Annotated in this window: 43 protein-coding genes and 2 pseudogenes (1 of these 45 cut by a window edge); 22 read left to right on the top strand and 23 right to left on the bottom strand. The window is 60.9% G+C overall.

Annotation, left to right across the window (positions count from 1 at the left end; translation table 11 throughout):
* Nucleotides 1-206: 206 nt before the first annotated feature.
* Entirely contained in the window at nt 207-2,240 is a 2,034-nt protein-coding gene (locus LMTR3_RS30360; protein WP_065748605.1) for a pyrroloquinoline quinone-dependent dehydrogenase, read from the bottom strand.
* A gap of 54 nt (nt 2,241-2,294) precedes the next feature.
* Complete coding sequence (locus LMTR3_RS30355) at nt 2,295-3,743, bottom strand: caspase family protein (RefSeq protein WP_065748604.1); 1,449 nt, start codon at nt 3,741-3,743, stop codon at nt 2,295-2,297.
* Between the two features lie 232 nt (nt 3,744-3,975).
* On the opposite strand from LMTR3_RS30355, the gene LMTR3_RS30350 reads away from it, so the two are divergent.
* On the top strand, nt 3,976-4,371 hold the full coding sequence (locus LMTR3_RS30350) for a hypothetical protein (protein ID WP_245320048.1): 396 nt from the start codon (nt 3,976-3,978) through the stop codon (nt 4,369-4,371).
* Between the two features lie 2 nt (nt 4,372-4,373).
* Here the strand turns inward: LMTR3_RS30350 and LMTR3_RS30345 are convergent, their stop codons facing one another.
* The gene (locus tag LMTR3_RS30345; protein ID WP_084029900.1) at nt 4,374-6,158 is read right to left on the bottom strand and encodes a ShlB/FhaC/HecB family hemolysin secretion/activation protein; all 1,785 of its coding nucleotides are present in this window, start codon (nt 6,156-6,158) and stop codon (nt 4,374-4,376) included.
* A 127-nt stretch (nt 6,159-6,285) separates the two neighbouring features.
* On the opposite strand from LMTR3_RS30345, the gene LMTR3_RS30340 reads away from it, so the two are divergent.
* From LMTR3_RS30340 to LMTR3_RS30325, 4 genes are all read left to right on the top strand, one after another.
* Entirely contained in the window at nt 6,286-7,407 is a 1,122-nt protein-coding gene (locus tag LMTR3_RS30340; protein ID WP_065748602.1) for a FecR domain-containing protein, read from the top strand.
* Nucleotides 7,408-7,472: 65 nt separating this feature from the next.
* Nucleotides 7,473-10,199, top strand: coding sequence for an EAL domain-containing protein (locus LMTR3_RS30335; protein ID WP_065748601.1), 2,727 nt, complete (start codon nt 7,473-7,475; stop codon nt 10,197-10,199).
* Nucleotides 10,200-10,373: 174 nt separating this feature from the next.
* The gene (locus LMTR3_RS30330) at nt 10,374-11,564 is read left to right on the top strand and encodes a GNAT family N-acetyltransferase (RefSeq protein ID WP_065748600.1); all 1,191 of its coding nucleotides are present in this window, start codon (nt 10,374-10,376) and stop codon (nt 11,562-11,564) included.
* A complete protein-coding gene (locus tag LMTR3_RS30325; RefSeq protein ID WP_065748599.1) occupies nt 11,565-12,509 on the top strand; it encodes a cupin-like domain-containing protein in 945 nt (314 codons plus the stop codon). It abuts the gene before it with no gap.
* An 11-nt stretch (nt 12,510-12,520) separates the two neighbouring features.
* Here LMTR3_RS30325 and LMTR3_RS30320 read toward each other — a convergent pair whose 3' ends face one another.
* The 4 genes from LMTR3_RS30320 to LMTR3_RS30305 all read right to left on the bottom strand — a co-directional run bounded on the left by LMTR3_RS30320 (nt 12,521) and on the right by LMTR3_RS30305 (nt 16,444).
* Nucleotides 12,521-13,159 carry an NIPSNAP family protein gene (locus tag LMTR3_RS30320; RefSeq protein ID WP_065748598.1) on the bottom strand — a complete coding sequence of 213 codons (639 nt, stop codon included), beginning with the start codon at nt 13,157-13,159 and terminating at the stop codon, nt 12,521-12,523.
* Between the two features lie 189 nt (nt 13,160-13,348).
* A complete protein-coding gene (locus tag LMTR3_RS30315; RefSeq protein ID WP_065748597.1) occupies nt 13,349-14,014 on the bottom strand; it encodes a DsbA family oxidoreductase in 666 nt (221 codons plus the stop codon).
* Nucleotides 14,015-14,396: 382 nt separating this feature from the next.
* Complete coding sequence (locus LMTR3_RS30310) at nt 14,397-15,218, bottom strand: helix-turn-helix domain-containing protein (RefSeq protein WP_065748596.1); 822 nt, start codon at nt 15,216-15,218, stop codon at nt 14,397-14,399.
* A gap of 713 nt (nt 15,219-15,931) precedes the next feature.
* Nucleotides 15,932-16,444 carry a hypothetical protein gene (locus tag LMTR3_RS30305; protein ID WP_065748595.1) on the bottom strand — a complete coding sequence of 171 codons (513 nt, stop codon included), beginning with the start codon at nt 16,442-16,444 and terminating at the stop codon, nt 15,932-15,934.
* 408 nt (nt 16,445-16,852) lie between these two features.
* On the opposite strand from LMTR3_RS30305, the gene LMTR3_RS30300 reads away from it, so the two are divergent.
* From LMTR3_RS30300 to tnpB (LMTR3_RS40420), 3 genes and pseudogenes are all read left to right on the top strand, one after another.
* The gene (locus LMTR3_RS30300) at nt 16,853-18,397 is read left to right on the top strand and encodes an acyl-CoA dehydrogenase family protein (protein WP_065748594.1); all 1,545 of its coding nucleotides are present in this window, start codon (nt 16,853-16,855) and stop codon (nt 18,395-18,397) included.
* A gap of 120 nt (nt 18,398-18,517) precedes the next feature.
* Nucleotides 18,518-18,672: pseudogene (locus tag LMTR3_RS39535) on the top strand (aliphatic sulfonates ABC transporter substrate-binding protein); the annotation flags it as partial.
* 14 nt (nt 18,673-18,686) lie between these two features.
* Entirely contained in the window at nt 18,687-18,842 is a 156-nt protein-coding gene (gene tnpB, locus LMTR3_RS40420) for an IS66 family insertion sequence element accessory protein TnpB (RefSeq protein WP_084029899.1), read from the top strand.
* Between the two features lie 46 nt (nt 18,843-18,888).
* Here the strand turns inward: tnpB (LMTR3_RS40420) and LMTR3_RS30295 are convergent, their stop codons facing one another.
* From LMTR3_RS30295 to LMTR3_RS36925, 3 genes are read right to left on the bottom strand one after another with little or no spacing between them, the layout of a single operon-like run.
* A complete protein-coding gene (locus LMTR3_RS30295; RefSeq protein ID WP_065748593.1) occupies nt 18,889-19,896 on the bottom strand; it encodes a tyrosine-type recombinase/integrase in 1,008 nt (335 codons plus the stop codon).
* On the bottom strand, nt 19,893-20,825 hold the full coding sequence (locus tag LMTR3_RS30290) for a tyrosine-type recombinase/integrase (RefSeq protein ID WP_065748592.1): 933 nt from the start codon (nt 20,823-20,825) through the stop codon (nt 19,893-19,895). The genes LMTR3_RS30295 and LMTR3_RS30290 overlap by 4 nt, the downstream gene beginning before the upstream one ends.
* Nucleotides 20,822-22,060: a site-specific integrase gene (locus LMTR3_RS36925; protein ID WP_084029898.1), complete on the bottom strand. Its 1,239-nt coding sequence runs from the start codon at nt 22,058-22,060 to the stop codon at nt 20,822-20,824. Before LMTR3_RS36925 ends, LMTR3_RS30290 begins: the two co-directional genes overlap by 4 nt.
* Nucleotides 22,061-22,240: 180 nt before the next feature.
* Between LMTR3_RS36925 and tnpB (LMTR3_RS40415) the strand changes: the two are divergent.
* Nucleotides 22,241-22,318, top strand: a pseudogene (gene tnpB, locus LMTR3_RS40415) (IS66 family insertion sequence element accessory protein TnpB); the annotation flags it as partial.
* Between the two features lie 9 nt (nt 22,319-22,327).
* Entirely contained in the window at nt 22,328-22,423 is a 96-nt protein-coding gene (locus LMTR3_RS40410) for a hypothetical protein (protein WP_502686680.1), read from the top strand.
* Between the two features lie 1,017 nt (nt 22,424-23,440).
* On the opposite strand, the gene LMTR3_RS30275 is transcribed toward LMTR3_RS40410, so the two are convergent.
* Both LMTR3_RS30275 and LMTR3_RS30270 read right to left on the bottom strand, forming a co-directional pair.
* Nucleotides 23,441-23,971, bottom strand: a complete 531-nt coding sequence (locus tag LMTR3_RS30275) for an ImmA/IrrE family metallo-endopeptidase (protein WP_065748590.1) — start codon at nt 23,969-23,971, stop codon at nt 23,441-23,443.
* A 15-nt stretch (nt 23,972-23,986) separates the two neighbouring features.
* Complete coding sequence (locus LMTR3_RS30270; RefSeq protein ID WP_065748589.1) at nt 23,987-24,307, bottom strand: helix-turn-helix domain-containing protein; 321 nt, start codon at nt 24,305-24,307, stop codon at nt 23,987-23,989.
* Between the two features lie 187 nt (nt 24,308-24,494).
* Between LMTR3_RS30270 and LMTR3_RS30265 the strand changes: the two genes are divergently transcribed.
* The 8 genes from LMTR3_RS30265 to LMTR3_RS30235 all read left to right on the top strand — a co-directional run bounded on the left by LMTR3_RS30265 (nt 24,495) and on the right by LMTR3_RS30235 (nt 30,302).
* The gene (locus tag LMTR3_RS30265; RefSeq protein ID WP_176722029.1) at nt 24,495-24,743 is read left to right on the top strand and encodes a multiubiquitin domain-containing protein; all 249 of its coding nucleotides are present in this window, start codon (nt 24,495-24,497) and stop codon (nt 24,741-24,743) included.
* Nucleotides 24,743-25,150: a hypothetical protein gene (locus LMTR3_RS30260; protein WP_065748587.1), complete on the top strand. Its 408-nt coding sequence runs from the start codon at nt 24,743-24,745 to the stop codon at nt 25,148-25,150. Before LMTR3_RS30265 ends, LMTR3_RS30260 begins: the two co-directional genes overlap by 1 nt.
* Nucleotides 25,147-25,662 carry a Mov34/MPN/PAD-1 family protein gene (locus LMTR3_RS30255; RefSeq protein ID WP_065748586.1) on the top strand — a complete coding sequence of 172 codons (516 nt, stop codon included), beginning with the start codon at nt 25,147-25,149 and terminating at the stop codon, nt 25,660-25,662. The genes LMTR3_RS30260 and LMTR3_RS30255 overlap by 4 nt, the downstream gene beginning before the upstream one ends.
* A complete protein-coding gene (locus tag LMTR3_RS30250; protein WP_065748585.1) occupies nt 25,659-26,543 on the top strand; it encodes a HesA/MoeB/ThiF family protein in 885 nt (294 codons plus the stop codon). The genes LMTR3_RS30255 and LMTR3_RS30250 overlap by 4 nt, the downstream gene beginning before the upstream one ends.
* A gap of 265 nt (nt 26,544-26,808) precedes the next feature.
* The gene (locus tag LMTR3_RS30245) at nt 26,809-27,963 is read left to right on the top strand and encodes a Fic family protein (RefSeq protein WP_141686876.1); all 1,155 of its coding nucleotides are present in this window, start codon (nt 26,809-26,811) and stop codon (nt 27,961-27,963) included.
* A 116-nt stretch (nt 27,964-28,079) separates the two neighbouring features.
* Entirely contained in the window at nt 28,080-28,397 is a 318-nt protein-coding gene (locus LMTR3_RS40115) for a recombinase zinc beta ribbon domain-containing protein (protein WP_084029897.1), read from the top strand.
* Between the two features lie 102 nt (nt 28,398-28,499).
* Nucleotides 28,500-28,805, top strand: a complete 306-nt coding sequence (locus LMTR3_RS38075; RefSeq protein WP_141686875.1) for a hypothetical protein — start codon at nt 28,500-28,502, stop codon at nt 28,803-28,805.
* Between the two features lie 612 nt (nt 28,806-29,417).
* On the top strand, nt 29,418-30,302 hold the full coding sequence (locus LMTR3_RS30235; protein ID WP_141686874.1) for a hypothetical protein: 885 nt from the start codon (nt 29,418-29,420) through the stop codon (nt 30,300-30,302).
* A 1,355-nt stretch (nt 30,303-31,657) separates the two neighbouring features.
* Here LMTR3_RS30235 and LMTR3_RS30225 read toward each other — a convergent pair.
* From LMTR3_RS30225 to LMTR3_RS30185, 9 genes are all read right to left on the bottom strand, one after another.
* Nucleotides 31,658-37,057, bottom strand: a complete 5,400-nt coding sequence (locus LMTR3_RS30225) for a trypsin-like peptidase domain-containing protein (RefSeq protein ID WP_084029896.1) — start codon at nt 37,055-37,057, stop codon at nt 31,658-31,660.
* Nucleotides 37,058-37,070: 13 nt separating this feature from the next.
* On the bottom strand, nt 37,071-38,243 hold the full coding sequence (locus tag LMTR3_RS30220) for a caspase family protein (RefSeq protein WP_084029895.1): 1,173 nt from the start codon (nt 38,241-38,243) through the stop codon (nt 37,071-37,073).
* 30 nt (nt 38,244-38,273) lie between these two features.
* Nucleotides 38,274-39,179 carry a M12 family metallopeptidase gene (locus LMTR3_RS30215; RefSeq protein WP_065748579.1) on the bottom strand — a complete coding sequence of 302 codons (906 nt, stop codon included), beginning with the start codon at nt 39,177-39,179 and terminating at the stop codon, nt 38,274-38,276.
* A gap of 51 nt (nt 39,180-39,230) precedes the next feature.
* Nucleotides 39,231-40,031: a hypothetical protein gene (locus LMTR3_RS30210; protein ID WP_141686873.1), complete on the bottom strand. Its 801-nt coding sequence runs from the start codon at nt 40,029-40,031 to the stop codon at nt 39,231-39,233.
* Between the two features lie 768 nt (nt 40,032-40,799).
* Nucleotides 40,800-42,455 (bottom strand): hypothetical protein, encoded by a 1,656-nt coding sequence (locus tag LMTR3_RS30205; RefSeq protein WP_065748577.1) that lies wholly within the window; start codon nt 42,453-42,455, stop codon nt 40,800-40,802.
* Nucleotides 42,452-43,753 carry a hypothetical protein gene (locus tag LMTR3_RS30200; RefSeq protein ID WP_141686872.1) on the bottom strand — a complete coding sequence of 434 codons (1,302 nt, stop codon included), beginning with the start codon at nt 43,751-43,753 and terminating at the stop codon, nt 42,452-42,454. Before LMTR3_RS30200 ends, LMTR3_RS30205 begins: the two co-directional genes overlap by 4 nt.
* Before the next feature lie 657 nt (nt 43,754-44,410).
* On the bottom strand, nt 44,411-44,845 hold the full coding sequence (locus LMTR3_RS30195) for a hypothetical protein (protein WP_210184738.1): 435 nt from the start codon (nt 44,843-44,845) through the stop codon (nt 44,411-44,413).
* A gap of 48 nt (nt 44,846-44,893) precedes the next feature.
* Nucleotides 44,894-45,748, bottom strand: coding sequence for a hypothetical protein (locus tag LMTR3_RS30190; protein WP_141686871.1), 855 nt, complete (start codon nt 45,746-45,748; stop codon nt 44,894-44,896).
* Between the two features lie 602 nt (nt 45,749-46,350).
* A complete protein-coding gene (locus LMTR3_RS30185) occupies nt 46,351-46,914 on the bottom strand; it encodes a hypothetical protein (RefSeq protein WP_065748573.1) in 564 nt (187 codons plus the stop codon).
* Between the two features lie 368 nt (nt 46,915-47,282).
* On the opposite strand from LMTR3_RS30185, the gene LMTR3_RS30180 reads away from it, so the two are divergent.
* Entirely contained in the window at nt 47,283-48,434 is a 1,152-nt protein-coding gene (locus tag LMTR3_RS30180; protein ID WP_065748572.1) for a hypothetical protein, read from the top strand.
* Nucleotides 48,435-49,021: 587 nt separating this feature from the next.
* Here LMTR3_RS30180 and LMTR3_RS30175 read toward each other — a convergent pair.
* Entirely contained in the window at nt 49,022-51,379 is a 2,358-nt protein-coding gene (locus LMTR3_RS30175; protein ID WP_176722027.1) for a trypsin-like serine peptidase, read from the bottom strand.
* Between the two features lie 21 nt (nt 51,380-51,400).
* On the opposite strand from LMTR3_RS30175, the gene LMTR3_RS38745 reads away from it, so the two are divergent.
* The gene (locus tag LMTR3_RS38745; protein WP_176722026.1) at nt 51,401-51,724 is read left to right on the top strand and encodes a hypothetical protein; all 324 of its coding nucleotides are present in this window, start codon (nt 51,401-51,403) and stop codon (nt 51,722-51,724) included.
* Here the strand turns inward: LMTR3_RS38745 and LMTR3_RS30170 are convergent.
* Entirely contained in the window at nt 51,721-54,234 is a 2,514-nt protein-coding gene (locus tag LMTR3_RS30170) for an N-acetylmuramoyl-L-alanine amidase (RefSeq protein WP_065748570.1), read from the bottom strand. The genes LMTR3_RS38745 and LMTR3_RS30170 overlap by 4 nt on opposite strands.
* A 53-nt stretch (nt 54,235-54,287) precedes the next feature.
* Here LMTR3_RS30170 and LMTR3_RS40405 point away from each other — a divergent pair, with 53 nt between their 5' ends.
* Entirely contained in the window at nt 54,288-54,518 is a 231-nt protein-coding gene (locus LMTR3_RS40405) for a tripartite tricarboxylate transporter permease (RefSeq protein ID WP_502686679.1), read from the top strand.
* A 365-nt stretch (nt 54,519-54,883) separates the two neighbouring features.
* Nucleotides 54,884-55,675, top strand: a protein-coding gene (locus LMTR3_RS30160) for an IS630 family transposase (RefSeq protein ID WP_141686870.1) whose coding sequence is annotated in 2 segments (ribosomal slippage) — nt 54,884-55,673 and nt 55,673-55,675 — 936 coding nt in all (it continues 143 nt past the right edge of the window). Because the reading frame shifts where the segments join, the coding sequence is not laid out codon by codon here.

Below are 55,675 nucleotides of genomic sequence, written 5' to 3'. Positions count from 1 at the left end.
GTCGCTGCGCCAAGGCGGACAGCCGTCTTGACGTCGGCCCGCGGAGATGTCGGCCTCCCTCGGAGATCAACGCAATGACCTAGCAACGACGACCATTGACCAAGCCCCATACAAGTATTCCAGAGACAGCAGTGATTGAACCAATAAGCCGCGGCGTACTGGATCGTCCGGTCAAGCCGGACGATGACAGTAGAGGCTGCACCCACTCACGCCCTCCCTACCCTTCCCCGCCGCCAGCGCCACAACGCAATCGCCATCAGCATCACCACCAACCCGACCGCAATCGCCCCACTCATAAATCGTCCGCCGGGCCGATCGATGGTGCGCGACCACAGCGAGAGCGCCTCGCCCGGCCGCGCCAGGCGGAACGCCACCATGCTGTCGCCGATCGTGGTGCCGGACTCGGAATGACCGCCGGCGCCGATCGCGACATACTGCTCGCCCTTCCAGATATACGTCATTGGATTGGCGACGCCCGGCACCGGCAGCCGGCCCTGCCACAGCTCCCGGCCCGATCGGGCGTCGAAGGCGCGCAAATAAGCATCCATCGCGCCGGTGAAGACGAGGCCGCCGGCGGTGATCGCGACGCCGCTGACGAGCGGCGTGCCGAAGGGAAAAGCGATGCCGAGCGGCGCACGATCTTCCGTGGTACCGACTCTCGATCGCCAGAGAATCGTGCCGGCCCTCAGATCGACCGCAACCATCTCGCCCCAGGGCGGCTTGTTGCACAACAGCCCCAGCGGCGACAGTGCAACCGCACGGGTCATCGCAAACGGCGTGCCCTGTTGCCGTCCGAAGTCGTGACCGGGCGGCGGGCTAAAGCCATCGGCCACAGCGGCACGCGGAAGCAATTTGATAATGTGAATCGCCCGCGTCGTATTGGCGTAAAGGATCTGGTTGACCGGATCGAACGCGGCGCCGCCCCAGTTCACGCCGCCGCCGGTCATTGGAAACACCACGGTGCCTTGCGTAGACGGCGGCGTGTAGAGGCCTTCGTTGCGGGCAGAGGCGACCTGTGCGCGGCAGGCTCCGCTGTCCCAGAACGGAATCAGGCCGAACACGTCGTCGGCCGAGATTTGTTGCGGCAGCAGCGCAGGCACGTGGGTCGGAAACGGCTGCGTCGGCGAGAGCTGCTCGCCTTCGGCCCCGCCCTGCGGCACGGCGCGTTCCTCCACCGGCCATATTGGCTTGCCGGTGTCGCGGTCGAGCACGAACACGAAGCCTTGTTTGGTGGGCTGGATCACGACATCGCGCTGGCCCTCGCCGGTGTCGATGCGCGCCAATGTCGGCTGGGCCGGCAGGTCGTAGTCCCAGACATCGTGATGCACGGTCTGAAACGACCAGACCCGTTCGCCGGTCTCGGCGCGCAGCGCCACGACCGAATTGGCGTAATCATTGTTGCCGGGCCGCTTGCCGCCCCAGAAATCCGGGCTCGGCGAGGACGTGGGCAAGAATACCAGGCCGCGCTCTTCGTCCACCGACATCGGAGCCCAGACATTGGCGTGGCCGGCAATCACGCCATCATGCACCAGCGGATCGAAGCTCCAGCGCGGTTGCCCGGTTCGCGCATCGAAAGCGCGCACCGTGCCCGGCGGCGCTTCGACGCGGCGATTATCTGCAATTGCGGAGCCGACGATGACAGTGTCGCTGATAATGACGGGCGCCGACGTGATCTGGAATTCACCGGGCCACTCCAATGGACCGAGTGCGAACTTGATCTCGCCATTGTTGCCGAAATCGGCGCAGGGGACGCCGGTCCTCGCGTCGAGCGCGATCAGGCGCACGTCGTTGGTGCCCATGAAGATCCGTGCGCGGCAGGCGGCAGTCTCAGCGGCGCGCTCGTCGAGCCAATAGGCGACGCCACGGCAAGTGTAGCGGTTGGCCGGGCGTTGCGCGGTCGAGATGTCAGGATCGTACCGCCACTTCAGCACGCCGCTGCCGGGATCGAGCGCGATGACCTCGTTGAAGGGGGAGCAGAAGATCAGGCTGTCCTCGACAAGCAGCGGGGTGGCCTGAAACTTGGTCCGCTTCATCGCCTCGACCGGCCGGCGGTCGAGATCGCCGGTGCGAAACTCCCAGGCGCGAATGAGACTGCCGACATTGTCGGGCGTGATCTGCTTGAGCGGCGAAAACCGCGATCCGCCGCGATCACCGCCCCAATGCTCCCAAGCCAAAGCCGGAAGCGAGATACTGATGAAAATGGCAACGAAGGAAGTGAACAGACGAACCGGATTTCGCATCCTACCCCGCAAGCGCAATGCAACGCTTGCGGGAACGATTACCCTATTGGCACCTCAGTATCTACCCCGGCCGCCATGGTCTCCATAGTTGCCGCCGCGGCCGCCGCCAAACCCGCCGAGACCAATACCGATGCCGATACTGACCGGCGGCGGCGGTGGCGGCTGCTCGTAGACCACGCGCGGCGGCGGACGGCGAACGATCACGACGTCGTCGTCCGGCTCACGCACGCGCCGCGGCGGCTTGCGATCGGCCCGCTTCGGTGGATCCGGCTCGACGCGCTTCACCGGCACATTGACCTTGATCTTCGGCTGCTGCGGCGGCTGGACGTTGCAGGGACACATCGGCGCGGCGAGCGCGACGTTTTGCGGCACGGCTGCGTTGGCGGCCGAAACGGCCGGCGTGAAGTCGGGACGGTTGCGCAGCCGCTCCTCCAGCTTGCGCGCGGTCGCGGCCAGATCGCTGTCGGGGAATCGCGTTAGGAACGAGCGATACCCGGACGCGGTATTGATCAGCACGGCGTTATTCCACGCCACCATGCGCCGGTGACGGACCAGCCAGTCCCGCGCCAGCCGCCCGAGCGACGTTTGCGGGTAGAGGCCGGCAAAGGCCTCATATGCTTCATCGGTGCCGTCGGCCACGATCAACTCGTTTGCCGCCTCGACCGGCTTGCCTTTCAGATCGCGCGTCCACTCGGCAACCGTCTTCTTCGGAGCTGCGGCAGGCTTGGGTCCTGCGACCGAGGCGCCGGAAAAGCGAAAATCCTCGGTCAGCGAAGAGCTGTCCCACGGCGTCTGCCGACCCTCGGTGACCTTGTTCACCGCAAGCCGCACCCGCTTGAAGGTTTCCTCGATCGGAATCCCCTGCTCCTTGCCGGCCGCAAGCAGCGCGGTCGTATACGGGCTGTTGGAGCCGGAGCCGTCTTCCGCGACCGCGCCGGGCGAAGTCGAGAACGACAGGAACGTGCCGGGCGAGCCGACCTTGGCATCGACCAGCGCAAGGCCGCTGCCGGCCGTCTTGAGATCGGGGAACGGATTGTTGCGGCAGGCATCGAGCATCAGGATGCGCATCCTGCTCGGCACCGATGTCAGCGTATTCAGGATGTCGTTGAGGCGCACCGCCTGGATCGGAATGTCGGCTTCCCGCTTCGGATCGATGTCGACCGGGACCAGAAAATTCTCGCCGTCGATCTGCAGCCCATGGCCGGCGTAAAACACCAGGGCGACCGTATCGGCGCCTTTCGCGGCCACCTTGCCGGCGAATTCGCTGACCACCTCCCGCATCTGATTCTGCGAAAGATCGGCGGCGGTCGAAACCTCGAAGCCGGAATCGGTCAGCAATTGCGTGACCGCCTTGGCGTCATTGGCCGGATTGGGCAGCGCAGGCACCGAGCGATAGGCGGATTGGCCGATCACCAGTGCGAGGCGACTTTCGGCGGAGGCCGAATGGGCTCCCAGCAGAACCGCCGCGGGGATCATCAGCTTGAGCAGCGCGTGACGGAACATGATGTCACCTCCCGGCAATGCAGGCTTCGGATTGGTCACGGCCTCGAAGCCAAAGGTTCAAGCCGGCCGCGCGATGTGAGGCGCGACGGCGGCCCGATTCAACGGCGATCTTGTCGCAGGCCCAGAATCCCGTGCAGTGATCCAAATCACAGTCGCGAGATCGTTATGTGCACGGCAATCCCCTGTCCGAAATGGCGCCGCCGGGGTAAAACAACCTCCGATGCGGCGGATCGTGGTTCACATAGCGCTGGTAGCGGGCGCAGCGCTGACGCTTGGGGGTTGCGGTTTTGCCGACGTCCGCGCGCCGGTGCCCGACTTCATGCGCGGCAAGGCGCCCGACCCGCCCGCGCTCGGGACGCCGCCCGACGTCAAGCTGCTGCTGCGGCAAAAACTGGATTCGGTGTTCGTGGCGGCCTCGCAACCGACCGAGGTCCGCGTCTCCGAGCCGCGCCCCAACCTCCGCGGCCCGGGCTGGACCGCCTGCGTCAAGGCCGAAGTGGTTTCGGTGACCGGCAAGCCGCTGGGCACGCAGACCTATCGGATCGAAATTTCCGACGGCGCGATCGCCGATCGCCAAAAGGTCGAGGCCGAGGATACCTGCGCGACCGAGAGCTACGAGCCGGTCTAGCCCTACAAACACCGCGTCGTCGCCCGCACCGGACAGAGCTTCAGCGCGCTGGTCAGCGAGAACAGCACGCGCGCGCCGCGGGTGGGGTTGTCGGGCGCGCGATAGCTGAGCGGCGCCGCGGCGACGATGTCGGCTTGCAGGCCTTCCGTGAGGAAAAAGCGAACGCCGCCGCCGGCCGAGGTCAGCGAAAGGCCGTCGCTGAGCCGATAGCCGTCATTCCAGGCCACGCCGCTGTCGACGAAGCCGTAAAGCTGGTAGCCGCTCAGATATTGCAGGTTCGTCTTCTGGTCGAAGCGCAGTTCGACCGTGCCCGCGAGGCCGTTGTCCCCGCTGATCTCGGCGCTGCCGTAGCCGCGGCCGAACGCAATGCCGCCGAGGTAGAATTGCTGCGAGGTGAAGAGCGGGCGGGACGCCGCCTGGCCGGCGGCGGCGAGTTTCACCGACCATGCATCCGTCAGCGTCTGATAGCGCGTGAACCAGAAATTCAGCGCGGAGAAAGTGCCGGACGCGCCGACGCGCGACAGATAATCGTCGTCGCGGTGCGAGGCGTCGAGAATGTCGAGGCCCTGGCGATAATTCACCGTCAGATAATTGGTGCCGCCGAAATTGTCCTGCAGGCGGTAGTCCGACGTGAGGCTCGCTGTGCGGATGCGATCGGCATAGATCAGGCCGAACACGTCGTTTTCGGTGGCGTTGGTGAATCCCGCAGCCGCGGTCAGCGTCAGGCTGGATTTCTGCGATTGCAACGGAGCAATGCTGCCGCGAATTTCGAACGAATGGGTCTTGATGTTGTCGCTGTAGAGACGGCGGTAATCGCCGGGCCAGACTTCGCTGTAGTAACCCGACGCGCCGATGCGGGCGCCATCGGTGCCGACGGGCACTTCGTAGGACAGGCGGCCGAATGCGAGCTGTCTCGGATCGCCGGGCGTGGTCGAAAGGTTGAACACGAGCGAATCGCCGGGCGCGAGATAGGAGTTGAACGCGGCTGTCCCGTAGCTTTGCCAGGGTCCGACCGACGACGATCCGAGATTGTCGATGCCGAACGAGGTGAAGACGTGCCAGGTTTTCACGGAGACGATCAGGCGGAAATGCCCGGTTGTCGTGCCGATCTCCTCGATCGCGGTATCAACGATCTGCACGCCTGGGCGGCCATTGATCAGCAGCAATTGCCGTTCCAGCGTTGCAAGCTTCGAGGGCCGTTCGGCCAACACGGCATCGAGCATCGGCCGGACGCCGAATTCGTCGGCGCCGTCCCCCTTCAGCGTCAGCTGAGTGATGCTGCCTTCGACGACCTGAATGCGAAGCTCGCCGCTCTGGATATCCTGCGGCGGGATGATCGCCCGGCTGAGGTGAAAGCCGGCGGCGCGATAGACCTCGCTGACCGCACTGGCCATCGCCGCCAGATCCGCCTGCGACACTTTTTTCCCGATGTAGGGTTGATACGCCGTCACCAGCCGGCCCTGCGGTATCGCGGCGGCGCCGCTGATCGAGACGTGTCGAAGCACGAACAGCGGCTTGGTATCTCCCTGCCCCTCCGTCCCGGCGAATGGCGGCGACGGCAACCGGGGCCGCCCGTTCGCGCCCTGGCTCGATTGCTGGTCCTCGAAACGTTTTTCGGTCTGCCGCGGATCGTAACCGGGCTGATGCGCTTGCTGCGCTTGCGCCGGCAAACAGATGAGCGAAGTCCACAGCCCGAGGCCAATCACCACACGGGACAAAGCTGAACAGGCCCACTTCCGTAATTGTACGGACAAGAAACCGAAATCGTGAGCGGAACCGCCAGCCATCTGATTTTTAATAGAAAATTATGGTCAACGAACGGTTAATGGGTCCCTCGCAGTCGGCGGCTTTCGCTCACCCAATCTTGAAACATTTCCCATAGCTTGCGGGATAAAGCGGCAATCGGAGAGTTTCATGCGTGCGATCCCTCACGTCTCGAGAACACTCGCGGCGATGCTCTTCCTGGCGACGGCTTCGATCGCTAACGCCGCCGATGGCGGCGAGTGGACGGTCAGCAGATACTCCGGCGAGGTCTGGCTCGCCGGCAGCGGCGTGCAGCAGGCATCGATCAAGCAGGAAGACGTGTTGAAGCCGGGCGATACGGTTCGCACCGGCCGCACCGGTCGCGTCCTGTTGAAGCGCGGCGAGGAAATGATCATGGTTGCACCGAATTCCGTGGTCAGCGTCCCCGCCCGGAAGAAGGAAGGGCTGTCGACGACGATCGTGCAGCAGGCGGGTTCGATCCTGCTCGACGTCGAAAAGCGCAACGTCAAGCATTTCGAGGTCGAAACGCCCTACCTCGCCGCCGTGGTGAAGGGCACGCAATTCCGCGTCACCGTGAACGCCGGCAAGACCACCGTCGACGTGATCCGCGGTCAGGTCGAAGTCGCCGATTTCAAGTCGGGTCAGATCGCGCAAGTGATGGCCGGGCAGCACGCGACCGCGTTCGCGAACGGCAAGACCGGGCTATCGCTGGGCGGAGCCGGCGTCCTCGCCCCGATCGAGCACGGCAAGCCGCGCGCACCTTCGATCGAGCGCGTGCCGGTGCCGCGCAACGGTCTCTCCGCGCCGCGCCATGCAGCCAACGGACAAAACAAGCATGCAAGCGCCCATCCCGCCAAACATGGCGTCACTCGCATCTCCTCGTCGATCGGCGAAGTTCGGGTGAACTTCCATCGCGTTACCAACGGTCTCGCCCATGGCGGTTCGGCTTCGGTCGGCGCGGCGCGGGGCGCCTCCGAACCCAATACGGTCTGGAGTTCATCAACTCCCGGCACGGACACGGCCGCCGCCAACAGTGGTCAGGGAGATAATGGCAACGGAGCCGCCGCCAGCGCCGCCGGTCGAGCAAATGCAAGCGCGGTAGCGGCTGTCGCCGGAGGCAACAGCAATAGCGGCAATGGCAACAGCGGCAATGGTAACGGCAACGGCAATGGCAATGGCAACGGCAATGGCGGCAGCAGCCAAAATGCCGCCAACGGCAACGGAGCCAACGGCAGTGGCCGTGGCAACAGTGGACACGGAAGAGGCCGCTAACCGCACAATCAACTGCAAGAGAGCTGAACGACCAGTCAAACCCGAAACACCAGAATGGTGACCAAGTGAAACGATATCGGCCGCACATTTTCGTGACGATTGCGTTGGCAATCGTCCTGGCGGGCGGCTGGCACAGTTCGCTTCGCAACGCCCTGGCCGACCTGCGATTCGCCTGGCAGTCGCGACAAGTCAGCGGCGACATCGTGGTGATCGCGATCGACGCATCGTCGATCGACAGGATCGGCGTCTGGCCGTGGCCACGCCTGCTCCACGCCGAACTGATCCGGCAGCTTCAGAAGGCGGACGTCCAGGACATCGCACTCGATGTCGACTTCTCGACACCTTCGGATGCGTCCTCGGACCGAAACTTTGCCGAAGCCCTCGAGGGTGCCGGCGGATCGGTGGTGCTGCCCGCCTTCCAGCAGCCTCGCACCGACAGGACAACGCTTCACATCAATCGCCCGCTGCAGCAATTCGCCGAACATTCGTGGTCGGCGATCGTCAATGTCGAGGTCGGGCCCGATGGCCTCGTCCGGCGTTATCCGTTCGGTGAGAGGCTAGACGGAAAGTTCGTGCCGTCGATGGCTGCCGTGCTCGCCGGCCAGTACGCCGAAAAGCGCACGCCCTTTTTGATCGACTTCAGCATCCGAACGGCCGGAATCACCAAAGTGTCCTTTGCCGACGTTCTGAGCGGTGACCCGGCGACACTGCAAAAACTCAGGGGCAAGAAGGTCGTCATCGGCGGCACGGCGCTCGAACTTGGTGACCGCTTTAGCGTGCCGAACGGTGTGATCCTGTCCGGTCCGGTGCTGCAGACGCTGGCTGCGGAATCGCTGCTGCAGAACCGCGCGCTGCAATGGACCTCAGGCGTCGTCACGGCGGCCGGCCTGGCGTTGCTCGCCTTGCTGATGCTGTTCTCGTGGCGCCGCCTCTCCGCCGGCAAGCGGGTCGCGCTGCTCGGCGCGACGGCATTCACGCTCGAGGCAGGCGCGTTTGCCCTGCAGGCGGCGTTCCCGCTCATTCTGGATACGTCGCTGTTTCACATCGCCATCATCGTCTACGTCGCGGCCATCGCCCTCGATGAAATCGACATCCGGGATCTGCTCGGCCGGGTCGCCGAGAGCCGCTTTCAGCGCGTGGCGATGTCGCTCGGCGACGGCTTGATCTGTACCGACTCCAACTACCTGATCACGGTGTGGAATCCGGGCGCGACCGCGATCTTCGGCTATCTGCCCGAAGAGATGATCGGTCGGCCGTTCGACGAGATTTGCGCGCGTGACGGGGCCCTGGCCACATCCGCCTTTTCCATCAAGAACGCGGCACATCTGGCTGCCGGATCGGTGGTCGAGTTCGACGGACGCCGCCGCAATGGCGAGGTGTTTCCGGTCGAGGCCTCCTTCTCCGGCTGGCAAGGCACCGACGGGCTCCAATTTGGCGCGATCCTGCGCGACATCTCGGTACGCAAGCGCGAAGCCGAGAGAGTCAGATATCTTGCGGAACACGACACGCTGACGGGGCTCATCAACCGCAACACGCTTCACGCCCAACTCGAGGCCAAAATTTCCGCGGCCGAGACGGACGGCCGCAAGGTGGCACTGCTGGTGATCGGCATCGACGGCTTCCAGCAGATCAACGACATGCTCGGCCACACCTGTGGTGATCTCGTGCTTCGCGCTATCTCGCAGCGACTGACGGCGGCTATTCCGCCGGCGGGTCGGGTCGCCCGCTTGAGCGGAGACGAATTCGCCATCGCCGTTCCGACCAGCGATATCGGAGAAAACCTCAGCCGCTTCGCCGAACAGATCGGAGACGGCTTCGACGCGCCGCTGCTGGCCGGAAACCGCCACCTCCGCGTCAAGGTCAGCATTGGAGCCGCCGTTTGCCCGGGCGATGGGCGAACGGCGGACGAACTCCTCAGCAACGCCCATCTGGCGTTGAGCCGCGCCAAGGCGACGAACCGCGGCGGCCACGTGCTGTTCGAAGACTCGATCCGCCGCGAACTGGAGACGCGCCTGACGCTGGAAGCAGAGCTCGCGCTGGCCGCGGAGCGCAATCAGTTCGAATTGTTCTACCAACCACAATTTCATCTGGCCGACGGCCGATTGATCGGCGCCGAAGCCCTGATCCGCTGGCGTCATCCCGTGCGGGGCCTGGTTTCGCCGGGCGAGTTCATGCCGGTCGTCAATACCTCTCCGATTTCCGAGCGGATCGCCGAATGGGTTCTCCGAACCGCCTGCACCCAGGGAGCCGCCTGGGAACGCGCGGGACACCAGCTCCGCATCGGCGTCAACCTTTCGCCGTCTCAGTTGGAATCCGGTGACCTCGCGGTCTCGGTCGCGCAGGTGCTCGCCAGCACCGGTTTGAGTCCAACCAGCCTCGAGCTCGAGGTCACCGAAGACATCCTGCTCCACGATGAGCAGGGCGCGCTGAATACGTTCCTCGAGATTCAGGAGCTTGGCGTTCGCCTCGTCTTCGACGATTTCGGCACCGGCTTTGCCAGCTTGAGCTATCTGAAGAAATTCCCGCTCGACGGGCTGAAGATCGACCGCTCTTTCGTATTGGGCTTGCTGACCAATCCCGACGACGCGGCGATCGTTAGCTCGACCATAGGACTGAGCAAGCAACTCGGCCTGTCCGTCATCGCCGAAGGCGTCGAGGACCGCGCCACGGCCGACTTCCTGGTCAGGATGGGCTGCGAAGAGGGACAGGGTTACTTCTTCGGCAAGCCGATACCAGCTCGGGATTTTGAAGCCAAATTCCTGACCGCTCCCGTAGCCGCCGAGGTGGCGTGACGGCCGAGCGGTTCGATGAAGCTGAACGATCGGTTAACGCGACACCTCAAATCCGAGCATCGCAGCAACGCTATTTTCCAACTCTTTTCGCTAGGGTCACCCCGTGAACGCGATGGCCAAGGAATGCCGCAAGGCGTCGTCGCCACATGAATCGCGAATGGGGATACGGGGAAAGTGGCCGACATTGCCGACATATCGACGGTGCGCCGGGCATCGAGCAAGGACGCGGGTGCGCCAGCCATCGGCGAGGCGCTGACGCCGCTTACCGGCATCTCCGCGCCCCAATGGCGCGCGCTCACCGAAGGCGCCGCCGAGCCGAACGGCTATTACTTGCCCGAATGGGAATTGGCGGTGAATGCTTCGGCGCGAGGGCGCCAGAACGCCGCCGCGCTCGACGCGTGGCACGATGCATCCACCTTGATCGGCCTTGTGCCCGTGATCTCGATGTGGCGCGCCTACAAGATCCCGCTGCCCGCTCTGGTCAGCGCCGATCCCTACGGCACGCTTTGCACGCCACTGCTCGACGCTGATATGGCGGAGGAAGCCGTCACGAGCATCCTGCGCCGGGCCCGGCGGGCCGGCGCGCATGCGCTGATTTTCCGCGCCACCTCGCTCGAGGGCGCAGCCATGAAGGCCTTCACCAATGTGCTGCATCGCGGCGGCATGCAGCCGCTGGTGCTGCAGTCGCATGTCCGCGCCTGCCTCGATGCCACGGCCGACGCCGATACCGTGCTGCGCGAGGCGCTTGGCGCAAAGAAACTGAAAGAACTGCGCCGCCAGCGCAATCGCCTCGCCGAACACGGCGCCGTCCATTTCGACGTGGCGCGGACGCCCGGCGAGATCGCTGCCGCCGTCGAAACGTTCCTGGTACTGGAAGCCAGCGGCTGGAAGGGCCAGCGTGGCACGGCCCTCGGCCAGCACGAGGGCGATGCGGCGTTCGTCCGCCGCGCCACTTCGGCGCTGGCAGAGACCGGCCAATGCGAGATCGTGACCTTGCGCGCCGGCGAAACACCGGTGGCGGCAGCGATCGTGCTGCGCCATCAGGATCGCGCCTTCTACTTCAAGCTCGGCGTCGACGAGCGCTTTGCGAAGTTTTCGCCGGGCGTGCAACTGACGCTGGAGCTGACGCAGCATCTTTGCGCCGATCCAGCCATTGCCATGGTGGATTCCACCGCAAATCCCGACCATCCCATGATCAACCCGATCTGGCGCGGACGCCTTGCGATCGGCGACGTGTTGATTCCGCTGCGGCGGAACGATCCGGTGGTGGCGTTGATTCGCGCCGCGCTCCCCTTGCGGTCGGCAATCCGCGAGCCGGCGCGGCGTCTCGTCCATTTCGTCAGAAAGAGTCGGGAGAAATCCTAAATGAATACGCTCACCGCCCTAGCGCCCGTCATTACGGCCGACCGTGACGCGCTCCGCCGCGACTTTCCGCTAAAACCGTTCGCGATCCGCCACAAGCTCGCCGGCCATCCGCTGCTGACGCTGCCACGCATCGCGCAACTGGCTTCCGAGCTGCCGCGCGACCTGATCGAATATAATTCCGGCAAGGTCGCGATCAGCCAGGATCCGGACGCGATTCCCTCCGTCGACCTCGACCCCGTCGAAGTCGTGAAGAGCATTGAGACCGCCGGCGCCTGGATGGTGCTCAAGCGCATCGAGAATTCGCCGGAATATCGGGCGCTGCTAGAGGATACGCTGCTGTCCGTCGCCCGCGCCCGCGGCTTCAACAGCTTGGCTGATGCCGGCTTCGAGCAGGTCGAAGGTTTCCTGTTCGTGTCCTCGCCGAATTCGACCACGCCCTTTCATCTCGACAGCGAAGACAATTTCTTCGTGCACATCCACGGCGAAAAATTCTTCACGATCTTCGACAATGCCGACCGTTCGATCGTCTCCGACGACGAGATCGAGCGCTCGATGACCAAGCATCGCAACCTGAAATATGACGAGAGCATTGCGCCGTTGGGCAAGGAATTCCACCTGTTCGCGGGCGACGGCTGCTATGTGCCGTATCAATGGCCGCACTGGGTGCGCACCGCAGGCTCGTTCTCGATCTCGATGGCGATCACCTGGAAGACGCGCGAGGTGCGGCGGATGAACGATCTGCACTTCTTCAATTCGATGCTGCGCGGCATCGGTCTGCCGCAGCAGCCGCCGGGCAAACAGCCGGTGCTCGATGCGCTCAAGCTGGCGTTCTATCGCACCGTGACGACCGCGATAAAGCCGCTGCGCGCCTCGATGGCGATGCGTCGCGTGCTGCGGCGGATCGCGCTGGGGAAACGCGCGAACTATTATTTGAAGGGGGCGTAGTCGCGCTCGTCTCACTGCAGCGGCGAATGCGGCGCCGGCAGCATGATGGTCGAGTGCATCTCGTCGAGAAATCCGGGACCCTTCCCGAGAAATTCCTGCCAGGCCGGATCCTTCATCGCGTTCCCGCGCGCTTCGGCGCGGGCGTTCAGGCTGGGATAGGCCCAGATGTGGCAGGCTTCGTTCGGCTGGCCCGCTTCGGTGGTCCAGAGGCCGACGATCTTTGAATATTTTTCGCGCTCTGGCAGAACGGCGGTAAACGCATCGAGCCATTGCTTGAGGCCGCCGGCCGGCTTGGCGCGGTAGTTGCGCAGTTCATAGACATTGCCCGTCGATGCCGGGGCCACCGGAGGTCTCACCGCGTTCATCAGGCGGACGTGCTGACGGACCAACAACGGGCGGATCAGCGGAACGTACTCGCCGGTCCAGCGCGGGTTTTTCGCAAGCTCGGCGCGCAGACGTGCGCGCTCATCGAAACTGTTGTAGCTCCACATGTGCAGGACCTGATTAAGCGGGCCGATCTCGGTCGACCAGTAGCCTTCGAGCTTGCCGTAATCGTCCTTGCGGATGTCGCGCGATATCGTACTCGCGGCCTTGATCATATCGCCGAGCGTGCCGGGTCTTAAGGTGTAGGTGCGCAGTTCGTAGATCATGATTGCCTCCCCAAATTTATTCTAGTTTCATCGCCGCGTTGTCCGGATGCTACGCAGCGCCATCAGCGCGCTTACGCGCGTCTTCAACGCGCTATGGCGGTGCGCTGCTGCTCCGGGTCTCCCCTGCAGCCTGGGTCCCGGCTCTGCGGCGCAGCGCTGCGCGCCGCACCGCGTCCGGGACACGCAAGGTCACTCCGCGGCCTGCGCGTTGATTTCGCCAGAAACTTGCCGGATCGCGCGAGCGAGTTGCTCGGCCGGCTGGGCGCCGGACACTGCATATTTCTGCGCGAAGACGAAGGTGGGGACGCCCGAGATGCCTTTGTCGGACGCTTCCTGCGCCTGGCCGGATATCAGCGCGACGTCCTCATCGGTGGCAAGACGCTTGCGCACATCGTCGGCGTCGAGACCGACATCGGCTGCGGCCTGCACCAGCACGTTGACATCGGTGAGATCGCCGCCATCGCGGAAATACAATTCCATCAGGCGCTGCTTCATTTCGGCCGATTTGCCCTGGGCCTCAGCCCAGTGGATCAGCCGGTGGCAATCGATGGTGTTGGGCTGTCGCTTCACGAGTTCAGGCCGGTACGTCAGCCCCTCCTCGCCAGCAGCCGCCACGACGCGGCCGGCGATGCCCTTGTAGGCTTCGACCGAACCGAATTTTGCGGTGAGATATTCGTCGCGGCTGATGCCCTCGCGCGGCACCCAGGAATTGAGGAAAAACGGCCGCCAGCGCACTTCGACGGGAACATCCGGCACCAGCGCCAAGGCGTTCTCGATCCGGCGTTTACCGATGTAGCACCAGGGGCAGACCACGTCGGAGACGATGTCGATCTTGAGGGGTTTTGGGGTGCTCATCGGAACGTCCTCGCTGATTGATGCCCCGGAAGGTAATCCGATCGGACAAGGAGACAAGGGCGATCCCCGCATGTCTCGTATCACTTCACCTCCGCAGTTATTGTGGCGAACGGCTGGCTCCGTTCATCGATCTTGAAGCGCAGAGCCCCGCAATGGCCGCCATTTTCAGGCCGGAAGGCCCCTGTTTCGCGCCACCGAACATGCAGGCGGGCCGTGGTCACCCGATATGCTGCAGGGCAGCGCGACCACGGCGATGCTGGCGGTGCAAGGCGGCGACTCCCCGGCCAACCGCACAATGTAGGATGGGTAGAGCGAAGCGAAACCCATCAGCGTCGTAGCCCCGGGAATGATGGGTATCGCTGCGCTCCACCCATCCTACGCATCAGGACAACCGTGCCGCCATCTGCCGCATCCGATCGGCGGTCAGATCGTCGGCGGGGAAAAAAGTTTCCAGCGCCAGCTCCTGCAACGTGATGTCGACCGGCGTGCCGAACACCATGGTCGTCGAGATGAAACTCAGCACGTCGCCATTGTGCCGCAGTTTGAACGGGATCGCGACATTGTCGGCCGAGATCGGCCCCGAACGCGCCGGCATCCGATAGGCTTTCAGCTCCTGATACAGCTTCAGCAGTTCGGGATCGGCCGTTGCCTCGCACTGCCGGTGCAGCCGTTCCAGAAGATGCGCGCTCCATTCGGCAAGATTGACCGTGCGCGGCGCGAGCCCCTCGGGATGAAAGGCGAGCCGCAGAATGTTGAAGGGGTGCCCGAGCAGATGCGGCGGCAAACCTTCGAGCAATGGCGCCACCATGCGGTTGGCCGTCACCAGATTCCAGTGCCGGTCATAGGCCAGCGCCGGATTGGGCTCGTGTGCCTTCAGCACCAGATCGATCGCCTGCCGGGCTGACTTCAGCGCCGGATCATCCAGCGAGCGTTGCGGAAAGGCCGGGGCAAAACCCGCCGCGACCAGGAGCACGTTGCGTTCACGCAAGGGGACCTCCAATCGCTCGGCGAGCCTGAGCACCATTTCCCGGGATGGCGCGGCGCGGCCGGTTTCGACAAAACTGAGGTGACGCGCGGATATCTCGGCATCGCTCGCCAGATCGAGCTGACTCAGATGCCGCCGTTGGCGCCATTCGCGCAGGTGATCGCCGATATGAGGGACCTTCGTTGGTTCGGCTCGCGCCGTGGCAGCATGTGCGTTCATGGTAGAAAACCTACCATGCGAATTTCATCCATTCCATTACGTCCGAGGTAATGGATTTTGGTACCTAAGCACTTGAATTAACGTGAATTTCTTTTTCAGTCTCCCGACGGATACCAACACAAATACCAACATCCTGAACTCAAGCACCGGCGATGAAAAATATTGGCGAGCCTTGCCCAGGTTTTATCCACTCCTGAGTTCGAAAGTGATCCAGCACGTGTGCGAGAAGTTCGTCTGGCGAGCCTGCCAAGCTGTCACCGACCCGCCGGCCCCTCGCACCCGATTGCAGGTGGACGTGCGGGGCCGAAGCTGTTTGCCCAGATGAGTGCTGAGGCCGCGTGAAGGCGGTGCTGAGCAAGTCTCCGCCGATCAGGTTTTCCGAAGCGTACCCTTCGCTTCGGACTCTCCGCGAGGTGGAAGATGACTTCTTGCAAGAAGTCAGATCATTCCGGGCTTGGGCGGGAACCCACGTTTCTCGCCGCGCTTCCGTACAGGTCAGGAGTGGGTCCCCGCGCATGGGCTTCTGGGCAGCTGGTCCACGTAGGCGGACGGCACCGCGGCACACCAATTTCGAAGACGGTTCGATCTGCGCCTCTCACCGGCCGAAAGAGTACGGTTTAAAGAGTATGGTTTGATGGCGGCAATCAATGCGAACCTGATCGGATTTGTCGAGGGCGTCCGCTATGGCACCAGAAGCGCTTGAAGTGGACCCGCTAAAGCATTCCGTTCTTCTGAGGGTTGGTGCGGCGGCGGTTTGGCGCTTTGTTCAGTAGACCGGCAAGCCGCAGACCTTCCAGAATGCCTTCCAGCCGCTGCACACGGATCATCGAAGCAACCATTGAGACGGCGTCCTGCTGTTGGATCGTGAAGTGCACATCCGGAAATTGCTCAGACATCGCCTCTAAGAATGTCTGCGGGTTGGTAACGTGATCTCGGACCGCATGCGCCGCTTCCTCCGCTAGGTAGGTCGCCAAATCGCCGTCGATGAACCCGACGAAATTGAAGTCATAGCGGGTACGCTCCTGGATCGATTGCCGAATCAGCTCGCTTTGGTGTTTTGCCTCAACGAAGAGCATAAAAACCGCATCGGGCAGGTTGTCGCGCGGCACATTCTTCAAATCAGCGATCCGGGCGTAAATGTCCTTCCCTGCGCACTCGTTCCGCTCGAATCGAGCTTCAATCTCTTGGGTCTCGTGCTTCCGCAGCATTTTCTTCTTTCCGAACATCGCACATCCTCCTAGACTAGGCCGCGAAGCGCCTCCAAAAGCGAAGGTGCTTGCGTTTCGGTGAACGCCTCTCAAGCGAGCATCATCTCACTCTGCTGGCCATGGGGCGCATGACGGCCCTCTCCCTAGGCTCTCTTTGGGACGAATCACCACTCAATGACTCTGCGTGATTCTTGAGGAGAATGGAGCTCATTGACTACAACGAGAGTTCTCCTCTGAGAGGTCATATAGACAAGATGCATCTTGATGTGAGCCCGCGCAGCGCTCGCGATAAATCCCGATGAGGGGCAACCTGCTTCGCTGGCATCCACGTATACCAATGTGTACTCGAGATAGCCACCGGGATGATTGTCACGAGCGCGGGCGCAATCATTATGCCCTTATATTGTCCAGACAATTCGAGGGGCTATGAACAGTCAAGTCTACTCCCTGTTTGGGGAGGCGCAGGAACGCACACCTGAAGATGGTGCACCTACGCTATATTCCAGTTTGATAGATGACCTGGGTCAGTTGAATTTCGCAGACGCGGATGACCGTCGAGCATTCCCTCCGACCCTACACAGCACATTAGCAAGGCATGGACTGTTCGGGATCACTACACCAGCAGAGCACGGCGGATTAGCGCTTACCTTGCAAGAGGCCATCGACCTCATCTCCGCCACTGCATCCTTCGATGTCTCGGCTGCCTCTACCCTCGTCATCCATAACTTCCTGGCCTTGCCCTGCATCGAAGCGGCACCGCACATCCCTGAACAAAGGCATGTCATGTGGGGTGCAACACGCGGCGACCTTTGCGCTTTCGCTTTGACGGAGCCTGGAGCTGGCTCTGCCCCGCGGCATATACAGGCTTCGGCTTTCATGCACGAAGATAGAGTTCGCATCTCCGGCCGCAAAATTTGGATCGGCCTCGCTGACTGGGCCCGTTGGATCGTTTGCTTTGCGCGAGCCTCCGGTCCCGATGCCAAAGGTCGGTTCGTTTGTGTACTAGTTGATAGGCAAGCTCCGGGCCTAAAGGTCACGCACGAGCATCGCACACTCGGTTTACGTGGCATTATTCAAAATACTCTAGAGTTCCAGGATGTAGAGGTGCCGAGTGCCTACGTGCTCTCTCGCGATCAAGACGGCTGGGGAGCAGCAGCATCTAGTATGAACCGCGGGCGTATTGGTGTGGCTGCTATGGGTCTTGGAGCCCTTGAGCGTGCTATCCAGGTCGCAGCCTCATATGCAAGCCATCGCCGATTAGGTAAGCTGCGCATGATTGAGAACAGCTATATCGAGCAGTTATTTGAACAGATGGTACTCCGGCGGGAAGTAGTGAAGGCAATGCTGGGCGCATCCTGCCGACTTGTCTCAGCGCAGGGCGCGCCGAACGTCCACCTTGCGTCGGCAACGAAGGTTTTGTCGTCAGAGTGGTGCGGCCTCGTCGCTGATCAATGCGTCCAACTGTTAGGTGGCCGTGGTTACGATGAGAGAACGCCTGTAGCTAAAATCTATCGAGACGCTCGCATTCTTCGCATCTTCGAGGGTCCGACTGAGACGCTCCTATCGCACCTCGGCCGCTGCCTTCTCTCTAGAGCCACACGTGACGAAATAGCCGATCTTTTTCTGTCTCTTGGTGCGGCGCCAGTCCATGCTGCTGCAATTGAGGAACTCTCTGGCCTCAATGAGACAGACGGTGCCGTGCTAATCTATGCAGGTTGGCTCACCACACTAGGGCTAGCGCAAGCTGTCATGTCTGCTGGTTGCTTCTCCGCCTCAGATTGTGCCGCAGCCGCGGCTGACCTAGTCAGTTCCGAATTAGCAACTCGCCGTAGTCGCGCGCCGGCACGGCCATCTTTCGAACGCCGCATTCACGCTAGTCGGATTCTGAATACCTTCCTTCAAGACGCAGCTTCTTCCATCCGGTCACCTGTCCTCACAGACGATTACCTCGAATTGGTTCAGTATGTCTGACAGCTAGCTGTTCTTATTCATGGGAGGGATGATGCCACACCCGCCTGCCGGACGGTACAAGCGCGACCCTCCTATTCCCGGCCGTTGGCCGCAAGAAGATCACCGCCGCTTTCCGAGTAGTCGGAACTTCCTGCCGCTGCGCCGATTCTCGAAGCGCTAAACGCGGGAGCGCTCGATGTCGGCTATACCGGCGATCTGTCTTCCTCACCGTCTGTGCCACTGGCGCGCTCGGCGGCACCAGCTCTGATGCCCGCGCGCAGACGATCCTGGTTCAGCTTCTGAGGCGGCGATGATTCCAATCCCGAGCGGCGTCAGAGTGTGGATCGCCACCGGTCACACGGACATGCGCCGCAGCATGCAGAGCCTGGCTCTTGCGGTTCAGCAGAGCTTGAAGCGCGATCCTCATTTATGTGTCGGACGAGATTATGTGGCGGAGGCGCCCTAACGCCTGCCAGCGCCGGCCACGCCAAGGTTCCTCCGCCACATAATAATCAGATGCTGGCAAGCAGCTGCAGGACGGCGTCGTTCGGCCGGAATCGTGCGCTGCGGTCGCCTGAGACGCCCGCCTTCTCGAGTCCCCGGCGCATCATTTCGACATCCGCGGCGGCGTAGCGGTGGGTTGTGGCGACCTGAGCATGGCCAAGCCAGGCCTGGATCGTGAGGAGGTCCACGCCTGACCGGAGAAGCTTCATGGCGAGGGAATGCCGGAAGATGTGCGGCGATATGGGCTTGCCCTCCAAGCTTGGCGTGATGGACACGGCCTGAGAGACTGCACGCCGGACGATGTGGATCGCGCCAAAGCGTGTCAGGCGCTCGTTGTGCGCCCCGACAAAGATCGGCCGCGGCTCACGATGGGCCACGCCGCGCTCGCTCAATAAGGCCGTCAGCGATCGCAGCAGATCCTGAGGAATGGGAACGACGCGGTCGCGACGCCCCTTGCCGCGAAGCAGTACCTGCGGGCGCCCTCGCTCCAACTGAAGGTCGCTCGCGTTGACGCCGGTCGCTTCGGACACGCGGGCACCGGTTCTCGCCAAGAAGAGTAGAAAGACCCGGTCGCGCCGGCCGCGGGGCGTCGTCTGATCAGGGGCGGCAACGATGGCGTCGACTTCGGCGCTGGTGAGGTGGTGCGTCACTGCAATGTGCGATCGTTTGGTGGGGATCGTCAGAACCCGTTGAGCGACGCCGAAGGAGGCGGGATCGGCGGCGGCGACGTGATGGAAGAAGGATCGGATCGCGGCTAGTCGGGCGTTGCGCGTTGCGACGGAGTTGTTCCGCTTCTCCTCGAGCTCATCAAGAAAGGCGAGAACGAGGTCCCGATCGAGATCTTCAAGGTCCAGCGCTGCCGGCTTCTTCTGCAAACGCGCCGCGGCAAAGAGGATCAGCATGCGCAAGGCGTCGCGATAGCTGGCCAGGGTCGCGGAGGTGGCGTTGCGCTGCTTGGTCAGCCGGCGACGGAAGTACGACTCTAGGAGCGGCGCCAGAAGGAGGTGTTCGCTCATGCGGTGCCTCCGTCGAGAAAGGCGCGTTCAGCCGCGATGGCGAGAAGATCCGACGAACCGGTGAGGTAGTAGGCCGTGTCGCTGTAGCTGGCATGGCCGAGATAGGTGGCGAGTAAAGGCAGCAGCGCTTGAACATCTGCGCGCTGTTGGTGCCAAAGCTTGAGCCTGGTCACCGCGAACCGGTGCCGGAGATCGTGGGGTCGCAGGGGCTTACCGTCATCGAGACCCGCGAGCTTGCGGGCCTTCGCGAAGTTGCTTTGCAGGCCGGCCGCCGACAGACGGCAGCCTCGCGAGCTGAGAAAGAAGGCCTCGTCTTTGGGCCTGGAAAACACGGCGTCGCGCTCACAGGCGTATCGATGAAGGGCTGCCTGCGTCGTTGGGTGAACAGGAACCAGGCGGTCTTTACGGAACTTGGTTTTACGGACGAGGACGACCCCGTTGGTCAGATCGACGTCGCCGCGATCAAGCCTGACCACTTCGCCCGATCTTAGCCCCGTGCTGGCCAATAGTCCGATCAACGTCGCCATCGTGCGGCCGCTGAGAGGGATCCTTGGCGAAATGAAGCTGCATGCGTCGATAAGCGACGCCAGCTCAGCCTCGCTCAAGATGCGCGGCGGCGGAATCGCCCTGGACCTAGGGAAGGCTCTGCGCTCCAAGGCCTCGGTCCGGGGGGCGTAGACGGTTAGGTACTCGTAAAATCGGCGGAGCACGCCGTGACGAACGGCGCGACTGTTGGCGGCGCCGCCGAACGACAGGACGAAGTCCAGCGCCATCGTCCGGGTGGCGGGCGCATCCAGCTGCGAACGCTCGACGTAGCGAACGAAGGCCCGCAGCGTGCCAGCTTGCTTGTTGAAGGCGTAGCCGAGGGAGCGGCGCAGCTCGATGTACCGCTCGACCTTCTCGCCGAGGAATGCGGCGAAGGCGGTCATGCGGCGCCTCCCGGAAAGGGGAGCGCGACCTCAGCGAGCTGCGAGGCCGCGACCTTCACGTACAGCGCCGTTGTGTTGATGCTTCGGTGCCCTAAAAGATCGGCGACCTCGTTGATCGGTCTTCGTCGCCCGACGAGCTGCGTGGCTAGACTGTGGCGCAGGAGATGCGCGCCTCCGACGCGACCGAGCGCGACCCCGCCATGCCGCAACCGCTTCCGCACGATCCTCGAAACTGGCGACGCAGACTTGAACGGTCCCACGGGCGGCGTGAAGGACAGGAACAGAAATGGACTATCGACCTTCGGTCGAGCCCGCAGGATGTAATTGGCGAGCGCGGCGCCGGCCTCCTCGAGAAGCGGGGCCACCCGGTCACGCTTGCCCTTGGTGCGCCGGACAAAAACCTCGCCAGCTCGCCAGTCGATATCCTGGAGCTGAAGGGCGCGCAGCTCGCCGTTGCGAATGCCTGTGGTGGCGAGCAGCAGCAGGACGGCCCGATCGCGAAGGTCGATCGGCGTCGCCTTGCCGATCGCATCGATGGCGCGGCGAACATCATCCCACGAAAGCCGGGGCGGCAAATGGGCCAGACGCCAATGGGACGTTCTTGGAACAACGGAGGCTAGATCCTGCTCGTGGTGGCCAGCCCAATGCAGAAAGCGGAGAAACGTTCGGATGTGAGAGGTCGCCGCCGTGCGAGTGGCGGAGGTCGCCGAGAGCGACAGCCGATACTCGACGGCAGCGAGGACATGCTCCGCCGTCAGCGCCTTGAGGTCTTGGCCGGGGTGGCGATGGCGGAGCCAATCGAGAAAGCGCCGCGCGCCCAAGAGAACGCCATCGCGGGACTTTGGCTCAAGGCCTCGTACCCTGCTGAGATAGTCCGAAAAGGAGCTCAAAAGCGGGGCGTCCGGACCATCGACTACACTGGGAGCCGAAGCAATGAATCGTTCGGGCGCCACCCGCCGCGCGTGTTGAAGCGCGGACACTGCTGCAATCCGCGGCGAGTCCGTAATGAACGTGCGTAGATAGCGATCGAGAATAGCTTGGCCGATCGGCCGTGAACCGCAATGTGCCGCAGCAAAATGGCTGAACCGCGCAATCCGGCTGAGATAAAGCTTAGCGGATGCTCGCTTGTAACCGAGCGAGAAAAAGTGTCCCGCGATGCGATCCATCTCGGCGCCGAGCGCCCCGTTACGAAGGCGCTTGAGCACCCCGCGATACGAAAAATAGAACTCGAGCATTGTGCCCCTCTGGTGTTGCGGCGCAGGGGGATCCCACGTTCGCGCGAGAGGCACCAAATATTATGTGGCGGAGGAATCCAGCCGTGGCCGGTCCAGGCAGGCGTTAGGGCGCCTCCGCCACATAATCTCGTCCGACACATAAGTGCGGTTATGTTGCGCACAACATAACCTCATGCCGGCGATCTTTATATCTTCCGAGGCCGTCGCGGCGATCTGGTCAAGATGCTTTGGCATGATGGGTGGGGCATGTCGCTCTAGGCCAAGCGGCTGGACCGCGGCAAGTTTATCTGGCCTTCGGCGTCGGATGGCGCGGTGTCGATCTCGGCGGCGCAAATGGCTTACATGCTGACGCATATTAGGTGACAGTGTGTTCGTGGTCGTAGGAAGTCAGGACCGAAGCCCTCGGTGCAGTATCAGCCACATGCGGATCGAGCGGCGGCTTTGCATCGCAATCTTCCCAAGATGTGGATCAGCTCAATGACAGTGCTTGGTGTTTCAAGCCTAGAGAGATCACTTGCCAAGTCGCGTCCAATTTGCGAACAGCGTGGTGCTCCTAGCACACCGTCTGATGTAAGTCGAGGCGATGCGCTCTCGTACATGCCTAGTTTGGGGCCTGTAACAAACCGGCTCCCTCGCTTGAGCTGCACGTTTGTTCCCTGAAGCCGGTCAGGTAAAAGTGCTCTCGTCAGGTTAGTCCGCTGGCTGGGTGGCTACCCCACATCCGCTCAGCAAACCGCCGCTCCTCCTCACCCAGCACGTCGCCGTAGATGCTGGTGATGTGCCGTGAGGCGTGGCCCAGCCAGCCAGTGCTGCACAAGGTGAGGTGGTACCCTGGCCTGAAATGCCGTGATGCCGAAGGTGTGGCGCAAGTCTTTCGGCGATGGTCGGAAGATCGTGGCAAGAAACCGCATTGGGTTCGCGCGCAACTACGACGGGTTTGGTGCGGGATGGAGCGCAGCGACGACACGGCCGTCGTTTTCCGCCCGCAGCAACGCGAAGGGCTTGGCCTTGACGGCATGGGGGCCGCAGGCCCCAGCAATCAATAAAGAAGAGTGCCGCAGGCGCCGAAGAACTTCGGTCGAAGACGGCAATGAATAGAGGGCATATGGGCGAGAGCGGAGCGGAGCCCATTCGCCAGCCCCGAGAAGTTAAGAGGGGCAGGAGCGTCAGCATAGCGCCGCCCTTAAAGGGCGGGACGCGGGACCGACTGCCCCCGGTGCCGCTGATTTTGAGCGAGGGATCGTCAGCGGTGGCGGAGACCCTGCGTAGCTTTCAGCGAAGCAGGGGCTCCGGGAGCGCAGCGACTAGAGCCCGGTGCAGCGACTAGAGCCCGGTGCAGCGAAGCCGGGCGCGCAGAATTCCAACTGTATTTGAAAAGGCTTAAAAGAGATCGTCGAGGACGTTTGTGATGCGGTGAGTCAGGGCCTGAACGCTGACTTGATACTTGTCCGCGAGCTCCTTCAGCTGCTCCTCGTCTTCGATGTCGATATGATAATCGACGAGCTCCTTCACGATCATATCGTAAGGCATAAGCAGTTCGGCCGCGAAGCGGTTGGCTTCAATCTCTTCGGGATCGACCGCTTGAGACGACTTTTCGTCGCGCTTGTTCACACGGAAAGAGCGGTCGATATGTACGTCCTTCCCCTTATGAAGCAACAGGTGCCCGCATTCATGCGCAATTGTGAAGCGCTGCCGGTTGATGTGATGAAGTGAATTTACACCGATAACGGTGCCTTCATCGCCGCGGATGAGCATCCCCGCCAGCTCACCGTCAAACGGTGAATATTTTAGCCGCGCGCCGAGCGAGGTCGCGATCTTCTCGACAGGCACAGGCGGCTTCCTTACGCCGAATTCTTCGAGAACATTGGTCGCTTCATGCCTTAGAGTCTTCGCTGATTTAGCGCGTCGCATCAATCCTCCGTATTGTTATTCGCCGACGAGCTTCTGAGCCCAGGCGGCTATTTTTTGATCCGTACCGGGCGGCAGCTTCACCTTAGCCCGCGCTCCCGCAGCATCCTTGACTGCCGGAAGCAGAAGCTTCGGCGCGATCTCTAACGCTTCGGCTATCGCGAATAACTGATGCAGCGAAACGTGCTGCCTGCCCTTTTCGATGTTTGTGATTGAAGTACGGGAGAGGCCTACAAGTCGTCCCAACTTCTCCTGCGTCATTCCATCGAGTCGCTCACGGTGTTTGCGCACCAGCTTTCCGAATGCCTGATAGAGACTGTCGAATGCTCCGTCCGTCATAGCATCATTGTCCGCCTCAAACGCCGTAATGTCAACCTCTCAAACTGTTTGTATTATAAACTTTTAAAACGTTTTGTATATTGACATTTCGCCTGCCGCTTGTACTTTAATGATGAAGGATTGGCGCTGCCCGCCAGGGGCTCGCCAAAAGGCAAGGCGAAAGGAAATGAACATGGAGAGCGGAACGATGAGTCAGGCGAAGGAGAAGCCCGAGAAAGGGCCGAAGTACATTCTCAACATCGAAGGGGAGGAATTCCCCTGGGATGACGACACGATCACGACCGAGCAGATTGCCGAGCTGGGGGGCTGGGACATCTCGCAGGGCGTGATCGAGGTCGACCAGCACAATGTCGAGCGGACGCTTGCGCCGGGCGAGGTCATCACGATCAAGCCGGGCCAGGGTTTCGGCAAGAAGCACCGCTGGAAGCGTGGCTGATGCGCGCGCGTATCAGCCACGAGCTGGCCCTGCTGCGCCGTCACTTCGGCGATGTCGAGCACGCGGAAGCGAACGGGGAAGACTGGTTCAGGATTCCCCGTTACGTGCTGCCCGACGGCTGGCGAATGGGTGACAAGGCGGTGAGCGAGTTGCCGGTCTGCTTTCTGGTGAAGGGCAACTATCCCGGCGATGCGCCTTACGGATTTCTCACGCCCGCCGGACTGAATTTCAAAGGCGCCGCTCCCAACAACACGGGAGCTCCACCGTCGACGCCGCCCTTCTCAGGCGAGTGGCTGCATTTCTCCTGGTCGGTGGAGAATTGGTCGGCAACCGCCGACGTGGGCAAGGGCTCGAACCTGCTCGCGTGGGTGCGGAGTTTCATCGTGCGATTGCAGGAGGGGGCATGAAGGCATTTCTGAAGCTTGAGCACGGGGCGCTCGGCGATTTGATGGCGCACCTGCTGCCGTCCGACTCCGAAGAAGAGCAAGCGGCGTTCCTGTTTGCCCGCGCCGTGCGCAGCGATCATCAGGTCACTTTCGAAGTCGCGGAAACGAGAAAGCTCGGGCCCGGCGACTTCATCGTCCAGCAGGAGGACTATCTGGAACTGGCCGATGAAACGCGCGCCAAGCTGATCAAGCGCGCGCACGATCTCGACACTTCGCTCGTGGAATTGCACTCGCATCCCGGCCCGTGGCCTGCCGGCTTCTCTTACGCCGATCGCCTCGGCCTGCAGGAGACCGTGCCGCACATGTGGTGGCGGCTCAAGAAGCGCCCCTATCTCGCCATCGTGGTCGCGAAGTCCGGATTTGATGCGCTGCTCTGGCTCGACAATCCGAAGGTCCCGCGCCCGCTGGACGGGATTGTCGAAGGCAGTCGCGTGCTCAAACCGACCAATTTTTCTCTGGGAGACTGGGGATGAGCGACCTTCCTGCCCGTTATGACCGCAACATCCGCCTCTTCGGCGAGGAAGGCCAGCGCAAGCTGCGGGCGACGAACGCCGCGGTCATCGGCGTCGGCGGTCTCGGCAGCCCGCTCGTGCAGCACCTCGTCCTGCTCGGCGTCGGCGGCATCAGGCTGCTCGACGACGAGGAGCTGGACGAGACCAATCGCAACCGCTTCGTCGGCGCGAGACATGACGACCCGGTGCCCGGCAGCCCGAAGGTCGAACTGGCCGCGCGTCTGGTGCGCGAGATCGATCCCGGAATTCGCGTGACCCCGGTGAAGGCCGGGCTCGTCAGCGAAGAAGCCTTCGCTGTCGTGAAGCAGACCGATTGGGTATTCGGTTGCTTCGATGAGGATGGTCCACGAGCAATTCTGAATGAGCTGTGCGCGGCCTACGCGAAGCCCTATATCGATCTCGCCTCGGACGTACCGGAGGAAGGCGTCTACGGCGGGCGCATCTGCGTCGCTTGGGACGGCGGCGGCTGTCTGCACTGCCTCGATGCCCTCGATCCGCGCGATGTCGAGGCGTATCTTAGCACGGACGCCGAAAAGGCGGGCCGGGCCGCGATCTACGGCGTACCGGTGGACGCGCTGCGCGAGACCGGGCCTTCCGTGTCCCCCATCAACGGCGTCGTTGCCGCGCTCGCGGCAACCGAGTTCATGGTTGCCGTCACCGGCATGAGAGAGCCGCAGCGCCTGATCAACTACTACGGCCACGTGCCGAAACTGACCACGGCGAAGCCGAAGCCGGACTGCTATTACTGCAAGGGAATTCGCGGTAAGCCGCAGGACGCCGATGCCGAGCGCTTCCTGCGGATGCCGCATCTGCGTGAAAGGCGGCGGAAGCAGACGCGCTGAAGTCGGCGAACCCGGCGCGGAGCGTAGCGACTCTTAGGCAGTGCCCAGCGTTTGCGGAGATTAGCCGTGCTATTCTCCGCGTGTTTTGCGCGAGAATAGGCGGTTCCGGCCCTCTTAGCGGCCAATTATCCGGCCAGAATCAAGGCCAAATGAGTGCTGGAACCCACCCTAAATTACTGCTATCCTTACAAAAATGGGCGCTAGCAAACAGGACAAAGAACCGGCCAAATCAGCGGTCCCAGACCGGGGCGAAAGCACCGGTCTGATGGAGCCGATGCTCGTCTCGGAAAGCTCCGGACGCCGGACCCAGCTCGCCGACCTGACGGTAGAGCTGGCGGCCAAGTCGGCCGCTTTCAGGCACAGCCTGCCCGAGGGCGTTCTGATTTCCCTGGCTAAGCTCGTCCGCTCCATGAATTGCTATTACAGCAACCTGATCGAGGGGCACGATACCCATCCGGTCGACATCGAACGCGCTCTCCACAACGATTACAGCGCCGATCCCAAGAAACGCGACCTGCAAAAAGAAGCCATTGCCCACATCGCGGTCCAGCAGTGGATCGACGAAGGCGGTGTGAACGGACGCGCCACTACCCAGGAAGCAATCATCGAGGTCCACCGTCGCTTCTGCGAGCTGCTCCCCGAGGATCTGCTTTGGGTCGAAAATCCGAAAACCAAGGAACGCATCAGGGTGATTCCCGGCAAACTGCGCGACCGCGATGTGGCCGTCGGACGTCATGTGCCGGTCAGCCCCGGCGCCCTGCCGCGCTTCCTAAAGCGCTTCGAGGAAGCCTGTGCAAAGCTAGGCAAGACCGACGCGATCATCGCCTCGGCCTGCGCTCACCATCGCCTGCTCTGGATTCATCCCTTCCTTGATGGCAATGGCCGCGTCGCCCGCCTCATGTCCTATGCCATGCAGCGCGAAGCGCTCGACACTGGCGGCATATGGTCGATCGCGCGCGGCCTTGCCCGTAACGAAGCAGCCTACAAGCAACACCTTGCCGCCTGCGACATGCAGCGGCGCAACGATCTCGACGGGCGCGGCACACTCAGTGAAGAAGCATTGGCGGAATTCGCGATCTTCTTTCTGCAGACCTGCATCGATCAGGTTGCTTTCATGCAAGGCCTCGTCCAGCCCGATCAACTGCGCAACCGCATCCTGATCTGGGCCGAAGAAGAAACGCGGGCCGACCGCCTGCCGCAAAAATCAGGCGCGGTGCTGGAAGCGATCCTATTCCGGGGTGAGCTTCCGCGCGGCGATGTCACTGTTTTATTGCAAACAAGCGAGCGCAGCGCCCGCAGGGTTACATCTGCCCTGCTCGACGCGGAGGTGTTAGCCTCCGAAAGTCCGCGAGCGCCGCTACGCCTCGTCTTCCCGGCACGGCTCGCGTCCCGTTGGATGCCGGGTCTGTTTCCCGGGTAGAATTTGGGCAAGCGCGGCAATGAAAGCGACCGAAATAAATTACCCAGCGTGGACAGACTACCGCAAGAAAAAGGGCGACCGCTAGCTAGATACCGGCAAACGACTGTCTCGGCCAAATGCTCGTGATGAGTGGCAAAGCATCGAGGCACCTCAACTGCGGATCGTCGAACAGTCGGTTGGGAGCAGGCCCATGCTCTGAAGACCGAGAAGAGCATTTGCCCAGTCACGTGAAGCGACGGGCGCACCATCTCTTGTCTGGCCTCCTTCGCTGCGGTTGTTGCGGATCCGGCATGTCAGTTCACGACCGTGACAAGACCGGAAAGACGAGGATTCGCTGCTCGGCGGTCCGCGAGAGCGGCAGTTGTTCAAATCGCAAGATCACCTACCTGCGCGACTCGAAAGGCTTGTGCTCAGCGGGATGGCCGACGAGTTGAAGGACCCGCGGCTGATCGAGAACTACGTGCGCAACTACAATAGTGAGCGAGAGCGACTCGCTGGAAACGCGGCTGCAGTGCGCATGCGGCTGGAGGCGAAACGTGACCGGATCGAAAGGCGAACGTCAGCGCAATATTGACCTCGTGATCAAGTACGTGATTTCCGAGGAAGACGCCAAACAACGGATTGCTGAGCTGAAAGAAGAGCGATTGCGTATAGAGGCGGAACTGGCGGCCCTCGAAGAGGCCCCTGTCCCCATCGCACTTCATCCGGCGACCTTGACCGCTACATTGAGACCGTCAATGCGCATGCCGACACGATGGCAGGTCACGCCAGCTCCGAGGACGACCGCGGACCTTTGGTCGCCGATTTCAGGGCGCTTGTCCACAGCGTCATTGTCCACCTGAAGGGACCTTGGCAAGGCTTCGAGGTCGAGGTGAAAGGAAAGCTAGCCGCGCTGGTGGGCGGAGAGGTCTTTCTGGAGACCCGCCACAAATCGTACGCTTGGTAGCGGGGGAACGCTACGGACGGTCCCCCCAGTTTGAGCGTCTGTTCTCAAAGACTTACAAGGCAGATATTAATGCGAACTGAGTGGCAACAGGGAAGAATTCAGCTAGAATAATCTGTGGCCTCGGGGGCTGCACGGTGCCTCTATGATCACGTTCATACTGGTCCATGGAACATTCGCGAGGCGCGCTCAGTGGACTCGCAAGGGGTCTTCTCTAAGAGACTCTTTAAGTCGAGCTGCGCAGGATGCAAGCCACCAATCACGGTTCAAACGCGTTGTTTGGAGTGGCAAGAATCGACTTGCGGAACGTCAGCTCGCGTGCGACCGGATATCGGAAATCATCCGACGCGGAGAGAAGGATGAGCGTTTCGTACTGGTTGGGCATAGCCATGGCGGTAGCGCAATAGCCTACTTCCTAAAGCAAGAAAGAAAATCACCGGAATCGTTGATCGGGTGCATATTTCTATCCACACCATTTATCGCATTGAGAGTTGGGCGTGGCCGGATAGAATTGGCCTTCGCCGCAACTCTCGTCATGCTCTTTGCTTTAACTGCTCTAAGGCAGACTGTTCTCATTCCTGATTGGCTGATAGTCGGCCTTTTGGGGATCTATGGTCTGGCGATCCAGAAACTTCGGAATGCAGACAACCAGAGGGCCGCCTTGATGGTCCGAGCCCTACAACAAGAAACGGTTGAACTTCCAGCGGGGAATTATCTATTCTTACGAAGCTTTGGAGACGAGGCCGCCGCCGGACTCTCATTTGCTCAATTCGCGGTTTGGATCGCAACGAAGCTTTCGCGTGTTTTTCTCGCGGGCGTCCTAACTATCATGCCGCGCACCTATGGCTGGTTTTTTCCGTTCCCAATTTGGAGAGTTTTCGGCGGAATGATCCTGCTCGTCATTTTGATTAACTCTACGTTCGGTATAGTAGAGAGTAGTAGAGTAATATTTTCTAATCTTCATGAAGAAGGCGCCCTTCTCGCCGTCCTCGCTCTTGTTATCCTTTTCATACGTTGGCTCCTTGCGGCGGCTCTATACGCCTTGCTTCTAGGTGGAACCGTCACCTTTGTTTGGATTTTTCTGCAGGCGATTGCGTCCCGCGCTTTCGGATGGACAACTTTCGCAGAGGGAATTTGCCTTGAGATGGCGGTTGAGCCATTGCCATATGGGTCTCATGTCTTGCACATGGTGTCTTGGGATCACAGTTATGGACTTGCTCATGCGACGTATGAAAATAGGATAGCACTATTGCATATTAGGACATGGACTTCAGAGACATTGAAGTCCTCTCAAAAGCCTCCCAGCGACCTCTCAGCTTCCCCGCTCACCGAGGTCACGGTTGGGAGCACGACGGCGTCCAGCTCATTGGCGACGCCGGACGACACTTCTTGCTGAAGTTCTTTCATTCGCAGGATTCAACACTGACATCGATGACGTCGCCAACGAAGAAAGCCAAGTGCTTTTCGCGAACAGAATGCGGGCGAGCTAATTTCAACGGATTTTGTGTGAAACTCGCCTAAAGGGCCGCTCCTCACTTGACGAATCCGTAGGACTTGGCGACACGCCTAACCTGGGTGCAATGCGCGGTTTTGGCGGAAGGCGACATGTCTTCTATTTGCACGCATTTCCTTTCACCATCATGTTGAGGGTAGAAGGAAAGCTCATGTCGCTGGCGGGGACGCGCTCTTCGATAAACGCCGCGATAGCCGCTTGGTCATATGTCAGCCCGCAAACCTTCTCAGAGGCGAGGATGCTTCCTAGCTGGTTTGCGAGGTTCATAGACTCTAGAGAACCCGCGACTGCGGGCGCGCTTGTAAGGCATGCACCTACGGCCAACAGAACTCCGAGCGCCATCGCGCCAAGAATAACTATAGCTAAGGGCGCATTCGACGTGGAGATCAAAGGCCGTTTGCAGGAACTCCTAGTAGCGCCGTTCTTGAAACGTGCTGTGGGTGGGGGACCGTTGGTAGCGTGGGAGCGACTCGCCCCCCGACGCCAAGTTTTGTCCTCCGTAGTTCGCCTAGATCTTTTCACGATATGCCGAACACCAAGCTCCGCTCGTGAGGGGCGCTATCAGCTCCCAAGCCTTACGAGCTGCCCTGCCCTTGCAGCGCTATCCTTCCGGCCGCCCAGTCTTCCGCCGACGTCACATCGCTCCGAAGAACGACCGCCAATACTTGCCTTCAATGGATTTTCTGGATCTCCCGGTGCACACGTGGTGCACACGCGGCCTTCTAAGCGATTGAAAACCTTTAACTCTCGTTCCAATCCATCATGGGCGAATTTGAGCAAGTTCAAACCAAAGAACGCAGATTAGATCAAGCTTCAGAAAGACAGCCGGTGCGCGCTGCGGACTGCCACCTGGCATCGCCTCCTGACTGCTTATCGGCAGTTCAAGTCGAGGGAGCGACTCCATCAATGTCCCTCGGGAAGTACCTGCCTTTCTCAGTATTTGCGGCCAAAACCGCTTACTAGGTCTTGAGGCCACTAATTTGACCTCCGCGTGTTGGGGGGTCCCGAAGACGCAAGCGATACCCCAAAGGTGCGAACGCTCGGCAAACGCCATGCCCGGAGGAGAAGGATCATTGCACACACCACCAAGGCGGATCGCAGCTTTGCCGATTAGGGAATCGCTACCGCCTTTCCCCACTCCATACAATTCTTTCCTGATCACTGCGCAGCTCTCATTTCGGAACTGGCGCTTCACCGCGATGGTGGATCGCCAGCCAACCGATTCCCGGCAGTCTCATTCAGCCCTCAAGAAACTCCTCTAGCGTCATGCGGCGGAAGCCTGACGGTACCGGCGACTCGGGATCCGCCACTCGCGGAGCTTCGGCAGTCGCTGATTCCGGGATGACCGGACGCGACGCACGCGCCCAGTCGATCTCGAACGCCTGGCGGTAGTACTTCGCGACCTGTTCGTCGTCGAACAGGAGGCTCGCATCGCGGTTGAGCGTAACGCCGCCGCCACTCCAATTGTGGCTGCCAACCAGACAGCGCTGGCCGTCGGCGATCATGCCCTTGGTGTGCGTGGACGGCAGATGCCGGAAGCACTTAATCAGGTTGAGCCCACGCTTCTTGAGGTCCTCCGCGCACGGTATCCACGTCCCGTGATCCGATCGCAATATGACGCGCACGTCGTCGATCTCTTTCGACTTCCTGATGAGCGCCTTGACCAGCTTCTCCAGGTTACCCTTGGCGGTTTCCTTGTAGGAATCGATGTAAGGTATCTGGAACAACAGCTGCTCTTCCGCTGATTCGATCAGATCCAACACCGCATCGGTATAGATCTTGCCCCTCTTGTCGGGCGTAAGCAGCGGCTTCACCTTGACACGGCGGTTGACCTCAAGCGGATCGAGGATACGGCTAGCTGCGCGCGCCTCAAGTTCGACCGCCTCCTCCATCGCGGTTGGAACGTCGACATACACGTCCTGAACCACCGCTTCTTCGACCCCTCCGTTCCGCTTGGAGAATTCCAGATCGGCAAGAATGTGGTTGCGGTAACGCTCGGCAAGCTTCTTGTTCCTGATCACAACGTGCCACTCGCGGTTCCCCTTCTTCGCTTTGATTTTCGCCGGATCGTTGAGGTCTGCGGTCGCGATATTGGGCTGGCTGGAGCTCTTCCAATTGCCGCTTGAGAGCCAGAAGCGATTGTTGTCGTCCACCGTCACCTTGATGTGGTAGGAATTGGCGATCAACCCGTTCGCACCCTCGGGAGCGTAGATGCGATCGAAGTTGAAATCGTTTGCCCACTTCCGAAACACGGTCTTGCGATTGAAGTCGCCATCCTTCACGCCGGCTTTGGTGACGCGCGTGGCGTTATCTATGACAAGTGCCATTTCGACGCCTTCCGCCAGTCGATCCTGAATGGCGTCAGCAATGTGTTCGGCGTGAAATTCGTACATCGAGGACACCATGCGGCCTTTGGCGTTCGCAATGTAGTGCGACAGCACCGACCAGCTGCGCTCGGGGCCGACACAGCAGAGCAACTCCATGTCTTCGTCGACCTCATTGAAACTGAAGCCGGGGCCTATCCGGTCGCTGTCGTTGTAAGCGATCGACGTGACCACAGCCTCGTTGGCGAAATCCTGGCCGCTGACCATCTCCACAATGGCGGCTGCGCGAACCTCGACTGGATGGCCGAGATACGTCGCGGGAACGCGTGCACGCACCGCCCCGACCTTCTCGGGGTGCGTCACAACATGGATACAGGGTGTATCGGAAAACTCACCATTGCGGATGACGAGGCCGGAACGGACGCCAAGGATGCCATCGCCGCGGTGGACGGTCGCAAAGCGCCGCACGGCTTCTTCGATTGACACGGTCTCCGTTCCACCAGCAGCAGCGCCGCCCCCGCTGGTGCTCGGACTGCCGATCGATACGGTGATCGTGAGCGGCAGGGTAATGGAAACGGAGGTAGCGGAGGTCGTCTGCTGCGGCGGCGTTACCGTCGTCTGGGGCAAACCGGTGTCGCCATCCCCACCCGTTCGATCGGTAATGATCGCTTCCGGGTTTTCCCATGGCCGCCGCTTGAGATAGCTGCGGATCGTCGAACTCGGCACCGCATAGTTCTCGAGCACATAGGCGCCGGCAAAGTGCAGTGCGACCGCCTTGCCCGTCCCGAGTTCGATGACCGCCGAGCCAGAGTTGCCGCCAAGCGTGGTGCAGTCATGTGTCGCCCAGCCGCGCGAATTCGGCATCACAACACCTGGCGCAGCCCGCTTGACGTCGTAACGGCCGCCAAAGACCCGCTCCATCCACGCCTGATCGGGGATGACATCTTCCTCGGCCCGGGCCGGATAGCCGATAACGGCTACCGATGTACCGGCGGCAGCGTCAGTGTCGGCCAACAGAATGCGGTCCTGCCGAGCGCCATCGCTGCGACGGCCGATCTTCAGGAAGGCAATGTCGGCAACCTGTCGCGATTCAATATAGATGATGCGTTCAACCGGACTGACGAGGCTCTCGTCACTGTCCAACTCGCGCTTCCAGTTCACCGTGGTGATGATCGGGTCGCCGAAACGACCGGGCAGGAACGTGAACCGACGGCCATCGCGTCGGCCGATCAGCTCGGCGACATGGCTGTTGGTCACGACGATATCCGGCTCGATGAGCCAGCCGGTGCCGATAAAGCTCGCATTGCGCGGAAAATTCGTAACATCGATACGACCGACGAGCGGGATGACCGGATTGATCGTGTCGGCCGCAGCCAGCACCCGCTGTACCATCATCTCGCCGTCCGGCGGCTCAATGAAAGCCGGTTCGCGCAAAACCTTGTCGCCCTTGATCGGCAGAACCGGCCGGCCCGGGCGCACCATTGTTTCGAGCGCAAGCGGAACATCCGGCGGTGACGCGGCCTCGGCGACAGTCGCCTCCAATCCGACTGCATGGCGTGCGTCCGATTTCATCGACGCCGCGCGAGCGTTGATCGACTTCGCAAGATCAGGGTCAAAGCGTTCCAGGTTCTGGAGCCAGTCCCTGATCTTTTCCGGCGTCACGCTGCGCGAAGGCGGTTGTGCCATGATGCTCCCTTTACCCTCGGCGAGTCCTGAATTCTCGCTTTGAACGATTTTGTCTGGAGGTGACGACACTTTGACGAATGGAGACGAAACGGTTTGCACGGACAGCGGCGGCCCGACCGGTGCATCTCTTTCAGCGACGGGCCTGGCGTGGAGCAATTCCTCGACCAACGCGGCTCCGTTGCCGGCGAATGTCGTATTGAGCGCTCTGACGATCCGGCTGCCCCTGACCGCCTGGATGGCAACTTGCCGTCCGCTCTCCTTGCTGCGGACTCTCGCAGGACGAGTCCGCGCACGCGGCTGCAGCGCGGCATTGTCCGACCTAACGCTCGCGTGCTGCATACCCACGAGCTCCCATTGGTCGTTGAACAAGGGAGCACCCGATGAGCACGGCACGGTCTCGCTGCTGCACCAGAAAAAGGGATCGCCGACGTCGACGATCGGAAGCTCCCGTAGGGCAACCTGCTTTGGCCCGCCGAATGGATGTGCGACAGTCGACAGGTACTCGCCCACAAGCGCTTTGCTTTCGTTCGCGCCAAGACGCAGCCAGCCGAAGCGGCGACCTGCCTCTTCGTGCAGCGCGACGATCGCAACGTCCAATCGTGCGTCAACGAAAAAGAACCGATCGACGCCGCAGGGCACGCGCGTGACCGGCAACAGCGAGCCGTTCGGATCGTCTTGGTAATCGAATTCGGCGTAAGCCAATGCCGCCTCTTCGACGGTTGGCAGGACATGGGCCGCCGTCATCAGCAGGCGCGGTGACACAAGAAATCCGGTCGCGGTCACCGTCTGGCCGTTGCGGAGGACGCTGACACGGGCAACGGCCCGCGCCGCCGCAAGTCCGCGTTCCAGAAACGTGGTACTGAGCAGATCCGACGTTCCGAGTACACGCTCGACCGCGATTCCACTCAAATGCGCGGGAGCGCCGGCGCCGACCTTTACGGCAACCGGGGTTGTCCCTGCGATCTGCTCGGATTGCGTCTGTTCGTCGGCCAGGCGCAATAAGCGTCCCTGTATCCGCTCAGGCGTGTCCTTGAGCGGCGGCGCGACGCTCGCTCTCGTCGCGAGGCGCGCAGCCAACTTTTTGGCAACCGCGGGGCTCGGAGATACCTCCGGCGCCTGCGCGACCATCACGGGCGCTGTCGAAGCCGCTTCCATCTCCTCACCTCGCGCGACCCGGCCAAGCCGCTCGCTTTCGGCCGGATCCTGTACGGACAGGTTCGGTGGCGGCGCGCTCGATGTAACTGGCATCACCTCAAATACTGACTCCTGCGGCATGGAAGCACTCGGCACAGCCCGACTCTGCGCTGCCGAGATAGACGCGTTGGTCGTAATTGTCGGCGGGGTCCAGCCGTACGCGGTCCGAATCCACGACCTGTCAGGTGCTTTCAGCCACGCCAGATCGGCAGCGTCGGGCTCGGCGAAGACGACGTGTCGCGGTGTCTCGGGCCGTCCGACCTTGATCTTGGCAGGCGTCATGGGATCGAGGCCGACGAATGCGGTCGTCGTCGAATTCCAATCCGCGGCTGCACAATATCGGCGCACCAGTTTCAGCGCGGCGCTCACGCCGGGCGTGACATACCTCTCATCGTCTTCAAACGATGCGAGGCCATCGCGCAGCAATCGCAGCCCGCGCGTATAGACCGGCAGGCCGCGCGCGGTCGCCTCGATCAGCCGGTCGCGCGCCGTTTGAAAGCCGTCCGGATTGTTACCGCGAATCAAATACCAGGCATCGATAACCGCGCCATCCGGGAGCCACTCGATCCAGTCCGCCAGATTATGTGCCCATATCCGGTGGACATCATCGAGATGCTGCAAGCTGAGGAGAAAATAGCCCGCCACCGCCGCAAGCGTCGGGTTCTTCGTCTTCTGCTCCAGAAGCTTTCGCGCCTGCCAGCTCTTGCTGACCTCCTGCGCTGAGTCGACCTGCCCGCCGCGTAGATAACCTAGCAAGACTTCGGCGTTCGTATCCATGGTGCCGACTTCGACCTCAATACGCCGCTGATCGGGATCGCTGCCGTCGCGCTTTATCCAACGCCCCGTCACAATCACGCGTACGTTATCGGCCGGAACGGCAACAAGCCGCCACGGCACGTCGACGCCGCCGATCTGCACGTAGTACTGGCCCGGCTGTCCCAGAAAGCTAAATCCATACTGCACAATCCCTTGATGGCGAGTTGCCTGCTGCACTGGCCACGGCACCAAATTCCAGACGCCGTTGCCGTCACTGCGCCATAACCGCAACCAAACGGATTGCAAACTCGAGCGTGCATCATCCGAACTCTCGAGGATCTCAGGTCGGCTGATCTGAGCCCATGCCAGGCTTTCGCTCGGCGACGCCTCTGCAACATCCAATGTCACGCGGACGCTGCCGCTTCCGGGCACGGTCGCCTGCTCCGCCTTGGTCTTGCCGCTCGGCAGAGTCGCTTCCACGAGGTAGTCCCCCGGAGCAACGCTTTCCCGGCGCGTTTGGCCGATGGGGATCGCTCCCTTCCAGATCGGCTTGCCGCCACGTTCGGTGGCCTGGAAGATCTGGACGAAGATCGGCACGCCGTCCATTTGCGAATGGCGCTGGAGCTCGATCTCCAGTGTCGCGTTGCGTGCAGACCTTCGCGTTTGTGCGGCGCTCATACTGGCACACCTTTCAGACCGGGTGTGGGGGCGGGACGTTGATCTGGGTGTGGTAGATCGGCGGTCTTACAAAGACACGCGGCGCCGGAACGTCGCTGGGCCCAGCTGCCAAATTGAACGAGCATCCGAAGACATAAAGGCCGGCACTCACCGTGGTTATCCAGGGGCCGGGGTTGGGCGCTGGCAGCTTCGGGCCGTTCTCGGGAACGGCGAAAAAGGTTACCTTTTCCGCGATCGAACTTGGATTACATCCAAATTTCACGATCACCGTTGGAGAAGAGCCGGCCGGGAACACGAGCAGGCGCTGCGGTCCGTTCGCAAGGTCGCCTCCTGCCGGATCGACAATCTGACGGTTGTTTTCCGGAATCTTCAGAACCTCATTCTGGTGCCTGACTAGGCTTTGCACCGCGATGCCGAGCTGTGTCGTGTTGATGACCCATTCGGGGCCATCGTCCGTCGCGCCAAGACCGTCCAAGCATTCGATCAGCGCCCCCGTGAGCCGGCTTACGCCGTTGCTGTCGCCAAACGCTTGCCGGCCCAGGGCGGTCGCGAACAGCTTCGGCGCCGTGCGTAGATGGCTGTCTCCCAAGCGAGGGCTGATCAGCGCAGTCCCGCCGAACTCTTCGTCCTTGATGGCGGTTTGAGAAAGTTCGCGGCAGGCGTCGACGACGAAGAATTGCGTTCCGGCCCTGCACCGCACCATACCCACATAAGTCTTGTCGAAATCGATGCTGTGCTTCCACAAATTGTTTTCGCTCGCTGCGAAGTCTTCGGGCAGGAGCGCCACCACATCCTTTTGCAGGCCGTGGCCGCAGAAGTAGAAGAACGCAATGTTGCCGGGATCCGCGTGGCAACGCTGTTTCCAGGCATCGAATGCAGTTTGAATCTTGTCACTGGTTGCGTCGTCGACCTGGACACCGTCGAAGATCTGGCCGGTGCTGTCCGAGAGCAACATTTCCAGCGATCCTAGCGGTGCGTGCGCATTCGCGAATTTCGGACTTGTGAACCACCTGGCGAGCGCCCGCGCCGAGATCGGCGGCGAGGTCAGTTGCCCAAGCGGCGGAGCACCCGGCGTCGGCGACGCTCCGCCGAGCAGGTGACGATAGCGTCCCACGCCGACAATGAACACGTGAGTCCGCGGCCCCGTGCCCGGCGCATGCTGTGCGGTGCCCCACACAAGCGTCATAGCAAGCGCCTCCCGCGCCGAGAGCCTCGCTCAGCCCCAGGTGCGGCGAATGCGCACGGGGCCGCTAATGGCTGCCGCGGGTTGCGCCGCAGGAGGCGGCGGCACAGCTCCTGGGGGTCCCATATCCATCGCCGGCGCCGGTTGCGGCTTGGGATAGATCCTGGCGATGAACGCCTTGTCCTTAGCCGAGAGATCGGTATTCCAGCCAACTGCAACGCCGTCGGTCGTCAGTTCCGGCGGAATGGGATAATGCATGATCGACGAGCGATCATACTCGCTGAACTGCGTAACAAGCTTGCTGTACTTGAAGAACACGTTGGAATCGACCTGCGCCTTTGTCCAACCTTGGCTTTCGTAGCGGCGATAGACGGCGGGTACGTCCCACTTGATCGATATCTCCGGATGCGACTGCTCGTGGATCATCCCGATGGCATGACCGAATTCATGCACAATCACGCGTCGGAATTCCTCGTCGGTCGTTGTAGGATGAAGCCACCCGTAGTGCATGGTCTCTGTATCTGGCGCAATCGCAAGCGCGTCGGTCCCGAGATACGACCATGAACGGTTGTCGTGGTGATACGAGATTCGGATTTCGGAGTCGGGATCATTGCCGAACTCGAAAGTCAGATTTGCATATTGCTCCCACATCTTGGCGTAGTGCTCGACCTTGGCGTGGATTTGGGGGTCGCCGTCGAGGTGGCGTACCCGCAACTTCCGTCCCGGCTGCCATTTCTTGCCGGTCAGCACTGCCCCAAACGCCTCGACGGTGGACGTCGGATCCACCCCGAGCTTGCGGACGACGTCAATGTCGCCGGTCGGCGCATTCTCCGCGTTCTCTGCGATCGCGAGCTCCGCCGCTCTCAACACGTCCTGTTGCGGCAGCTGCATGTCGAGGCAAATGTGTGCGTTCTTGCCGTTGTCGTCACTGTTGCACATTTCAACTCCCCTATCTTACCGTGATCAAAAAATGGCCGTGATCGAAAAACATCAATTCGGTACGCGACGGACCCGTAGCGCCTCGAGGTCCGATTCGCTTTCGGACGAGGAAACGGTCCTGATGTGACGAAAAATTTCTGCAGGTTGAAGGTCCGTCGCCTGCTCCTCGTAAAGCTCAAACCAAGGCAGACCCAGGCACGCGTAGGTCGCAGCATCGATCGGGCTGGGCGGGGCCGCCCGGCCAGTCAGGCTTTGAAATGACGCCGCGTCGAGCAGCCGAACGACCGCTAGTGTTGGGTTGGTCTGGTCCCATGTGTCGAGTCCGTATCGATCGGCATGGATCTTCTGCTGAATGCGACCGCCCGCTCCGAGGCCGAGCGGCGCCTCTTCCGCCGGGCCGTAAGTTGGCTCCGACGGTTCCTGCTCGGGCGCAGCGGCAAATCGGCCCGGCCTCGCCGCAAACACTTCGAGACGAATAGTGCCTTGCAGGACGCGCGCCGCCTGCTCCTCGATTGTCAATCCTTCTCCGAAGGCGATCGCCACGAACTGCCGCACAAAGTTTTTCCCCGCGTTGATCCCGTCGAGCCAGTATTGGGTTGCGGTCACGATGTAGTTTTGCGGATCGATGCGCAGGCCTGTCTCCCAGGGCCGCCCGTCGATCGCGTTGACGGTGCCGACGCCTACCTTGACCGCGCTCGGACACGAGTGCGGCCCCTCAAATGCAATCCACAACGCCTCGCGCCTGCGAACAGGGATGGCAAACTCGCGTTGATCGGCATCGCTCTCGAGCTCGGCGATCGGAAATCGGCCGAAGGTTGGAGGAAGCGGATAGTCCTTGCCGGTTTCGGGCACGCGCAGCGTCCGATGGAACGAGATGTGCACGCAGTCTCCGAAATTCAGTGCATCTTCGGCCAAGCTGAGTTGAGACATCGCGGGCGCCGCAAATCATTTGAGCAGATAAATCTGTCCTAAATGAATTAAGTGTATATCATCATCTCCACTATGAAAAGTTGAAATCCTGTTTTCTCGATGCGACCAAAAGAGCGATCCGCCCAAGCGGCAGTGGGGACGTCGGAATCGTTTATTGTTCTGCTGAGCTATAAGCGACAGGCCAAGAGCGCCAGTCTGCTGGATCGAACGGCAGTTTTTGTGCAGTGCGACATTGATGGTCAGCGGCGGCAGCTCGGAGCAGCAGCGCCGTCCGGCTCGGCTGCGTCTTCGCCGACATTACCCGACGTCTTGCTCGAACAACCCCGGCTGTTCGTAAGTTGTCAATTCTGGAAGTATCTGCGCTAGCGTCCGACGTCCCTATCTCCGCAACGCGGCATCCTAGGAAATTGAATAACTTGGCTCAAGCCGAGCGCCCAGTCGCAATACCCTTTGCTATCAGTGTCGCTCGCACTCAATGCCCAAATAATGGGTGCAGCTATCGGGCATGGTCCATACCGAGACCCGCCGGTTCACGCTGGCGGGCTTTCACCTGTTGGAATGCGCATCTGTCGCACTTACAGCAGCGAACGACCAGCGCTCTTTCTGCGTTGGGCAATACATCACAAATCATCTCTGCCGTGAGACACCAGCGCCACTCACTGACGACTCTACCGCTACCGCGCGTGTAGTTCACGGGTTTGCCAGTTCACGACTCAGTGCCAACGCCTTCTCAAGAGAAGACATGTCGGCGACATGCGCGGGCCATAGATAAGCGTACCGGTTTTCGTTGGTGCGGAGCATTGCCGTGCGCCGCGCATGCTCTCTCTCGAGCGACTGCACTCTGATGTCGGCTACAGAGCGCTCAGCAAGGAGCGAACCGCGCGCAGTCAGCAAATCCGATTTCTTCTGCCTTGCATCGAAATACTGTTCGTTTTGCTCGAGCAGGCGCTTCTGAAGGTCGATGTAGGAATTCAGCGCCGTGTTGACCGATTGGTAGGCATCGTGCTTCCGCCGGTTGTAATCCTCACGTACGACTGGGTTGCCACAGTCGGCGATGCCGGCCTCCTCACATGTGCTCCCGAGCCGAGACAATGCGGCGCGCGCCTCGTCGAGAACCTTTCTCGCCCCATCAAAGTCGTCGCGGGCCGCCGTACGCTGCTGGTCGAGACCGTCTAGGCGAACTTGTACGGCCGTCAGGTCAGTGTCGAGGGTAGCTATTTCCCGCGCTATCTCCGCCAACCTGTTCCTTCCCAGGGTGATCTCTTGAGCCATCTTCTCGACGGCCAACGTTTCCTCGTCGAGAGACTTGCGGAATGTCGTAAGCGCGACATTTTCTCCCTCGAAAAGCGATACGAGCGCCAGCAGCTTCGGAAGAACCGCCTCGGCGTCGCTCCTAGCATGGGCTAAAAATGCCTCGCGACGCTCACCGGCAACGTCACCAGCCTTGCCGATCAGACTGTTGAATTGCTGGATGTTCCTTTGCGCCTCGCCGCTGACGCGGCTGGGCCCCGCCTCGTCTTCCGCATCGGCGTAGAACGGAAACAGCACGCGATGAAACGAGAAGCCGCAAACTACGCCGTCCGTACCGATCCCGTCTCGACCTCCGCACGCCTCATCGAAGGACAGTGCGGACAACGGATGGACGCTCTGAACTCTTGTGTCGACGGCAAGAAGGATTTGCGCGACCGAGTCCAGTATGTCGAGGCTCTCGATGCGCTCCCGGACGTAGGCGACCGTCGCTTCGAAATAGTCGCCCAGAAGCGGGTTTTGACACTGCTCCGGGCGGTCCAGGTACAGGATGATCGAGCGCTGGTCCGGCCATGGCCGATCGGTGACTTCCGCGGCCTTCGTGAAATGGGGCGACGCCGCGATCAGCTGTTGAGCTGCTTGCCCTACGGCAACAAGTCGAGCGACCTGGCCTTTGAGACGGTCGAGATGGCTGAAGGTTTTGGCACTCCAGTCGCCGCTCGGCGAGAGAAGCCTGCGGACAGCCTCATACGTCACATCGCCGATCGGAAGCTGAGGAGTCGGCGGCGCCTCAGTCCTCGCCGAAGGCGCTGCGCGGCCAATTGATTTGGTCGCCACATCCAGGATTTCAAGGAGATCGGCGTCCGGCAAGCCGATTGTGATTTTGACGACCCGCCCCCGGGAGAAGGCCATGACCTTATTCGTGGCCTGGAGGCAGGCAATCGTCGCCCGTTCTGCGGGCGACATCATCATGGTATCGACCTCCAATCTGCGGACCGGGGGAAGCGATCCGCCCGGATCCCGTCTCGCCGAGCTTTCCTGAGCATCCGTGCCGGAGTTGGAAAGCATCAGCACGATGGCAAGCAGTAGACGATTCACGGCCTGGTCCTCCGGATCAATTCCTCTATCCGGATGCCGTCGTCCTTGTTGGCCCGATCATGGACGAGCGCGCGAGAAGACCACGACTGCTTCAACCAGTCCTGCAGCTCGAGGCCAAGCTGGTCTCGATCAGCCGCAAGCTTGGCAGTTCTCTCGTCGATAAGCGCGCTCAGCTCGTTGCGCTCGTCGATCTTTACCGTGAGCCGTCTCTCTGCCCCATCAAGCAAACTCGGAATGCCTGACAGCTCCCGTCGCGCATCTCCTATGGCTCGCTGCCGATCGGTTATGGTATCTTGGGCCGATTTGATCCTGCTCCTGATGTCGCTCACGAAGCTTGGATGCTGGACGCAATCCACGTAGGTCGCTCCCAGCGGGCATTTCTCCTGAGCGAGCTGACCCATAAGTCGTTGCTGCTCGCTTATCGTGCTGGACCACGATGAAATATCGCTGTTGAGCTGTCCCTGCCGCTCCCGCAGACTCGCAACTTGGCCATCGAGTTCAACGATGTCCAAATCAAGCGCATTCAGGTCGACGTTCATTCTGCGAATCTGTTCGGCATCCCCTTCCAACGCGGCATGGCGAGCATCAAGCTCTTCCTTGAGGAGTCGCAAACGATCCGCCTCGGCCTGTATCCTAAACGCCTCCTCCGCAAGCGCGTTGCGCAGTCCGGTAGAAGCCGACTCGAGTTCGCCTCGGCGCCGGGCCATGCCCTGTTTGAGCTCGCCCAACCGCAAGCCGACCGTGTTCCAGGCAGAGGTTATCGCTGGGACGTAAAATAGCTCGATACTGACCTGCGGAAATGCCCATGCCTTCGCCCATTCGTAGTTCGGGACCATCGCTGATACCTCGCCAAACAACCTGGCAACGTCGGAGAGGAGTTTGAGCAATTGCGAAAGCTGAGCGTGCTGCGTTTCCAGGAGAGAGAGCGCTTCTTTCCTCTCGATCAGCTCGATGCAGGCGTCGGTAAACACCTGCACCTGAGCCGAATTCTGATTTCTCGCCGCATCCCAGTCTTCGGCGAGAGGCTGCAAGACGGGTAGTGGATTCTCGAAAGGAGGGATTTCGATCGCATTCGCTGCTGCGCGGATTGCGTCAGTTCGCGCAATCAGGTCTTCATCGTCGGCTCCGCCTGGCACCGGATTTGCGACAGCCCCGGTGTCCACTACGGAGGGCACTTCGAGTGCCCAAAATCCCCAGTCAAGCATCTCCATCGTCTGGTCCGAAAGGCTTTGAAGACCCTCGAGCAGCTGCAGAAACTTGACGGTTGTCGAGACAGAGACGGAAGAACGATGGTCCATCGTAGCCTCCCTAAAATCTCCCTCTATGTGTAACAGCGTAACCTTGTGGTTGCAAACCGATCCCCGGCGGACGACCGCCCTTTGCCGCTTCGCGATCGGCTCCTTCGTCTCGTCGATAGGGACGCGGCCCGCGAAAGGCATTCCCGAAACAGAGCCGCTTGGGACGCTTGCGTCAAAATCCCGCAGCGCAAGATTCACCGGCACTTGCAAGGCCGCGGCGGGGTCACCATTCTGTTGTTCGAACGCTTCCGAATACTCCTCTAAAAATGGATTCTATACCTTTGAGTTTGACGAATATTGCGTCGAGTTCTGCTTGCACAAGTGGAACGCGACACTCAACTTCGAATCGGGGGGCGCTCGACTTCAACAATAGATTTCGGCCGGGACCGCCGCAGCGGTTCGACTTCGCGCAGCAACTGCGGTAGAGCCGTGGCATTGGGCGGTCCACGAACAGAAGCTAACATGCGTTCCCATGGCTGAGCGCGCTCTTCGTCGCACGTAGTTCTGCGAGATACGCTAAGAGCGACGCCAACCTTCACCGGAGGGCCGCCCGGGACATTTTGGCACTGAGCCGAAACGACGTGGCAGCTAATGTCTAGTGTGATCGCTTTGATGAGCACTATCGCCACCATCCGTGCTCCGGCGGAAGCACTGCGCTCAGCCGCAACGCGGAATCCCTTGAGCCTTGGCGCTTTCCTCCGACATGGTTCCAACCTTGAAAAAACCTTCGTAGATGCTTACGACGGAGCTGTCGCCTGCTTTTCTATAGCATTTGCCGGACGATGACATGCTCCAAGAGAGCGTCGCGTCCCCGACAGTCCTTCGAAAGTCCAAGACGGAGTTGCAGTGCGTTAGAATGGCCGCGATGTCATCGTCGTGCAACGATGGAACGTTGATTCTCTTGATCAGTGACCGCAATGCGTTCTCGCTCTTCGGCTGAGTGGCTGGGGGCGCCGCATCGGCAGCCTTTCCAGAGGTGCCTTTAGCCGTCGGCTTTTGAGCTTTCGTATTCTTAGAGCTTCCTTTTTTCGCGTTCGCCTTCTGCGCCTTGCGCTGCTTTCCTTTTGACTTCTTCTTGGCTTTGCTTTTCACCGCCTTTGTTTTCCGTGTCGACCTCATCTTTGGCTCCCATCGTTGCGATTAGCGAATGCGAAGTCCGGCTTTGAGCTGCTCATTCAGATGAAACGCCTCGGCGAGGCCTGTCAGGGATCTGCCGTCCGCCGCCAGTGGTCCGAACGTGAACACAATCTGGTGCGTACGCGCCCGGTTGGCGCTGAAAAAGGCGCCGGAGGGATTTACCGAGCCGGTTGTGAATTTCCATGTCGGCGTGATATCGCCTGACAAGGTCTGTTTGATCGAGACTGTCTGCGTGAGGACATTCTTCACGCTGTATATTTTTGCCAGCTGATCTGGGTCACCCGCCACGCCGATCTCGACAAGCTGCGCCCTCGACTCTAGCAGCGGAAGAAGCTTCAAATCGATGTCGACTAGAGGAGAGCCCTCTTTTTCTCCTGTCGGATGTCGACAAGGACGCCGCGGATCGTTCGTTCGGAAGAGCGATGGTTGATACAACGCGGACAAGGGATAGAAGACATTGTATGTGTTTTCGTTGGTCGCGACCGCAGCGCCGTTTATGCCGCCTCCGAGCGTAAACACCGACGATGCCGGCGATACGGGAGCCCATAACCCGGAAGGACTTATGGTGGAAGATTCGGAGACGGTGAGGTCGGTCGCGACTTCCACGCCCCAGTGATCTAGAAAGCCGGTATAGATTCTCTTGCTTCGCCTGTCGCGGGCCGCTTCCCGATCATTCCTGATGGCGACGGTGACCGCATAACTCAATTCGCACACGATGGTGCGAGCAAGCGCGATATTCATGTCCACGACGGCATTGGAGTCGGATTGTGGCCAGTCTCTTTGGCTAGGAATGTACGTACCGCAGGCGGCTTGCGAAACGCAAAGCAGGGTGCCCAGAAACGTCCGAAGCAAATTCATCGGCATCGCCCCATTGCAATTCAGATAAACGACAGCGGCAGCTCCCTCGGAGCGCCAAAGAAATTCGAAAGTGTGCGTGCCCCGCCGAATATCCCAGCGGTTTTGTTCGACGAACGAAAGTTCCTAGGAGACTAGTCCGCGCCAGCTAGGGAGTCTGTCACCGAACTACAACACGACAACAATCTTGGTTGCACGTTCGCGTGACGCCCTTCCACCACCGACCAAGCTTCGCATTGCCGGCGCCGGTGCGGTTTCGCCGGAGTCGAAACTCAGGTTTTGTCAGCCCGCGATATTCCGCAATGTGGACGGGCGTTTCGCCACGCTTTGAGAAGAAGAGTCCGGGATGCTGTTTGCAAAGAATTAAAGCGAAGCAATTCGTCTGAGCGCTGCCGTGTTGATGACTTCGAAGCAGCGCGCCCATTTGGGCGTAGTCCTTACGAGCCTGCAGGTTTGCAATGTAGGTCGATGCCTCGGCGTACACGATGCTCCCGTTCTCTGGGCGCCCTAAATCGATCGGCAGCCGCCTTTTCACCCGTCAGATGCCGCCATCCTCGCGGAGTGATTTCACTCTCGGTCGCTGCCGCGTTTCACCCTATAGCTGGTCATCTGGTCTCCCTGGTCTCAAGCCCAACTTCTTGTCCAGGTAGATCGGAAATCCATTGGCGTAGGCTGGTTGCTTCAGTTCGAGAACTGGATGCATCTTCCTGACCGAGACCGCTGATAGATGCATTATTGCCCGAGGCTCGTTGCGCCGCATGCATGGCGAGAAAGCGGTTGAAGGTCTGCTCGCCGCGCTGTGTGAGGCTGTAGGCCTCGACCGAGCAGTCACTGCCAAGCGCAACGCCCCATTGGTGGAACATCAGGCCCCGCACTATGTAGCCGACCAGCGCTTCGAGGCGTTCGCCGTCAATCGGTATCGCAAGGCAGGGCATCATCAATACCGACTCTTCCGACCATATCCGCTGCTGCCCAGATGCAAGGTCGCGATGAAGGCGCTGGTTTTTGGCAAGGCGTCGGGGAACGTCGTCCGCAAGACTGGCGGACGCCCCGGCATGCCGCCCGCCGAAGGGAAGGACCGACGCGGCATAGTGTTCGAGATCGGCCTTCTTGCTAGCGACGTTGCATTCTGGTTGCGCCTCTTCTGTTTTGTCCACGAGAATAAACATCGTCTATCTTGCTCGTCATGTCTGAAATGGGCAGGTTGAGGGTGATTTTCATATAGCCCTGCCGATCCGAGGCACACAGGACAATCAGGCTTTATCATTCAGCGAAAGCCCCTGAACGAACTGGCACGAAGCAATCCTTCCGATGTGGTGTCCCCGGTACTCAAGTCAGCAAAGAATTTCGGTTCGGCCCATGTCGCCTTTCAGCTCAATGGGCGTCACAGCGGCTTCCGCGTGCGCTAAACCAGTAACCGGTCGAACTATTACCGAGTGTCGCCCGCGGTCTGACCACTTCGAGCAGTTTAGGTACTTCCCAAACCAGATAATTCAACCTAAGCTAGTTGAATTTATGGATTGATCGGGGGAGCACCGTGAGCCAGCCGAGCGACGTCGATCCATCACCGAACCGGGCGAAAATCGCTGTCCGGTGGCTTTGGAGGGTCATTGCCGCGTTCTTTTCTACGATCTGGTCATTTCTTCGAAACTGGTTTTGGCAATTGACCGTCGCAGCCCTCGTTGTTGCGTTTATCATTTATGAAGTGCGTCCGTTCGATGAGGTGAAGCCGCTGCACCAGGAAGATGTGGCGCTTGCCTGGAATCAATCAATCGCTCGGCTTGGCATACTGCCTGTGTTTCCACCTGAGGAGGATTTCCACGTTGGAGACGTCTGGGCGGTTATTTCCGAAGCGGACGACGAAGCAAGTGAAGTGAGACCCTTGCTGGGAAAATCGGTACGCCTGGCTCATATCGATCTTAGGGAGGAATTGGCCGAAGAACATAAAGGGCAGCCCATCTTCGCTGATACGGCGGAGTTTAAATCCGGCGAAGCCTTTCGCCGGCAACCGAGGGCAGAGGTCACATCAAAGGAGCTTAATCCCAAGGAAGTGCGCCTTTCACTGACTGCCTTCCCTGGCATTGCCGTCACTCACAGCACCTCAACCGCGGGTTCGTTTGGAATGAACGTCGCGGGATTTGGGGCCAGCAATCAGCAACAATCGGTGGAAGAGGTACGCATCCCGGTCGCAGAGACGTATGGCGTATCAGCTCTGAAGGCTTTTTACCGCTTGGACGAATGGTGCAGGTCGCCGACGACGAAGATATACTGTAGCGATGAGTTCGTGCGGCGGGTGCTTGCTTTTAGCGTGGGCAGCAGAGTTCAAGATAAGCGCGAGGGTAAATACCTCTCGCGAATCCAGCTCCGGTTCGTCACTAGGGTTTTCCTGACACGAGAGATACAACATCGCAAGCACGTTAACGTCGGACGAGGCGGAGCCGCGCAGACACTATCAGAAGCGGCAGCACCTAACTCTCAGAGGGTTCCGTCAGCAATCGAGAAGCAATCGACGGAAAGCTCACAAGGCGACGCGCAACTTGCGCAGAGCATTGCATCGTCGGCGCGAACGCAGGGCGCCGAAATTATTTCCGCATTTGGCGATACACAGCAAATTCAACTTCGGGAAGTTTTCCAACGGCCGGTAGTATTTGGTTATCGAGCAATCACAATAAGGATTGAACCAAACTGAACTGAGGAGAATGATGATGCGACATTTTCTTCGCTTCCTAGAAGTTAGTGCGTTTGTGTTGGCTAGCTGTCCCGCCTTGGCGCAAGCCCCGCCTGCCGAGCCATGCCCTCCGGAACGAAAAGAGTGCAGCGTAATAAAGTCCCCAATGAAGCCGGCTTCGCCGAACACCGGGACGATCCCGCAGTACAACGCGTCGCAAGAGATAAAAACCGGTATTTCGCCTGGGGACAGGAGCGGAGGAATGGCCGGCGGTGAGAATAGCGAAGTTCGGAAGATTTTGAAGAAACTAAACCCCTTTTAGAAGCTTGGGCTAAGCTACCGCGGTTTCACAAAACTTAGCGGCGGGCAGTCCGGCCTTCAATCGGATCGCGTTCCGTGCAGCGGCTGTCGATCTTGTCCAACCTCCGCTGCCACAGGTGTGTTTGACGACGCAGTTCGAATCGTGTCTGGTGCGCCATCTTTCCACCACTCCAGAACAATGATGGGCACCGAGGGCCCGTTGCGACCCGCTCCTGTCCCAAATGGGGCTGCGGCAAGGTCGTCGTGAGCCCGCCTATACGAAGTGAAGCCAGGGTCCGGCACATTCCTCACGGTTGCGAGGCGTGAAAGGCGTCGAGGGCAGCCTTGATGTTGCGCTCGCGACTGGCCGGTATAGATGTCTGGGCGTGGACATAGCGCGTGCCGCGCAGGATTTCGTCGACCGGAATATCCCGGCTGTAGCCGTCGAGGATATGATCAAAGGGCACCGGACGCCCGCCGTAGTTCGCCCGGACGAAATAGCCGTGCACGATGCCCGCGAGCAGTTTGGCTTGGCGCTCGGCAGTATCGACGATTCCGGCTACGCGAAAGAGGTCGCGATAAAGCGTGCGGCCGCCGACGGTCGTGACAGGCTTGTTCTTCAGCTGGCCGAGATAGAGCGCGTAGTGGAAGAGATTCGTCGCGAGCGACATCAGCCGATCCCATCGTGGAGCGTCCGCGCCGTTCCAGAAAGTGACGTTGGCGGGGAGCGGCAAAAGACCGCGCTCGCCGAGCGAATGCTGAGCTTCCGGATTGACGAAGCCGCCGCTCTTGATCCCCGCCTCGGCGAAGATGATGACCCACAAGTCGACCGGGGTGAGCGGAAGCATGCCGGCGCCATACTGGTTCGTGAGCCGGGCATTGATCTCGGCGCGGAGCCGCGTGAACTGCTCGCGGTTGGTGCTCAGGAAGGTGGGCTTGGTGAGGCCAGCGCTCGTGAGGCCGGTCGCCCAGCCGTCGCCGCTCTCCAACTGAAATTCGGGCACGCCGAAAACGGTTTGGAGGCTTTCCTCCACAGCGCGCTCGCTCGTCGCGGCCTTGGAGCCGCCGAGCGACAGCCGCATGACGACGGGCCGGTTGTCGGCGATCTTCCGTATGAACTTGTCGACCGTTCGCTCCTTCGCCACGTGAAAAAAGCGATACCGCTCCTCCGACGGCGAGAGATCGCCCGTGACGAAGATCCGGTCGATCGGGGAATGCTCCGACCGCAGGTATGAGAAGGCACCGCCGCGCAGCTCGTCATTGGCCGCGAAAGGTGAATATCCGTTGCCGAGAGCCGTCAGATCCCGGGGTTCGAGTGGCGGCTCGGAATTAGTGCCGATAATCCAATCCTTGCCGTTCCCTGACGCGATCGCTTTCCCGATCGCATGCGTAAGAAATTTGGACATGAGCAGCCGGCGGAGTTCGTCCTGGCCGAGGGCCTTGGAGTTGACGGCGACGAGATTGACGGCCGCTTCGGTGGGATATTTCAGGGCACGCAGATGAAAGAGCGCCGGTTCGACCTCGAAGACCGGCTTTGCCGGATCGGGCGAACCGGTTGCCTTGACCGGCCGCGTCCAGGCGCCTTTCATCGAGGCATCCCAGTTGCCGCGCTCGAGCGATACTGAGGACGGCCGCCAGATGACGGCGGTCGCGAGTTGGAGGCGTTGGCCTTCCTCCTCGGCGAACTTGCAAAGGAATTTCTCGCCGAACTTCTCATCAAGCTTCGCAAGGATTCCGTCCACCGCGTCGGCGGGGACCTGAATGAGGCACCAGGCATCGAGGTTGAGATCGGTGATTGCCGTCGCGACGTCGTAGAGCTTGTCGGGATCTTTCGCGCCCTTCAGCCATTGCAGATCCCAAAAGCCGATATCGATGTCCTGGTCGCTCGCGCCATAGAGCTCAATGATGCGCTCTTGGTCAGACGTCGCCTCGACGGCGCGTCCGAGCCCGCCGAAGACTCCGGTCAGCGTGTCGGACCCCTCGACATAGCGCAAAACCTCGGCCGCGCTCCTTGCGTCGGCGCCGCCTTGCGAGATGCGGTGTTCCAGCTCGAGCGCGATCGCCGCGATCTTGATGCCTTCATTGGCGATGTTGATCTCCCGTCCCTCCGTCAGCTCCGGGGAAACGTCGGGAAAATTGGCCTTGAGATCGGCGCCTTCCCGGAAGGCATGATGCAACGCGACCAGCTTGCCGCGGCTGTTGAAGACGCAGGCGCCGGACGATCCGAAATCCGTATCGGCGGCATAGAGAAGGCAGGTTGAATTGATGCCGAGCAACTCGGTGTCATCGAGCGAGGCTTCCTTCAAGCGACCGACCGGGTGATGGATCACAAAGACTGGCTCGCCGGGGCGGATCATGAAGGAGCCGCGCTCTAGCTTGATCGTGCCGAACTGCTTTGATGGATCGTCCGATGTCCAGACGAAAGTGAAATCGAGTCCCCCGCCCGAGACCGGGCTCGTGAGAAACAGTCGCCTCGGATCGAGGCTGAACCGGACGGCCGGTGGTTCGGGTGTCGCAAGCTCGACGAGGAGCTGTTCCTCGGGGACTTCATAGTCGAACTCGATTTCCGCCGCCGCCGCAACTTCCGGGCTATTCAGGACGTGGTGATTGGTAAGAAGAAGATTCGGTGCGACGAGGAAGCCCGTGCCCGTCCATCCGCCGGGCACACGCCTTCCCCGGAAGTCCAGATGGTCTCCGGCCCGGACGACAATCCGGGCGACCGCTCTGCGGTGCTTGCTGAGGAGTTGCAGCAACGCGGCCGGCACCGTATTCCAATGGCCGACACGCGCCTCGAAGATCGCGTTTTCCTTGCGTCGATCTTGCCAGCCAAGCAGCATCTTTGCCGGATCGTCGACCGGCTTTTTTCCCTCGAGGTCTACGAAAGGATCAGCGCTTGTCCACTTGGCAACGAACGGCGCTCGCTCATCCTGCCGAGCATTCTGCGGCTGGTTGTATTTTTGCTTCACGGGGGCCCCCTTCTAACGGATGTCGTCGTTTTGGCGTGGGGCTAACCCTGCCAGTTGGCCTCGTGCCCGCGCGTGTCGATATGGATGAAGCGGCTGTTGATGTAGAGGCCGACGCCGCCCAGGAATGCCGGCTTCGAACGCCGCACCTCCTTCGCCGCGCGATGCCATTCCTGGACGGTGCCACTATCGCAGCGCCAGTCGATCGCATTGAATTTCATGTGGAGGCTCGCGGACTCGCCGCCGATGCAACTGTTGTAGGCTGGGCTTCGGTAACAGGAGAGAATCCGGACCGGAGCGCCGAGACGGCGCCGGATCTCGTCCAGCATCTTTGCCGTGTTGGCGATCCTGGGCCACAGCTCTCTGGGCGGAAGCGTGTTCTTGCCGGCGCAGGATGCGCCGGGCTGATTGCTGGCACCCATCACGAGAAATTCGGCCGGCGAGAAATGTTCGAGTTCGAGCTGATCGATGAATGCCACATAGGTAGCCATGTCGAACCCGCTGCTCTCCACATTGGCAAATACGGGCCGCAGTATCGCGGCGCCGGACTCGAAGGACACGCCGAGCGAGTCGAAATCGAGCGCTGACCCAATGTCGACATAGGCGAATTCACCGCGGTCGTTGCCGCTCTCGTCAGGTCCTGCTGCCGCTGCCTTTTCCGCGTTATATTTCTTCTCGCTCGCAAGAATCTCGCGAATGAAGTCGTCGGACGTTCCTCGACCCGGCTCCGCATAGTCGGCTTCTTCTGCGAGAGCATAGCCGCCGACATGGCGCCCACCCCCATCTCCGATCCCCTCGCCGTCCTCCTGAGCGAGACCCTCCATCGAGTGAGCGGTGCTCGTCATCGCCAATTCGACGGCGTCGCCAATTTGGCCGTCTCCGGCGATCCCAAACGCGCCCTCCAAGCCTGTTCTGAGATAGGCTTCGATTCCATCGGCCAAGGCTGCCGCGATCTTGTCGCGATAGGCGTCCGTCTTGAGCTTCTCTTCCTCGTCCGCCCGGTCCAGGAAGCTGACCTCAAGCAGCACGCACGCCGTCGCCGCTGCGTGTTCGGCCCGCGAAAGAACGCCGAAGCCCGCTTTCTTTATGCCTCCTGGATGGCCGGCATTGCGGTCCCTCAGGCCAAGAGCAGCAACCATCTTGGCCTGGACCGCAAGACACAGCCTTCTCGAGGCATCGCTATGATTCGTATGAACGAAGGTTTCCGTTCCCTGAGCGGTGTGCGTTTCGGATGCGTTGAAGTGAATTGAGACGAAGACAGGCGCATTGCTATTCTTCGCCACGGTGGCGCGGGCCGTCAGCCCAAGATTGCGATCCTGATCGCGCGTCAGCTTGACCGTATGGCCGCGGCTCTGGAGTACGCCGCGGGCGCGGCGCGCGACGTCAATGGTGAGGCTCTTCTCTAGCGTGCCGTCCGGGCCTACGGCATTGTTCCAGCTCGATCCGTCGATCTTGTTCGGCGGAGGAACTCCGCCATGGCCCGGATCGAGCACGATCAGGGCGCCTGCCCCCTCGAACCCCGGTCCGGCTGCATGGGTCGCGGGGAGCGACAGGCCGCCTCCGCGCGCAATCCCGCGCGGAGCGAACGACCTTTCGACGCCGCCGGCGCCGATCCATTCAACGATCGCGGCTCGAAATTCCTGTGCGGCGCGGCCGAATCCGGAATTGGTCGGATGGAGCTCGTCGTGCCAGCTCAGCTCACCGCCGACCTTGCCGCGGAGATCGACAAAAGTGAAGTTGGAGAAGGTCGACTGCAGCCCTTTCAGCTCATCGCTGAAACGGTCGAGCAGGACTTCAATGACCGGCCGCCAAAGGGCTGCCGGGATACCGGCCTTCTTGAGCGGCCCACCGAGCCATTTGCCGCCGCTGATGGGAAAGGGAAGGTCGTAGGCATGGCCGAAGACATGAACCTTCGGGAAGCGGGTCACCAGGTCGTTGAGGATGACCGAATAGTGCCCGAGGATGGCTTCGACGGCGGCCTTCAATTTCGCGGCGTCGAGGAGGTCGCTCGGCTTCTTCCCCTTCGTGAACTTCACCAAGATCTTCTCAAGCGCGCCATCGCCCAGGAGGTCGTTGCCGCCGCCGGACAGCAACAGCAGCTCGGCACCCGTCTCCTCGAGCGCCAGGACATACTCCTTTTCGTTGGCCATGCGCTCGATGAGGTCGCCGGCTGCGCAAAGTGAATAGATCGCCTTGTCCGGGTCGCCGCTCAGATGATCGATGACATCCTCAAGGAGCAGCGGATATTGCCACCAGCTGTCGCCCTCCGAAACGATCTTCATGCCGTTGAAAGCGCCGGCTGTCTTCAGCCGATAGATGACGCGCCGCTTTGCGCGAGCGATCCGATTGGCCCAGGTGAAGGCGAGGTTGCTTTCGAGCCCCTCCTTACCGATCTTTTCACTGAATTCAGGCCGGAGCTGAATTGCGGCATCGAGAGGCCTGTCAGCCTCGACCGCCTTCTCGTAAAGCGTGCGTAGCAACCCATCCAGTGTCGCCAGATCGTTTGCTGCAACTGCTTCATCGACGCGGCGCTGGAGTTCGGCTTCGAAATTCTCCATTGGGCTCCCCTATTCTTTGAACAGTTGGCCTTCTTGCAAACCCGCCTTGGCGAATATTCTCTGGTACGTGCTCTTATGCACGCCAAAGATGTTCATTTGCAGAATGCTCTGTAAAGAGGTATTTCGGTCGCAGGGAGCAGTGCGGAGCAGATGCGCCCCACAATATTCAGCCCGGGCCCCACGTAATTACCGGCAATCCCGATCTCTTCTGGAGCCTGATCGCCTCGATGTGGATCGGCAATCTGATGCTCGTCATCCTCAACCTGCCGCTCATCGGCATCTAGGTGAGGCTGCTCCGCATCCCCTACCGGATGCCCTATCCGGCGATCTTCCTCTTCTGCTGCATCGGCGTCTAGTCCGTGCGAGATTCCACGTTCAACGTGCCCCTCACGGCACTCTTCGGCATTGCCGACTATGTCTTCCCCAAGCTCGACTGCCCGGTGGCGAAGAGAGCCTTTGTCGTCCACTCACCTGCCCTGCCCCAGAGGATCGGCTCACATTGGCCTTCGCAAGATTTTGTTTGATCTCTCGGTGCACACGTCGTGCACACGCAGCCCTCTAAAGCGTGTTCTCTTTTTCTGGGATCGGGATTCCCAGCGGGAGCGAATTCTGATTCAAGCTCCATGCTGGGGAACGGAGGCCAGCATGGATGACGCGACCTTTTTCGGAAGACATTCGCGAGCGCGCTCTGGCGCGGGCGGATGCGGGCGAAACGGTTCGTTCGATCGCAGAGGCGCTTCAGATCAGCCCCTCGTGTGTGACGAAGTGGAAGAACCTCAGGCGTGAGACCGGAGGCGTGTCGCCCCGCAAGATCGGTAATCACAAAAAGCAGATTCTGTCCGGCGCCAATGCCGACTGGCTGCGCAAGCGCATTCGCTCGGGTCCATTCACCTTGCGCAAGCTGACGCAGGAGCTGGCCGCACGCGGGATCAAGACAGACGTGCGAGCGGTGTGGACCTTTGTTCACTCCGAGGGGCTGAGCTTCAAAAAAACACTTCGGCCGGCCGAGCAGGACCGTCCCGACGTCGCCCGTAAACGGCAGCGCTGGAAGGCCCATCAGGGCAGGATCGACGCGTCCCGCCTGGTCTTTATCGACGAGACCTGGGTCAAAACCAACATGGCGCCGCTGCGCGGTTGGGGCCCTTGCGGTCAGCGCCTCGAGGCCTCGGCGCCCTTCGGCCATTGGAAGACCACGACCTTCATTGCCGCGCTGCGCTATGACCGGATCAGCGCGCCATGGGTCATCGATGGACCCATGAACGGAGACACGCTCTATGCCGAGAAGGTGCTCGCGCCAACCCTGGCAAAGGGCGACGTCGTGATCCTCGACAACCTCGGCAGTCACAAGGGCAAGGCTGCCCGCAACGCTATCCATGCCACCGGAGCGCGTCTGTTCTTCCTGCCGCCCTACAGTCCCGACCTCAATCCGATCGAGCAGGTT

The organism is Bradyrhizobium sp. LMTR 3 (assembly GCF_001693485.1).
Classification (GTDB): domain Bacteria; phylum Pseudomonadota; class Alphaproteobacteria; order Rhizobiales; family Xanthobacteraceae; genus Bradyrhizobium.
Note: the sequence above shows the minus strand (reverse complement) of the source record. Positions and strands in the feature narration are given on the sequence as shown.

What these genes read in the sequence shown, in the direction of transcription:
- LMTR3_RS30345 (WP_084029900.1), bottom strand. Translation starts at nt 6,158, where the DNA reads ATGGCTGGCGGTTCCGCTCACGATTTCGGTTTCTTGTCCGTACAATTA.
- LMTR3_RS30315 (WP_065748597.1), bottom strand. Translation starts at nt 14,014, where the DNA reads ATGAGCACCCCAAAACCCCTCAAGATCGACATCGTCTCCGACGTGGTC.
- LMTR3_RS30360 (WP_065748605.1), bottom strand. Translation starts at nt 2,240, where the DNA reads ATGCGAAATCCGGTTCGTCTGTTCACTTCCTTCGTTGCCATTTTCATC.
- LMTR3_RS38745 (WP_176722026.1), top strand. Translation starts at nt 51,401, where the DNA reads ATGGTCTCCGGCCCGGACGACAATCCGGGCGACCGCTCTGCGGTGCTT.
- LMTR3_RS30225 (WP_084029896.1), bottom strand. Translation starts at nt 37,057, where the DNA reads ATGAGCGCCGCACAAACGCGAAGGTCTGCACGCAACGCGACACTGGAG.
- LMTR3_RS30190 (WP_141686871.1), bottom strand. Translation starts at nt 45,748, where the DNA reads ATGAATTTGCTTCGGACGTTTCTGGGCACCCTGCTTTGCGTTTCGCAA.
- LMTR3_RS30200 (WP_141686872.1), bottom strand. Translation starts at nt 43,753, where the DNA reads ATGGACCATCGTTCTTCCGTCTCTGTCTCGACAACCGTCAAGTTTCTG.
- LMTR3_RS30170 (WP_065748570.1), bottom strand. Translation starts at nt 54,234, where the DNA reads ATGGAGAATTTCGAAGCCGAACTCCAGCGCCGCGTCGATGAAGCAGTT.
- LMTR3_RS30245 (WP_141686876.1), top strand. Translation starts at nt 26,809, where the DNA reads ATGGAGCCGATGCTCGTCTCGGAAAGCTCCGGACGCCGGACCCAGCTC.
- LMTR3_RS30185 (WP_065748573.1), bottom strand. Translation starts at nt 46,914, where the DNA reads ATGTTTATTCTCGTGGACAAAACAGAAGAGGCGCAACCAGAATGCAAC.
- LMTR3_RS30215 (WP_065748579.1), bottom strand. Translation starts at nt 39,179, where the DNA reads ATGTGCAACAGTGACGACAACGGCAAGAACGCACACATTTGCCTCGAC.
- LMTR3_RS30325 (WP_065748599.1), top strand. Translation starts at nt 11,565, where the DNA reads ATGAATACGCTCACCGCCCTAGCGCCCGTCATTACGGCCGACCGTGAC.
- LMTR3_RS30300 (WP_065748594.1), top strand. Translation starts at nt 16,853, where the DNA reads ATGAACAGTCAAGTCTACTCCCTGTTTGGGGAGGCGCAGGAACGCACA.
- LMTR3_RS30255 (WP_065748586.1), top strand. Translation starts at nt 25,147, where the DNA reads ATGAAGGCATTTCTGAAGCTTGAGCACGGGGCGCTCGGCGATTTGATG.
- tnpB (WP_084029899.1), top strand. Translation starts at nt 18,687, where the DNA reads ATGATTCCAATCCCGAGCGGCGTCAGAGTGTGGATCGCCACCGGTCAC.
- LMTR3_RS30295 (WP_065748593.1), bottom strand. Translation starts at nt 19,896, where the DNA reads ATGAGCGAACACCTCCTTCTGGCGCCGCTCCTAGAGTCGTACTTCCGT.
- LMTR3_RS30310 (WP_065748596.1), bottom strand. Translation starts at nt 15,218, where the DNA reads ATGAACGCACATGCTGCCACGGCGCGAGCCGAACCAACGAAGGTCCCT.
- LMTR3_RS40115 (WP_084029897.1), top strand. Translation starts at nt 28,080, where the DNA reads ATGCTCGTGATGAGTGGCAAAGCATCGAGGCACCTCAACTGCGGATCG.
- LMTR3_RS30220 (WP_084029895.1), bottom strand. Translation starts at nt 38,243, where the DNA reads ATGACGCTTGTGTGGGGCACCGCACAGCATGCGCCGGGCACGGGGCCG.
- LMTR3_RS36925 (WP_084029898.1), bottom strand. Translation starts at nt 22,060, where the DNA reads ATGCTCGAGTTCTATTTTTCGTATCGCGGGGTGCTCAAGCGCCTTCGT.
- LMTR3_RS30320 (WP_065748598.1), bottom strand. Translation starts at nt 13,159, where the DNA reads ATGATCTACGAACTGCGCACCTACACCTTAAGACCCGGCACGCTCGGC.
- LMTR3_RS30275 (WP_065748590.1), bottom strand. Translation starts at nt 23,971, where the DNA reads ATGCGACGCGCTAAATCAGCGAAGACTCTAAGGCATGAAGCGACCAAT.
- LMTR3_RS30340 (WP_065748602.1), top strand. Translation starts at nt 6,286, where the DNA reads ATGCGTGCGATCCCTCACGTCTCGAGAACACTCGCGGCGATGCTCTTC.
- LMTR3_RS30355 (WP_065748604.1), bottom strand. Translation starts at nt 3,743, where the DNA reads ATGTTCCGTCACGCGCTGCTCAAGCTGATGATCCCCGCGGCGGTTCTG.
- LMTR3_RS30270 (WP_065748589.1), bottom strand. Translation starts at nt 24,307, where the DNA reads ATGACGGACGGAGCATTCGACAGTCTCTATCAGGCATTCGGAAAGCTG.
- LMTR3_RS30290 (WP_065748592.1), bottom strand. Translation starts at nt 20,825, where the DNA reads ATGACCGCCTTCGCCGCATTCCTCGGCGAGAAGGTCGAGCGGTACATC.
- LMTR3_RS30305 (WP_065748595.1), bottom strand. Translation starts at nt 16,444, where the DNA reads ATGTTCGGAAAGAAGAAAATGCTGCGGAAGCACGAGACCCAAGAGATT.
- LMTR3_RS30260 (WP_065748587.1), top strand. Translation starts at nt 24,743, where the DNA reads ATGCGCGCGCGTATCAGCCACGAGCTGGCCCTGCTGCGCCGTCACTTC.
- LMTR3_RS30250 (WP_065748585.1), top strand. Translation starts at nt 25,659, where the DNA reads ATGAGCGACCTTCCTGCCCGTTATGACCGCAACATCCGCCTCTTCGGC.
- LMTR3_RS30265 (WP_176722029.1), top strand. Translation starts at nt 24,495, where the DNA reads ATGAGTCAGGCGAAGGAGAAGCCCGAGAAAGGGCCGAAGTACATTCTC.